The following is a 57671-nucleotide window of genomic DNA, read 5'->3' on the forward strand; positions in this document are numbered from 1 at the left end:
TTATCAAGGTTCTCATCTTCAATATGCATTACTGCTTGATGAAGATTAGGATCAAATCCTTCTGATGTTGCTATTTCTTCAACTCCTAACTTTTCTAGAGCAGATTGGAAGCCTTTAAGAGTCATCTCAACACCTTTTTTCATGTCTTCAACACTTCCATTAGCTTCGACAGCTCTTTCTAAGTTATCAAGATTTGGTACTATTTCTTTTAGTACATCTATACATGCATCTGTATAAATACCTTCTTTTTCTTTAGATGTTCTTTTTCTGTAGTTTTCATATTCAGCTGTAACTCTTAGAAGTCTATCTTTTAAAGTCTCAAGTTCGTTAGTTAATTTTTTGTTTTCATCTTTAGTCTTTCTAAACATTTCTAACTCATCCTCTTCTTTTTTATTATCATTTTCCTGAGACTCTTCTACTACTTCCTCTTCTACATTTACTGGCTCTTCCAAATTTTCTTTTATCTCTTCATCAACTATGATATTTTCATCATCTTTGATTTCATTTTCTAAATTTTCATTCTTATCTATCATTTCCTTATACACACCTCGTCTTCTTTAATTTTTAGACTGTCCTTTTAAAGTCTTATTCAATTCTTTCATGACCTGTGCCATTATTGCGATTACTTTTGAATAGTTAATTCTTCTAGGTCCTATCAATCCAATAGTCCCTTTTGCACTATCGCCTAGCGAGTATTCAGCTGATATAACACTACACTCTCTTGCTTCTGGAATATAATTCTCATCACCTATTTTTATTGTTATATCATTTTCAGGTTCTATAAGTTCAACAACACAATCTTTATTATGAAGAAGTGATAATATCTCTTTTGCCTTTTCTATATCGTTGTACTCAGGGAAATTAAAAATATTTGTTGCACCCTCCATAAATACTCTAGATGTATCATCTTCTTTTAAGCATTGATATAATGCTGGGAGCATTGCATTAAATACTTCCTCATACCCATGTAAATCTACTTTTAAGTTATTTATAACCTCCAAGTTAATTTCATCTATTGAAAGATGTAATAGCCTTTTATTTAAGATAATATTTATTTTATTTAATACTTCTATAGAAGGCACTTTATTAATTCTAATTATTTGATTCTTAATAAGTCCACCATCAGTAACAATTACTGCTAAAAGGCTTTTCTCATCAAGATTCATAACTTGGATAGATTTTAAATAGCTCATGCTCATAGAAGGTGTTTTTACAACACATGTAAGATGTGTTAATTCTGAAAGTAAAGCACTTGCATTTTTAACTATCTTATTAACTTCTAACATTGCTGAGTTTATAACATATTCTTTTATCTTTAAATCTTCTTCTTTACTTAAAAGTGGTTTTTCCATTAAACTATCTACATATAATCTATATCCCTTGCTTGATGGAATTCTTCCTGCAGAGGTATGGGGTTGTTCTAAATAACCCATATCTTCAAGATCTGCCATTTCATTTCTTATTGTTGCAGATCCAACTCCTAAGTCATGATTCTTTGCTATTGTCCTAGAACCTACTGGCTCTCCAGTTTTAATGTAATCATTGATAATAGCTTCTAATATTTTTATTTTTCTATCATCAATAACCATATCATCACCTCTACTTATTAGCACTCACTAACAACGAGTGCTAATGACTATATTTAAATAATATTCTCGTTGATTATTTTTGTCAACGAGAATTTTTACTTTTTAATATTAATTTATTCGATTTAATCCATATTATCTTTATTTTTCTTCTATTTACTTCTATTTTTTACTTTTTACAATATAAATTCACTCATAACGTAATTTGATAGTTCTATACCTTTGTCAGTTAGATAAATATTATTATTTTCTTCTTTTAAAAGGCCCTTTTTTATATTCTCCTTAATTACTGATCTATATACATCATATATATCTTTTTTAAACCTATTTTTGAAGTCATCTTTATTTATACCTTGGATCATTCTAAGTCCTAAAAACATAAACTCTTCCATATCTTCTTTTGCAGTATTTTTTACAACATCTTCATATATATCTTTCCCACTACATATTCTTTCGATATATTCTGTTATACTATCTATATTCTTTACTCTACTACCATTTATATATGAGCTAGATGATACTCCTACTCCTAAATACTCTTCACATTTCCAGTAAACTTTATTATGATAACATTCCATACCTTCTTTTGAATAATTAGATATTTCATATTGATGATATCCATTAGCTTCTAATATATCTTTAGTTAATTTATACATTTGTCTTTCATCATCTTCTTTTGGAAGATTAAGAATACCTCTTTCACTCATATTATAGAAAGGGGTTCCTTCTTCAATAATTAGACTATAACATGATATGTGCTCTGGCTTTAACTTAATAATCCCCCTTAATGTTTCTTCATAATCAGAAATACTTTGATCTGGTAGACCAAACATAATATCAATATTTATATTTTCAAATCCAAACTGCCTAGCTCTATTGTAATTTTCACAAAATTCTTCTATTGTATGTATCCTTCCTATTTTTTTAAGCAGATTATTATTAGTTGTCTGAAGTCCCATACTTATTCTATTCATCCCACAATCTTTTATAATTCTAAGCTTACTCTCTGTTAATGTTCCTGGATTACATTCTATAGTCCTCTCTGCATTCTCTATATAACTTAGGCAATTTAACTTATTTAATAACTTATATAGATTATCTTCATTTAAGTGTGATGGTGTTCCACCTCCAATAAATAAACTTTTAATAACTTTATCGCTACACTTTATATCTATCTCTTTAATTAAAGAATTTATATAATCATCTTCTAGACCTTCCCTTCCAGCATATGATGGAAAATCACAGTAAAAACATTTTTGCTTGCAAAATGGAATATGTACATATAATGCAATTTCTTTCATTTTAAATTCACCTTCTTCTTTTACTTTTAATTATTATAACAAAAAAGAAGACTCTAATCTTAATTTATTAGAATCTTCTTTAATAAATTTATAGTAACGCTTCTGCTTGCTCTTCAAGCAGCTTTAATTCTTTATTCTCAGTTTCTATTACAGAAAAATCGTGTATTTCTTTGAAATTATAGAAAAAGTTTGCAAATGCTATTTTCTGAGCTCTATTTATGTCAAGGTCTATTGCTATTTTATCTAAATAATCTACCTCTAAATCTCCATAATTTCCATCTACTAAAGCTAGTCCAATTAATTCAAAATATATAATTCTTTTTATTCTTTCCTTACTTTTCTTTAAAACCGCTACTATATCATCATAAGATAATATCCCAACTTTATCCTTCTCTAATCCAAGTTCCTTTACATAACCTTCTATTAATCTCTTTTCTTCTCTAGCAACTTCATTATCTACGTTTGCAAATTGATCTAATAAATTTACAAATGCTACTGCCTCTTCATTGTTAAGTTCCTTTAAAAACATCTGACACCCTCCATTTCTTTTGTTTATTATACATTAAAAAGTATCTTTTTTCACTCAACTTAATTAAACTTTAATTTTAATTTATAAAAACTTATTTTATTATAAATTAAACTATTTAAGTTATAAGATCAATTCCAAATATAATTTAAAAGACACCTTATACTTTATTTAACTTCTTATCATTTTCTTTATTTTAAAATTTTGCCACCTCTCTAAAACCAACAATAGCAAATACTCTAAATATTATTAAAGCTAATCCGTCAGTTCCTCCATGAATTATATGTACAGCTGTTCCAGTTAAAGCAGTGAATGACATAATAAAAACACTAGTTACAATTGCTGTTTTCAAATCATATACCAATACATGTAACCACTAATAAAAGATTTTCTCTCCACTATCTGCAAGAACATCGCTTAAAGTGCTATTATATAGATCAATTGAATACTTTATAAATACGAAGTAATAGCTTTGTCAATTTACGTATCTATTACTATCCTACCTAAAAAAATTATTAACTAAAACATATCCTTCTAATTTTAAAAATAACATAAAACATAAAAAGCACTTACTAATAAAGTAAGCACTTTTTCAATAAATTTTTATACTATTATTTAAATTTTTAACTTTAACGCTTAAATTATCACTTTATTTCTTTTCTAATAAATCTATATTGTCTACATTATGCATTATAAGATTCTTCTGAACTCTATATATCCTTGTTTTGATTTCATTATTATCGAATAATATAATAAGTTCATTATTTAAGCCATTATTGTTAACATAGGTGTCTATACTACTTCCTTTTACACTTATAGGAATTATGTCTCCATTACATCTTCTAAGGGTTCCTGTTATGATCCCCTCTCTTCTTAATTTCTTACACTTTATTTTTGGATCTCTTCTACTTACTTCTATCACTTAATATACACCTCCATAATTTCTTATAGTAATGTATATGCAACATAAATAAATTAATTCTTACATCAAAATTTATAAAAAAGAAACTCTAATTTAATTAGAGTTTCTTAAAAACATTTATTAATCTACTTTTAAAATTGACATGAATGCTTCTTGTGGCACTTCAACTGATCCCACTTGTCTCATTCTCTTCTTACCTTCTTTTTGCTTTTCAAGAAGTTTTCTCTTTCTTGATATATCTCCACCATAACATTTAGCAAGTACGTCTTTTCTCATAGCTTTAACAGTTTCTCTTGCTATGATTTTAGCTCCTATTGCTGCTTGTATTGGCACTTCAAAAAGTTGTCTTGGAATAATTTCTTTAAGTTTTTCAGCTATTCCTCTTCCTTTATGATAAGCTCTCTCTTTTGGTACTATCATTGAAAGAGCATCTACTACATCTCCATTTAGAAGAATATCAAGCTTACAAAGATCTGCTCTTTCATATCCTTTGAATTCATAATCTAATGATGCATATCCTCTTGTCTTTGATTTTAATGTATCAAAGAAGTCATAAACTATTTCATTTAAAGGAATATCGTAATTTATTACAGCTCTTGTTTCCTCCATATATTGCATATCAATATATGTTCCTCTTCTATCTTGACAAAGTTCCATAACAGCTCCTACATATTCAGTTGGTGTTATTATAGATGCTTTTACAACAGGTTCTTCCATATAATCAATTTCACTCATTTCTGGAAGATTAGTTGGATTTGTAATATCTAAAACTTCTCCATCAGTCTTTTTTATCTTATATATAACAGATGGTGCTGTTGTAATTATATCTAGATTAAATTCTCTCTCTATTCTTTCTTGAATTATTTCCATATGTAATAATCCTAAGAATCCACATCTAAATCCAAATCCTAATGCAACTGAACTTTCTGGTTCAAAATTTAATGCTGCATCATTTATTTGAAGTTTTTCTAATGCTTCTTTTAATTCTTCATATTTCGCTCCATCAACTGGATATATACCTGAGTAAACCATTGGAATAGCTGGCTTATATCCTGGAAGTGCTTCTTCTGTTTCTCTTCCACTCTCAGTTATTGTATCCCCAACTCTAGCGTCTTTTACATTTTTAATAGATGCTGTTATATATCCAACGTCGCCTGCTCTTAGTTCATTTGTTGGTAAGAATCCTGGAGTAAATACTCCAACTTCTGTAACATCATAAACTTTATTAGTTGCCATAAACTTTATTTTAGTTCCTCTTTTTACTATACCATCTTTAATTCTTACATAACTTACAACACCTTTATAAGTATCATAGTATGAATCGAAAACTAAGGCTTTAAGAGGTGCATCTTCATCTCCTCTTGGTGCTGGAATATCACGAACTACAGCTTCTAATACATCTTCTACATTTAATCCTGTTTTAGCTGATATCATTGGCGCTTCATCAGCTGGAATACCAATTACATCTTCAATTTCTTGCTTTACTTCATCCGCTCTTGAAGATGGAAGGTCTATCTTATTTATAACAGGACTTATCTCTAAATCATTGTCTAATGCTAAATAACAATTTGCTAATGTTTGTGCTTGTATCCCTTGTGTTGCATCAACAACTAATACTGCACCTTCACAAGCTGCTAAACTTCTTGATACTTCATATGTAAAATCTACGTGTCCTGGAGTATCTATAAGATTTAATATATATTCTTCTCCGTTCTCTCTTCTATAAATAAGTCTTGCTGCTTGAGACTTAATTGTTATTCCTCTTTCTCTTTCAATTTCCATATTATCAAGTACTTGTTCTTCCATTTCTCTTTTAGTTAAAGTACCTGTAATTTCTAATAATCTATCTGCTAATGTTGATTTACCGTGGTCTATATGCGCTACTATTGAAAAATTTCTAATAAATTTTTGTCTATCATTTTTCATATATAAAACTGCCCTTCTATGTACAAAAGCAGTTATTTCACCCCCATATATTAAAGTCAAGCTAAATTATATCACACTTTGCATAGTAAGTGTCAATAATTTATAGGTTAATATAACTGCTATTTATTATTTATTTTAAGGCATTATTTTTTCAAATAGGGCCTCTATGTCATTAATTAAATTTACTGATATATTCTTAACTGCTAAAACAGCTTTTTTCATTCCACTTATTAGATATGATTCCTCTTTTATTTTTATTCTTTTATCATTTATAGTTACTAAATATTCCCCTTCATTTTCATTATTATAAATCTTAACATTTGAATTATCTTGAATAAAACTATTAAACTCTTCCCCAAACTCTGTATTAACTATCTTTTTATTATCATCAGTGTTTCCTACTGGTGACAATGATTTAGTATTTATAATATTAATTTTTACTAATCCAATACTAGCAAATATTAAAAGAAAACTTGAAAATATTATTATTAAATACTTCTTCTTTTTCATAAAGTTTCACCTCTTTAAAAATTCCTATTTATAAAGATTTCCACTTTAAGTAAATTTATTCATTTATTCCCCATTTATATGTTCAGCAATTATTCTTGCAACATATTTACCTGATGTCATAGCTTCTTTTGATGTGTTTATATTAGCTCCAACCTCTAAAAGTATTGAATTGCTAAATATATCTTGATTAAATGAATTTATTCCCCTATCGTATGTGTACGTCTTTCTTGCAAGTCCTGGATATAATTCATTAGTTATTGCAGATAATTCTTTTTCTAACTTATCATTAGCTTTAAATTTGGAACTGCTTCTTGAATTTACATACATTATTTTAGCCATACTCTCACCATTTATACTTGTTGTAAATAGATCCTTAGTTTTTTGAGTTGCTTTTTTTAGATCAACACCATCCCTATGAATATCTATTACAAGTTTCAAAGTATCATTATATTTTTTTGCATATCCTTTTACAGTCTCTCTTGATCTATTATAACTATCATTATATGAAGTATCATGTATTGTCCTATCATGTATAACTGATATACCATACTTTTCCTCAAGTTCTTTTTCAATTACATTTCCAACGCCAACTACATTGTAATTTTGATCATTAGTTGACTTTTTTGATTCAGCATAATTTTCTCCTGAATGTGTATGATATATTAAAACTTCTGGCTTTGATTTATTAAGCTCCTTTTTAAGTTTTGGATTATATAAATTATTTTTTTCTTCCGCTGTATACTTTGATACTGCACCATCATTTAATTTAAATGGAGTGTACTCCTCTACTTGGTCGTTTTTTGCTAATTTATCATTTAATTTAAACATCGGGATTTCACTATTTACTAACTTTGCCACACTAATATCTGAAAGCCCTAAGGCTTCTAATGCTATATTTTTTAGTGATAAATTATTTTCATAATAGGCACCCTCATCATAAACTTGAGTTTCTATTAGGGGTATTGAAAAATTTAAGAGTTCTACATACGCAAGGCCACCTCTCTCATTGTTATTTTTCAATATATAGATACATCTTCCAAAAAATACAACTATGAAAATAAGTAAAATCATAATTCCTATATCCATGGAACCTGTTATTTTCTTCACTTTACTTTTTGATATCACATCTTATCCCCTCCCACTTTTAAATATATATGAGGAGATTTACATAATTATTCTTTTAGTAAATTATTTTTTCTTATTTATATATTCAGCTATTACTCTCGCAAGATATTTTGCAGTTGTCATAGATTCTTTTGATGTATTTATATTTGACCCTACTTCTATAAGAATTGAGTTGTTAAATATATCTTGATTAAGTAGATTTATTCCTCCATTCCATGTTTCAACATTTTTTATAAGACCAGGATACAAAGAATTAGTTATACTTACTAATTCTTTTTGCATTTTATCATTAGATTTAAATTTAGAGCTTCCTCTTGTATTTAAATACATTATTCTCGCCATATCTTCTCCATTTATATTAGCTGTAAAAGCTTCTTTTGTTCTACTTGTAGCTTTTTTATGATCTATACCATCTCTATGGATATCAACTACCAATTTGAAGCTGTCACCGTAATTTTTATAATATTTTTTTATAGTTTCTCTAGATCTATCATAACTATCATTATAAGAAACATCATGAGCTGTTTTATCATGTATAACTGATATACCATACTTTTCTTCAAGTTCTTTAGCTATTATACTTCCAACTCCAACTACATTAAGATTTGGATCATCACTAAAATTCTTACTCTCTGAATATCCTTCTCCTGTATGAGTATGATAAATTAGAACTTCTGGCTTCGATTTATTAAGATCCTTTTTAAGTTTTGGATTATATAGATTACTTTTTTCTTCTTCTGTATATTTTATTATTGCCCCTTGATTTAACTGAAAAGAATCATACCTTTCTACTTCATCTCTCTTTAATATCTTTTCGTTCAATTTAAATATAGGCATTTCATTCTTTATTAATTTTTCTCCACTTATATCTGAAAGTCCAACTGCTTCTAGCGCTATATTTTTTAGAGATAGATTATTCTCATAATAAGCTTCCCTATCATAAACCTGAGTCTCCACTAAAGGCAGTGAAAAATTTAAAAGCTCTACATATGCAAGTCCACCTCTCTCATTATTATTTTTCATTATATAAATACATCTTCCAAAGAATATAACTATAATTATAAGTAGTACTATAACTCCTATATCCATAGAGCTATTTATTTTTCTTCCTTTAGTTTTTGATATCACCTATTATCCCCTCCTCATTTATAAATATATATGAGGGAATTTACATAGTTATTATATGTTTTTAATTAATGAATTTATCTATATATAAATAAAAAAGATCAGAATTTAATTCTAACCTTTTTTATTTCCATATTTAATCAATACCTGCTTTTAACTCATAAACTTATTTATATCTTCCATATCTAAGTTCGGCTGTACAGCTATATTTATTCCATTTGCAATTATTCTTGAAAGGGAGTCTATTACTAAATCAACTTCCTTTGGTGTAACCATTAAATCACCTATATATGGATTTAATAATTCTTTTATAAGTACACTCTTTTCATGCTTATCTATACTTTTTATCATATTATAGAACGCTGAATCTTTTTCAGACTTACTTATAAGCTCATCTATTACTAAATCTATACTATCATTTGCAATAGTTGCAGCATCAACTACTGTTGGTACTCCAATTGCTATAACCTTTACGCCTAATGTTTCCTCATTTATTCTCATTCTATGATTTCCAACGCCAGCTCCTGGTGATATTCCTGTATCACTTATTTGAATGGTTCTATTTACCCTTTCTATTCTTCTAGATGCTAATGCATCAATACATATAACTATATCTGGTTTTATTTTATCTACAAGAGCTTTTATAACATCTCCTGTCTCTATTCCTGTAATACCTAGTACTCCAGGTGCAATAGCACAAACTGGTATTATTGAGTCATCAATAGATTCTGGCATTACATCTTTCAAATGTCTTGTTACCATTATTTTTTCTACTACCTTAGGTCCAAGGGCATCTGGAGTAACCTTCCAATTTCCAAGTCCAACTACAAGAGCTGTCTTATCCTGCTTAATATTTACTAAAGCTTTTAGTGTCTTTCCTACCGCTTGAGAGACATCATCCATAATCTCTCCATCATATACTGTATACTCTGGAATATCCACGGTTATATAATTTCCTATCGGTTTTCCTAACTTTTTTGCTCCATCCTCATTTTTTATTGTTACTTTTGTAACTTTACTATCGTTTATTATATCTTCGTCTACAATAACCCCGTCAATGTCGTTTTTATGAGCCTTGGCATAGTCTTCCTTTGCTTCAATTGCAAGGTCTGTTCTAAAGTTTAACATACTCTCACCTCTTATTTTATTATGTATTCTAAATTATTTTTCCTCTTTGTTTAAATTTAATACTTGAATATAATAAACTTCAATGCTATAATATGGTTTGTTGAATGTAAACTCGTACGCAAATTCTCTGTGAATTCTGCTATGAGGCCCTATAAAATTTAGAGGGGGTGAAAAGTAATGGCAAATATAAAATCAGCTAAGAAAAGAATTAAAGTTACTGCAACAAAAACTTTAAACAATAGAATGGTTAAATCAGCTTTAAAAACTGCTATAAAGAAGTTAGAAGCTGCTATCGCTGCTAACAACGCTGAAGAAGCTAAAGCTTTATTCGTTAAAGCTACTAAGTCTTTAGACATGGCTGCTTCAAAAGGAGTTCTACACAAGAACATGGTTGCTAGAAAGAAATCAAGACTAGCTGCAAAGTTAAATGCTATGGCATAGTAACATAAACCGACCTTGACGGTCGGTTATTTACTTTTAGTGAATTTGATTAAGAATATCTTAATTACATAAAAATACCTCACCACTAAGTGGTGAGGTATTTTTACTTTTTAACCATTGCGATATTTAAAAGGAATAATTCAAGCTCTGCTTTTTTATCTCCTGAACTACTCTTTAAATTTTTCTCTGTATTTATACAAAAAGTTAATATTTTTTCAAGCTGTCCTCTCGAAAACTTTTTACTTTGAAGGATTAATTTTTCAACAACAAATTGAGGTATTCTAAATTCTCCAATAAATTCTTGTACATTCTTACCTTTTAATAGCCCAATCTTTATATCATACAGTCTTTTAAATTGATTTTCTATGGTTGTAATTATAAGCATATGTTGATCAGCTTTAAATAAAAGTTCATTTAATATATCAAGTGCTCTTTCAATTTTTCTTTGTGATATTAAATCAACTAAATCAAATACATCGTCTTCGCTTTTATTTGGAATTAATAAATCAATATCTTTTTTACTTATCTCTCTATTCCCTGTGTAATCAACAATTTTAGAAACTTCTTTTTTAGCTATATCTAAATTCATCGGAAGCTTTTCGCAAAGATACCTAAGTTCTATTTTATTTATACTCTTATTATTTTCTTTAAACATAGAGTCAACTCTTTTATAAAAACCATCTCTCTTTAGTTTATCTATCTGAACTACAGTAGTTATTTTATCTAGCGCCATTATATTTTTATTTTTCTTTACAGTGTCTCTCTTATCACCAAATACATGATATAAAACCAATATAGTATGTTCTGGCATATCCTTTAAATATTCCTTAATACTATTATATAAACTCTTGCTTGAAGCATCTAACTTCTCTTTTAAAAATGCACATCTATAGACTATAACTACTTTCTTTTCGGCCATAAATGGAAGAGTCTCACACGCATTCATAATTTCATCAAAAGTACATTGTACTCCATCAAACTTAATAAAATTTAAATCTCTAAGCCCTTCATCAATATATGGCTTTACTAAATTCCCTACTGATTCTTTAATTAATTCTTCATCAGCACCACAAAAAACATATGAATTCTTAATTTTTTGATTTTTTATGTCCTTCTCTAATGTTTCATAATTTATCAAACTAATCACCTTTCAAATTCAATTTACTTTACTAATATATCATCACCTAATATAATAATCTCACTGGCTTCATTATCTTTGAAATTTATTATATCATATTTCACTTCCTTTTTATTCCCACCAGATACATTTAAATAATAATTACTTCCACTTACACTTAGAATATAATCTTTTCCTTCTTTTTCTAAGTAATAACTATCCGCTATATTTATTTTCTTAAAATCTTTATATCCTTTTGAAGATGCAGTTTTACTTTTCAAATCATCCATATTAGCTTTTTTATCAGAAACTACTATCCTGTCCCCCTTATAAGCTATTACTAACCCGCCCTCTTTTCTATAAGTTATCTTAGGATTTAAACTATATAAATTAATAGAAATAACGACTATATAAGCAATAGGTAATACTCTAATTTTCTTAACTCCTCTTTTATATAGATAATATGTAATTAATAAACTTATATAAAAGTAAGCATACTCCACAGTTATATTTAAAGTCTCTGGAATAAAGTTTATGAATATGTCTATTGTATCATCTAAAATATTTATTATTATATTTAATATAAAACTTAAGAAATCAAATATCTCTTGAATTCCTATCATAGCAATACATATAACTCCTATTATAAGAATTAAATTTATAATTGGAATCAAAATAATATTTCCCACTATAAACCCAATAGAAAACTCATTAAAAAATATTATAAGTAATGGTAGAGTAAATATCTGTGCTGCAAGTGATATACTTATTGTATCACCTAAAAATTCTGGTATTTTATATAGCTTTCTTCTTATTTTTTTACTATATAGTAGTATTCCTATAGTTGCACTAAAAGATAATAAAAATCCTATATTAAAAATACAGTATGGCGCCATAATAAATATTATTATAGCACTTATAGCTATACCACCTATTGGGTTATATTTTCTCTTTAATATGAATCCTAAGTTTGAGAATAAAAGCATTATAAATGCTCTAAGACTTGAAAAAGCTATTCCTGTCATAATTACATAAATAAATGTCATTACAAGAGATACCTTCTCATTTATAAGCTTCTTAAATATTAGGAATATAATACCTATATGAAGTCCAGATACGCTAAGTGCATGTATAACACCAAATCTATTCATATATTCTTCATCTTCTTTATCTAATGTACTATCTCGTCCAAATACTATAGATGTAACTAGTGAAGCTTTTCGTATACCAATATTATCAGTTAGTATCTCTTTAAACTTCTCTTTAAGTTTAGCTAATTTAGTAAATATACTTTTATTATCAACCTTAAACTCTTTAATTTTAAATTCTCCAATTATACCTTTTTCTTTGTCTATATCTCTTTTAAAGCTTCCTCTAGCTAATATTAAATCTCCCTCTCTACATCCTTTTAGGCTACCTTTTAGAATAATCTTTCTTCCATCTACTTTACCTACTCCCCCATAAGAATAATTTCTTTCAACTCTTATGGTCTCATATTCATTAATATTAAAATTATAAAAATTGTTATTTATTAAAATTCCAACAATAAATACAAATGATATAAAAACTAAAAATTCCTTTCCTTCTTTTAAAAATACCCATAAAAATAAAAGGCTAACTAAAATAATAGCTAGCCATAAATCTCTATCAAAATATCTATAATATAAACTACTAATAAGTAGTGCTATAGCTATATATAAAATAGGTAATTTCACTTTGCCTATTTCAAATAACCTCATAACCTTATCACCTCATAGATGATTATTGACAGATAATCATTTTTTATACTTTTATTTGCTTTTTGGATTAAATATAATTGCCATTAAATATCCAAAGAAAATAGATGCTGTAATTCCAGCTGCTGCACCCTTTATTCCTCCACTAAATATTCCAATTAATCCAACTTCCCTTACCTCTTTTATTACTGAAACAGCGAGGGAGTTACCAAAACCTGGTAGTGGTATTGTAGCTCCAGCTCCAGCAAATTCAACAAGTTTATCATATATTCCAAATGCTCCAAGTATAGCACCTAAGGTAACAAATAAAACTAATATTCTAGCTGGTGTAAGTTTGGTTTTATCCATAAGTATTTGAGCTATAACGCATATAAGACCACCTACAATAAATGCTTTTACATAATCCATATGACTATATTCTCCTTTCTTTAATCCATTTCAATAGCAACCGCATGAGCTATTCCTGGAATACTTTCACCTTGAAGGGATGATGTAGTGCTCATAAGAGCTCCTGTAGAAATTACTAAGGCACTCTTTATTTCTCTTCTCATCATCTTCTTATATATATATCCAGCAGTTACGACAGCAGAACATCCACATCCACTTCCACCTGAGTCAGTTCCTTGAACTTCATTATCAAATATAATATCACCGCAGTCCACATGATTTTCTCTTATATCATAACCATATTCTAATATTAATTTATCAGAAATAGTTTTACCTACTTTCCCTAAATCTCCAGTTGTTATTACGTCATAACTTTTAGGAGTTCTTCCTGTATCTTTGAAATGCTTATATAAAGTATCTACTGCAGCTGGAGCCATTGCAGCTCCCATATTATTTGCATCCATTATTCCATAGTCTTTAACAACTCCTGTTGTAACATATGTAATCTTTGGAAATTGAGTGCCTTCTTTTCCAAGTATCATTGCTCCTGAACCTGTAACTGTCCATTGAGCTGTTTTACTTCTTTGAGATCCATACTCTAATGGAAATCTAAATTGTCTCTCAGCCGCACAAAAGTGTGATGAAGTCGATGCAACAACATTATTTGCAAATCCACCATCCATAATTAAAGCTGCAAGCCCTAAAGATTCAGCCATAGTAGAACAAGCACCATAAAGTCCAAAGAATGGTATATTAAGATCTCTTGCGGCAAAACCTGAAGATATTATTTGATTTAATAAATCTCCTGCAAACATATAATCTATATCAGTTTCTTTTAAACTAGCTCTTTTTATAGCCTGGGTTATAGCTGTGTACATCATTTCACTCTCTGCCTTTTCATACGTTTCTTTTCCGCAAGTTTCATCGCTTAAAACTTCATCAAAATACTCTTTTAAAGGACCCTCGCCTTCCTTTGGACCTACTATTGAAAAAGCAGATATTATTCTTGGAGGATGTTCTAGTTTTACTGTTTGACCTCCAACTTTCTTAATCTTTTTATCCATTCTAAATCCAACTCCTTACTTTAAAAAAACAAATCTTTTATGTAATAGATTAATCCCACAATTACAGAAGTTCCAATACCATAGACTAAAACTGGACCAGCTATTGTAAATATTTTTGCAGCAACTCCTAAAACAAAGCCTTCCTTTTTAAACTCTATAGCTGGTGCAACTACTGCATTTGCAAACCCTGTTATAGGTACTACTGTACCTGCACCACCATAATTTGCAATCTTATCATATATCCCTACACCTGTTAAAAGTGCCCCTAAAAATACCATTATTATTGCTGAAATACTTGCAACTTCTTCTTTTGGAAATCCAAGTTGCAAAAATATATTTGATATTAATTGTCCTATATCACAAATTATTCCACCAACAAAAAATGCTCTAATGCAATTTCTTGTAAGTTGTGGTTTAGGCTCGCTTTCTTTGGAAAGAGTTTGGAACCTTTGTTTTACAGACTCTTCTTTAGTTTTCATTTTTTTCTTACTCAAAATTACAGCCCCTTTCTAAATTGATATAATTAGTATTTGTAAAAATTTAAATCTAACACTGGAAAATATGCTCAATTTTTGAAAATAAAAAAGAAGGATTTAAAATCCTTCTTTTTTTATTCTTTTAATTTTTCTTTCATTTTTAATAGTACCTTTTTTTCTATTCTAGAAACTTGAACTTGGCTTATTCCAAGCATTTTGGCTACTTGAACTTGTGTCTTATCCTTAAAATACCTAAGCATTATAATTTGTCTAGACTTAACATCTAGTGTTCCTATAGCTTCTTTTAGTGCTATTCTGTCAATCATAGAAGTATCATCTTCTCCCTTTTGACTGAGCTTATCTATTAAGAGCACAGGAGCACCGTCATCTTGATGAATTGTATCATATAAATACTGCATACTAGATGATGCTTCAATAGCTATAACAATTTCTTCCTTATCTATTCCAGAGTATTCGGCTAACTCATCGATTGTAGGATCCCTATTAAGGGTTTTGGTAAGCTCTTCTTTGCAGTAATGAATTTTTCTAGCTAAAGTTTTAACATTACGGCTTACCTTAATCATTCCATCATCTCTTAAAAATCTTTTGATTTCTCCAATTATCATTGGAACTGCATATGTTGAAAACTTAACATTAAATGAATCATCAAAATTCTTTATAGCTTTAACTAGCCCAATTGAGCCTATTTGATATATATCTTCATATTCATATCCCCTATTTAAAAACTTTTTACTAATAGAAGATACTAATGGAAGATTCATTTCTATCAATCTATCTAAGGCTTTTTGATTACCACTTTTAGCTAAAGGTAAAAGCTCAGAATTATCATCATAATTAAATTCCTCTCTTTTATAATTCTCAATATTCATATTATTCCCCTAACCTAATTCAGTATCAAATTTTTTCTTTATAACCACCTTTGTCCCTTTTCCCTTTTCACTATATACTTCTAAACTATCCATAAAACTTTCCATAACAGTAAAGCCCATTCCTGACCTTTCAAGGTCAGGTCTTGATGTATATAATGGTTCTTTTGCTTTTTCTATGTCTTCAATTCCTCTACCAAAGTCAGCTATAACTATCTCAATTTCATCTCCTTTTATAGATGCATCAATTCTAACCTTCCCATCCTCTCTATTCTCATATCCATGAATAATAGAATTTGTTACCCCTTCAGATACTGCAGTTTTTACATCTGTTAATTCTTCTATTGTAGGATCTAACTGTGAAACAAAGGCTGCCACTGCTACTCTTGCAAAAGCCTCATTTTGAGATTTGCTTAAGAATTCAATACTTATTTTATTATCATACATGAAAACCCCTCCATTAAACGCACCTTACTGCCTCATCTACAGTATTAAATTTTTTTATAATTTTAAATAATCCTGATAATTCAAAAACTCTATTTACACTTTTATTAACATCTGCTACACAAATATTCCCACCGTTTGACAATACCTTTTTGTATCTTCCTACAACTACTCCAATTCCTGAACTATCCATAAATGTTACGCCACTAAAGTTTAATATAACTCTTCTTATGTTATCTCTTTCTATTCTATCATCAATCTTAACTCTAACCTCTTCTGCACTATGATGATCTAACTCTCCTATTAGATGAACAATTAAAGTCTCATCACTTTTTTCAAATTTAAGATACATATAAGCTACCCTAAAGTTTGCTTTAGAGTAATTCACCTCCTAATTTATATTTTCCACTCTATTTCTTCCATATTTTAACATATATTTATATTCAAAGTCAATTATATTAGCATTTTTTATGGAAATTTTTGTTGTTAAATTAGTCATAAATAAATAGACTACTACATAATAAAAATTTTAAACCTTAAATGTAGTAGTCCTATACTTATTCTTTATATTTCTTTATTTCTTCATTTATTGATTTATAAAAGTCTTCTAACTTTTCATTATCTTCTAATATTAGAGTTTCAATAGCATCATCTAAAACATCCATCTCATATATATGGAAGTCACCTTCTCTTATAGCAGCTTCCACTTCTGGGCATAATATTAACTCATCCTTATTAGTAGATGGAATCAATACTCCTTTACCCTTATATCCTCCCATTTCTTTGCACACATTAAAGAACCCTTCTATCTTTTCATTTACTCCTCCAATAGCTTGAACTTCTCCAAATTGGTTTAAAGATCCTGTTACAGCAATATTTTGTTTAACACCTCTCTTACTTATAGATGATAACATTGCTATCATTTCAGCAACAGATGCACTATCTCCCTCAATCATTCCATAACTTTGTTCAAAACTTAAATGAAGATTTATAGGAAGTTTTTCATAAGGAGATAATATACTATACAATAATCCAGTTAGTGTTTGTATAGATTTCTCGTGTATCTTACCACTTAACTTTGATTCTTTATGAATATCTATTACACTACCATCACCCTTTAATACCAGGCAAGTTATTCTAAGTGGTTTTCCAAATCTATAAATTCCTGTATCTAGTACTGCAAGTCCATTAATATTCCCAACTACTTTCCCTTCAGTCTTAATAAATATTTTCTTTTCTTTATACATATCCATATAGTCATCCAGAATACTATCTTTCTCATATATTATATTCTCAATATATTTTTTACCTATTATATCCTCATTATCTTCCTTCGCAAGATTATCAGCTTTAACTAATATATTATCAATTTTACTTTCATCTACATTAATTCTTTCTCTACTAGAAGCTTCTCTAACTAAGAATCTTATTATAGAATTAATCCCTGCTTCTTCTATTTTCAATAATTTATTTTTTTCTGCTCTTTCAACAATGAATTTTTTTAATCCATTAATTATATTCTTAGGATTTTTAATTTCACTTTTAATTTCACACTTTAAAGGGAATAAATTTTTAAAGTCATAATCATTGCTACAAAGAATATTGTAACTTTCATAATCTCCAATTATTATCACCTTAACATTTATTGGTACAGGTTCAGGCTTAAGTCCATTTATAGATAAAAGCTCTAGATAATTTCTATTACTATCTAGGTTAAGCTTTTCTGACATAAGTGTCTTCTTTAAATAATAATAACTATTTGGATTTTGTATAAGCCTATTTAATCTAATAATTACACATCCTTCATTTGCTTCTAAAAGAGATCCTGGAGTTATAAATGAAAGATCCGTTACATAATTACCATTTTGACTTTCATATTCGATATTACCTAAGAGATTTACGATATTTGGATCATCCTCATAAATAACTCTTGGATGATCATTATTCGAATTATCCACTAATACTTCTATATTATATTTTCCTAATATCTCTTCAACTTTAGTATCTTCATCCTCTAAGTCTATACTATAATTCTCAATTAATTCTTCTTCTATGCTTTTATATAAATTTTCAAGATAATTATATACGTCATCGTCTCTTATAAATTCTAGTAATAGATCATCTCTTATATTTTCCATTCTTTCATCAATAAAATTCTTAAAAATAACCTTCAGTCTTTCAATAGATCCAACCTCTAATTCTTTAAGATCATCTAGTATAACTTCTGCTCTTTGTTTTAGTTTAGTTGCTTTTTGAAGTATTTCTTCTCTATCTTCTATATCTAGCTCATCATATTCCTTCTCTGTCATTACTTCACCTTCACTTAAAGGAATAAAAGCAAATCCCCCTGAAGTTGCTTTTACATCAAATCCATCTACTTTTGCAACTTCTACAAGTTCACTTATATATTTATTCCTTTTAAGATGAATATTTTCTACTATATCGTCTTTTTCCTCGTCTGAAGATGTATTAAAAAATTCTAAAAAGCTTATTGTATATTCTTCTTTTAATTCTTTGATTTCCTTTTTAAGCTCTTTTCCTCTTCCATTAGAAATAAATATAGGAAAAGGTTTCTTTCTATCTTTCAGAGTTGCATAGCATATATCTGAAGGAGGTTCTAAGGATTTATATTCATTATCTATGAAATTAACTAACCCATCTATTTTGTCGTTTGAAAATGAGTCTATCATATATAAGTTATACCCAGCCCTCTTTATATTAATAGCTCTCTTTATTTCCTTATAAGGAGTGCTTATCTCTGGAATTTCTTTAAAGTTTATTTCCTCGTCTTCACTAATATATTCCACATCATAAATTATTTCACTTTGAGTTAATTCTTTCTTCATATAATGCTTTTCCCAAATTTACTCTTAAAAAGTAAACTCAGCTAATTCCTCCTTACCTTTATAGTTGTATATTATATTAATATTCTATTTATTGGATTTTAGATATAGTTTTTTTCATTTAATGCAAATAAGTTTAATTATTTCTAATAAGTAACTATTTAAATCAAAAAAATACCTAAGGAGATTAATCTCCTTAGGTATTTTAAAGTATTTTCAATTAGTAATTACTATTTGACACTTTACCTTCACATATTTCAATTGAAGCTGAAGCTCCTATTCTTGTAGCTCCATTCTCTATCATACTCTCAGCATCTTCTAATGACCTAACTCCACCTGAAGCTTTAACTCCAAGTTCTGGTCCTACAGTTTCTCTCATAAGCTTAATATCTTCCTTTGTAGCCCCACCTGTTGAGAATCCAGTTGAAGTTTTTACAAAATCTGCTCCTGCTTCTTTTGCAAGTTTACAAGCTATAACCTTTTCTTCATCTGTTAATAAACAAGTTTCAATTATAACCTTTGTTAAAGCCTTTCCTTTTGCAGCTTCTACAACTGCCTTTATATCTTCTTTTACAAAATCGTAATCTTTATCTTTAAGTCTTCCGATATTTATAACCATATCAACTTCAGTTGCACCATTTTCTATAGCATCTTTAGTTTCAAATACTTTTACATTCGTTGTTGTGGCTCCTAAAGGGAATCCTATAACCGTACAAACTTTAACTTCACTATCTTTTAATATTTCATATGCTTCCTTAACTCTTGTAGGATTTACGCATACTGACGCAAATGTATATTCTAATGCTTCTTCACATAATTTTTTAACCCCTTCACTTGTTGCTTCTGGTTTTAAAATAGTGTGATCTATCATTCTTGCTAATTCATTTTTGCTCATCATTTGCACTCCTTTACATAATTATTCTTTAAGGTGATTATAGAACTTTTTCTTCAGTTTTGTCAAATATTATTATCTTAAATTATCTATTTTACGACATACTAAAACAATGAAATTTGCTCTTCTAAACTCTCTTTAAATGAAGATACACTAAGTCCTATAAGTCTTATATCTTCTAAGAACTCTTCTTCATTTAGAATTTCATTAGCTATTCTTAGTATATCTTCTTCCATATTTATATAATCATTTAACGTTCTACTTCTTGTATGATTTTCAAAGGAACTAGTTTTATATTTTATTGTTATAGTTTTTATTGATTTATCTTTCTCTTTTAGAAGATGTGCTATATTTTTTGAGAATTCTTTTAAATATTTTAATAGTTCATCTTTATCTTTTGTATCTCTTTTAAGAGTTCTTTCTTTTCCCATAGATTTTCTATCTCTTACTACTTTAACCTCCCTTTTATCTATACCTCTTATTCTTTCATATACTTCTATTCCTTGTTTTCCTAAGTATTCATATAAAAATTCCTTAGATACTAAATATAAATCTTCTATATTAAAAAATCCCATATTATTTAGTTTAGATACAGACTTAGCTCCAAGTCCATATATCTTTGATATAGGAAGTTTTAACAAAACCTTTGGTATCATTTCTTTGGTTATTTCCATAATTCCATTTGGCTTATTCCAATCCGATGCAAGCTTTGCTAAAAATTTATTATAAGAAATACCTATAGATAAAGTTAATCCTAGTTCTTTAAAAACTCTTTTTTTTATATATAATGCGGCTTCCCTACCATCTTTAATATTTCCTTCTGATAAATCTAAGTAAGCCTCATCAATTGAAAGAGGTTCAACTAGTGGTGTTACTTCTTTAAATATTTCAAATACTCTATTTGATACCTCTTTATATCTCCAATATCTTACATTAACAAAAATCCCATTTGGGCATTTTTGTCTTGCTATAAAGATTGGCATAGCAGAATGCACACCGTATTTTCTTGCTTCATAAGAGCAGGTTGAAACTACTCCTCTTTCACTAACTCCACCAACTATAACTGGCTTACCTCTAAGTTCTTTATTATCCTTTTGCTCAACTGATGCAAAAAAAGCATCCATATCAACGTGTAAAATTACCTTTTCCATTAGATTTATTCCATCTATTACGCTAAAACCTCCTCAAATAGCCCTTGCTTTTTGCTGACAAGAAAGGAATATATGGCGAAGCATAATAATTCCTCTAAATACTCATTTGAGAAGGAGCTACTGTTCCTTTCATAAATTTCAACTATAACTATAGCAATTAATGTTCTAAATGTCTTATCCATATAAAAAGCGTATTCTCCCTCTTCTTCACAAAGACATTCTGTAACTTCTTTAACTTTATTTAAATACTCATAAATCTCTTCATCTCTTGCAACTACACCTATTAAGGGCAAAACCTCATCTCCAATTCTCATATCTTTATCATTGAAAGCCTTAATAAATTCTTTTATTTCATAAGGTGCTGATGCACTACTATTTAAAAGTAAACTACTAGCTATTCCTTGCAAGTCATTTTTTGAATAATAATCTAAGTCTGATAAGTAATTAAACATACTATCGATGTACTTACTAGTGTCTTCTATATCAGATTTATCTTTATTGCCCTTAATTGCAAGAAGTGCAAATACTAGATAATCTTCCTCGTCTATAAATCCCTCATATTGATTTTTTAAAGATTTATATATCATTTTCATATCATTAATTATAGCTTCTTCTTCACCTATCTTTGCATGCTTAGCTAGAGCATATGATGATAGAACTAAAAAATTCCCATCCTTGAAATCGTTATCTTTCAAATATTCATTCATTTCCATAACTCTATTTGAAAATTCAATATAATTATTTTCTTTACTTATTAGAATAGATATCATATATAGAATGTCACCTCTAAAACTTGACATTTTATTTGTATTTGATTTTATATATTTTCTAATCTCTTTTATTCTATCTATATTGATATTTTCATCTTCACCAAATATTAATGATGCAAAATGATTTATATATTCCCCATCAAATCTTAATTTATGTTTTGCTAACTTATAATTTTCTATTACTCTATTTGTAATTGTATATAACAGGTTATTCATAATATCCCTCTCCCTTTAAAATACTGCTTAACTATATTATATATCATTTTATAAACTAATCTCTTAAATATTAGTTACAATATTTTCTTTTTTATTATACTATTTATTTATGACAATAGTATGGCTAAATAATATATTTCCTTTTATTTGTAATTAATTATATTATTTATCTTTTTCACGCAAAAAGACTAATTCAAAAAAATCGAATTAGTCATTTTTATATTATTTTTTCTTTTCTACTCTCTTAGTCATAGTTTTAGTAAAGCTTCCTCTAACCATAAGCTCTTCTTTATTACATACTATAATATTTGATTCTTTAGTTAATGTTATTGCCTTTTTAGAACAAAAATCACTACACATTCCACAGAAAGTGCAGCTAGCTAAATCAAATATTAGAGTTATCTCTTGTGTGTTCTCATCTATTTTCTTCGTAGTTTTTGTTATAGCACATGGAGCACAAACCCTTGTGCATAAGCCACACCCTATACACTTTTCACTATCAAATTTAATTTTCCCTCGATACCCTTCTGGATTACTTTGATCTAATTCTTTATTTGTACTAGATGCTTTAAATAAATTTTTAAATGCTTCTCTAAAAAAAGGAACCTTCATTTTAAGTCACGCTCCTTTTTTTAATTAATATATCTATGGCTTTTTTTAAGCCTTCAATTATAGCCTCAGGCTTAGGTGCACATCCACCAACTGAAACATCTACATCTACCCATTTATCTAAAGGTCCCTCAACAGAATAGCTTCCCTTAAATACATTACAAGACATAGGGCATGACCCTAAAGACATAATAACCTTAGGCTCTGGAACTTGTGATATTACTCTTAGCATTCTCTCTTTTGACTGTGATGTAATTGGTCCCGTTACTACAATTATATCTGCATGTCTTGGAGTTCCGGCCAGCTTTGCACCATATCTTTCAATGTCATACCTTGGTCCTAAAAGAGCAACTAATTCAATATCACATCCATTACATGATCCAGTATTTATATGGTATATCCAAGGTGATTTTTCCATTCCTCTTTTTAGAATTTCCATATCTTCCTCCTAAAAATAGCTAACTAATATTAAACTGATTAATGATAAAATTGTTGGGATTGTCCAATAAAACTTTAATGCTTGATTTATTTTTAGCCTACCAAATACAGTTCTTACAACCGTTATAGAAAAAAACATAACTATACAAGTTAAAATTATAAATATAATAATATTAACAACTTTATAATTGCTAATATTTCCACCTAAAAACAATGATACAAATAAAGATGACATAATAAAGCCTTTTATAGATTGAGTTAACTTTAAAATGGCTAAATATCTTCCTGAATACTCTACTAATGGTCCTTCACATATTTCTGTTTCGCCTTCTGCAATATCAAATGGAATTACACCAGTTTCTCCTGGAATTATCATAAGAAATGCTAAAGCTGCTGGTAGTAATTTTAGTGTAAACATAAAGCTTCCTTGATTTATCTGCGCAAGAGATATACTATTCATTAAAAAATTATTATTTATCCCTAATATCTCACCTGAAAAAATACATACTGAAATAATAGATATAACCATAGGTAATTCTAGGCTTAAAAGAAGTACTGCTTCTCTGGATGCACCTATATTTCCAAAGGTTGATGATGAATTTATTCCACATACAATTAATGCAATTACTGAAATAGTAATTAAATATATTATAAAAATAATGTCTCCATTAAAACTTATATAGATATTATTAAAGATAGGAATAAGTAATGGTATAATACAAACACTAACCAATCCAACTATCGGCATTACTAAAAATATTTTTTTATTTGAATATTTAGGTATTATTACTTCTTTTCCAATAAGCTTTAAAATATCATAAAAGGACTGTAATATAGGTGGTCCAATTCTTCTTTGCATTCTTGCTACTAATTTTCTATCAATTCCAGAAATTAATAAAGATATGCATATTATGAATATTCCCCCTGGAAATATAAATGCATGAAATAGTAATTTAAAAAATTCCACTTTCTCACCTCTTCTACATAAACATAAAAGAATATACAAGCATAAAGCTTAATGTCAAAACTACCCAAAGAGCATAATCATTTACACACCCACTATGAGCATCCCTTATTATATTAAAGTATTCCTTAAATTCGTATTTCATTCCCCAAAATATATCGTGTGACCCTAATTTAGAATTGTAATCTACTTCCCCTCCAACAAAAGGTTCAAATTTACTATTTTCTATATTTTCATGCACTATGCTTACTCTAGTATTTTTAATATTAAGAAGTACTATAAATGCTAGTATCAATATGAAAAATAGAATTAAAAATAAACTAGGATTATATGGAGAAATATAATCTAAAAATACAGCTCTGACTCTTATACTCTCTATAATCTTGTTTATAAAATTTTTAATAATATTATCAGAGAACAAACCTAATAATAAACAGCATGCCGCAAGAAGTCCCATTGGTACTTTCATTGAAAAAGGTACTTCTTTAACTTTAAGTATACTTTTTGAAGGTGTACCCATAAAAACTGTATAGAACACTTTAATAAATGAAGCTAAAGTCATAACTGAAACAATAAGACATGCTATTGTTACTATTGGCATTCCAATATTATAAGTTGAATAATAAATAAGCCATTTAGAACTAAACCCATTAAATGGTGGTATTCCACTAATAGCTAAGGCTCCTACTATAAATACTCCCATAGTAAATGGCATCTTTTTTCCTATACCAGAGACCTTATCTAAATTAGTTGTGCCAGTTCTATAAAGAATTGCACCAGCACATAAAAATAATAAACATTTAAAACTTGCATGATTTATCATATGGAACAATGATGATGCAAGTCCAATGTCTCCTCTCCAATCATTCGCAAATAAAGCCACACCAATTCCAATTATTATATATCCTATTTGCGATACAGAATGGAATGCCAAGAGTCTTTTGAAATCACTTTGAAGTAATGCCATAGTTACTCCAAGTATCATTGTTATAATTCCCCATGCTATTATTAAATAGGCTATCGCATTATTTGTAGTAAAAGAAAATATTAAAAATAAAATTCTAATTACTCCATAAACTCCTGTTTTACTCATAACTCCTGATAATAACATTGAAATTGAAGATGGTGCAGACATATGAGCATCCGGTGGCCAAGTATGACAAGGTACCATAAAAGCTTTAACTGCATATCCCACAATAAGCATAACAAAAGCTAATATACTTACTTTGCTATATACTCCTCCATTTTGTGATAACTTACTAGATATATCTAGTATATTTAGGGTATGCGTCTCCATATATAGAAGAACAGTTCCAAGAAGTATAAAAGATGACCCAAGTCCTCCAATAACCACATATTTAAAACTTGCCTCAAGAGCTTTTCCTTTATGGTTTCTAAATGCAGTTAATGATATAGCAGCTATTGTCATAATCTCTAACATTACATACATATTAAATAAGTCACCAGTAAATACAAAGCCAATCATACTACCTGTTAGTAGCATTGATAACATATAATATTTAGATAATCCATTATCCTCTTCCATATATCGTATAGAATAAATGGATGATATAAGACAAGCTCCAGTAATTATTATTCCAACAAATAAAGAGAGGGCATCTACTCTTAATGCTATTCCAATAGATGCTCCATCTATTGGTTCCCATCCTCCCATCCAATACTCTAATATCTTATTTTCTATAAAAATTGGCTTTATCATAAGTAAAGTAGTTATAAACGATAAAAGAGATGCAAAAATTGAAATTACTCTTTTTATTTGTATATTTTTTTCTTTAATGAGCCCAATTATAAATGCAGCAATAAACGGAATCATTATAGATATAACTGGTAAATTAGAACTGGTACTCATCCTCTAAGCCTCCTAACCTCATCTGCATTAATAGAATTATAGTACTTCTTAATTTTCATAACTATTGCAAGAGAAAGAGTAGTTACACATGCTCCTATAACAATTGATGTAAGAGTTAGTGCCTGAGGTATAGGATCAACAAATACACTATTATCTTTCACTCCATTTAAAAATATTGGTGCTGTTCCATTAATTCTATATCCAACACTTATTAGTATTAAGTTTATTCCATAATCTAATAATCCCATTCCAATAACTATTTTTATTAGGTTCTTTTTTGAAATAATGATTACTAATCCAAGGACTATAAGAAAAAATCCGCCTAGATAATTAATAGTCATCCCTCTCCTCCTCTCCTTTTAATGATGAAATAACAACAAGTATTAAAACAGATATTCCAGCTAAAACTTTATATCCAACTGCAAAGTTCATAAAAAATACAGTTCCTGATGAGAATATATTTCCAACATTCCCCTTGCTTAATATATTTGAAAAGAATGATACTCCATAAATTACTCCAAGAGATGCAATAAAAATAAATGTTAAGGCTCCAAACTCCTCCATTCTACTAAGTCTTTTGCTATTAAACATTTTTAATGTTTTTTCTCTTCCATATGCTACATAATATATAGACACAGCACTTGCAATTATTACTCCTCCTTGAAATCCTCCACCAGGGCTTAAATGCCCATGTAGTATTATATAAATCCCAAGTAGCAATGCTAAAGGTAATATTATACTTCCACATATTTTAACAATTATATCCTTTTCTTTACCTTCCATTAGATTCATCTCCTTTTTTCAAAGCTTTTCTAAGAACTGCTGTTGTTCCGCAAATTGCAGTAAAAAGTACAAAGGATTCACCTAAGGTATCATATCCTCTAAAATCAAATACTGTTGCAGTAACAGTATTTATAGCGCCTGTTTTCTCAATTGTATTTTTAACTATAGTTTCTCCAGTTCCATCATATGTTGATCCCATCCCCTGCATCTCAATAGCTACTGATAAAAAACTAAGAGATATTATAATAATAGAAATCTTAACTATAATTTTTTTCATTTTTTCTCTTCCCCTCTTACTTTTTTAAGAGTTACAATGAAAATTAAAGGAGTTATCACAGCTCCAACTGCACCTTCAGCTATAGCAACATCAGGTGCTCCTAATATTAAAAATTCAAGAGCCATAAACGCTCCAAGAACAGCCATTGCAATAATACATGGAAGTAAATCATCCAGTAAATAAACTACTATTCCAGCTATAATTATTCCAATCATAATTATAAAATTTAGCAAACTAAACCAATTCATAATACTACTTCCTTCCACCATATTCGTCACATATAGTTTCATCACATAACTTAGCTTCCTTTTTATAAGCAGCTCTTGTCATTGCATGAGATGCAACTGGATTAGTAATTAGTAAAAATATTGTTATTATAATACACTTCATGCCAAGAGAAATATCATTATTTGAAAATCCATATATTGAACAAGCAATTAAAATTGACATAGCTCCTAATGTAGATATATTAGTTGAAGCCTGTAATCTACAAAATACATCTTTAAATTTAAATATCCCAATAACTCCTGCTATAATGAAAAACATACCAATTATAATCAATGCACCAATTATAAAATTTATAATCATAATTTTCCCTCCAGATATTTGCATATCAAAACTGTTCCTACAAATCCTAATAGAGTTAATACAAGCCCTAAATCTACAAACAATGCTCTTTCTTCTTTCGCTCCATATACTACCATTAATACTCCAAGTATTATATCTATACAGTCAGCACACATTACCCTATCTATAATTGTTGGCCCTTTAAAAACCTTATATAAAAGAAAAACTGCTAATAAGCCTAACAATATTTGAACTATAATCATTATGGAATCTATCAACTTAAAAACCTCCTAATATTGTTCTCTAGCTTATTTTTAATACCATTTATAACACCTTGTTTATCTTTTACATCAATACAATGTATATAAAGGTTAGTTTTTAAATCTTCCTCATATATATCCATAGTTATTGTTCCTGGTGTCAATGTAATAGAATTTGATAATATATATAGTCCCATATCTGACTCTAAATCTGTCTTATATTTAATTATTCCTGGAGATACATCTATATCTTTAGATAATGCTTTTTTAGCTACATCTATATTTGCATAAATAAGTTCTAACAAATAAATTGGTATAAACCTAATTATTCCAATTAATGCTCCTTTTTTCCTAAATTTAAAAGAAATATTTTCTAGTAAGTACAACGATGTTAAAGCACTGACTAAAAAAGATATTACTAATCCAACTACTATTTCTGTTACATTTATTGATGTCAAAGTGAAATCTTGAAGAGTAAACCCAATCCAAAATATAAATAAAATAATCCAAACCGGTATTATTTTTCTTAATTTCCTCATAAACATCCTCCTAAGATTTATTTCTTTTACTTAAAATCCATTCCTTTACTTCACTTAAGCATCCATCGATTTTAGAGTTAACTGCAAAAGTTCTTATCTTTCCATTTCTTTTTATTGCATCATCAAAAACCTTGCTATAACTAAATTCAAAATAATCTTTTAAATCACTCTTTGTTATTATCAATCCATCTGAGTTTGCAAACATCAATGGATACTTTTCAACTTTATCATCACCTTCTGGAACAGATAATAAAGCTATTTTTAAATGCTCTCCTATATTAAATTCAGCTGGACAAACTAAGTTCCCAATATTTTCTACTATAATTAAATCTAATGATTTTAAATCGAAGCTTGGTAATATATTCTTAATTGATTCTGCTTCAATATGGCATGCACCATCTGTATTTAATTGAACAACTTCAATACCTTCTTTTGCTATTTTTTCCGCATCTATTTTTCCTGCGATATCTCCCTCTATCACGCCAACTTTTAGTCCTTCTCTTTTAAATTCTCTTATAAGATTTAATATAAATGTAGTCTTTCCAGCACCAGGAGACCCCATAACATTTATCATAGTAACTTTATTGTTATCTAACTTATTATTTAATTCACTGTGACACTCTTCATTCCAATCCATTATTTGCTTTACTATTTTTATTTCCATTTAATCCACCTCAATACTTTCTAAATAAAATTCCTTACCATTTAATATCTTAAAATTTCTCCCATTACAATTGGGACATAAATACTCTCTCTTCTCCATTACTCCTTCATATTTACAATCTAGGCAATTTATCTTAAGGTTTATCTTTTTTATATTTATTACAGCATCTTCTGCAATTGTACCTTTACTTATAATATTAAAATAATAATTTATACAATCTGGAACTAGCCCTGTTATTTCTCCAACACATAAATTTATTTTATTTATCTTCTTAAAATTACCTACAGCTGCTTCATTCTCACAGATATTTAATATACTTTTAGTTACCGAAAGCTCATGCATATATATTACCTATCTAAACATGAAAAACATGGATCAATACTTGCAACTATAAGTCCCGCTTCACTGATTGTATTTTCTTTAAGCATAATAGGCACTGTTGCTGCATTTTTAAATGTAGGCACATGTATATTAACTCTTCCGTTTGTTTGTCCACCATTTGATACTACATAATAAGTCACTTCACCTCTTGGAGCCTCAATCCTTGATAGATACTCGCCCTTAGGAATTTTCATCATTTTAATTCCTAAATTTATTTCTGTATCTGGTAAATTTTCTAATGCTTGTTCTATTATTTTTATACTTTCATTTATCTCTAATATTCTTAAGAGAACTCTAGAAAATACATCTCCATCATTTAATGTTATTGATCTAAAATCAAAATCTTCATAGGAGCAATAAGGATCTAAAACTCTTACATCATCTTTCATTCCTGATGCCCTACCATGAGGTCCACAAGCTCCATAAACTATTGCATCATCTTTAGTGAGTATTCCTACACCTTTAGTTCTAAGCTCTACAATTTTATCTTCACTATATATTTGAGTTATTTTTTTATGTTCTTCTTTAACTTCTTCTAACATAATCTTAATCTTTGAAATTTTATCAATATCTATATCTCGTCTACTTCCACCAATAATATTCATAGCATAATTCACCCTATTTCCTGACACTTCCTCTAATATATCCATTATTTTCTCCCTTGTTTTAAAACACATCATAAATAATGAATCAAAGGCAATTATATGCGCTGCAAGCCCAAGCCATAAAAAGTGTGAATGTAGTCTTTCAAGTTCGCAGATAATAACTCTTATATAATCTCCCCGTTTTGGAACTTTAATGTCTAGAATTTTTTCTAGTGCTAAGCAATATGCTAATGTATGCGAGTGTGAACAAATTCCACAAACTCTCTCTACTAACGTTATTGTTTGTATATAATTTTTCTCTTCACATAACTTCTCTATTCCCCTATGGTTGTAGCCAATAAAGACTTCTGAATCTTTTATTACTTCCCCTTCTGTAAAAAGCTTTACGTGTATAGGCTCTTCAAGAGATGGATGATATGGGCCAAGTGGTACAATATAACTCATTTATTACCTCCTATTTTTCCTTTAATTTTTTAAGTTCTTCTAAAGGCATTATTAATATTTGACCTTCCCCTTCTTTAAATTCTTCCGGCAAAAATAATCTTCCACTTCTATTGAGTCCTATAAATCTAACTTCCATCATTTCCTCAATCTCTTCTTCGCACCATCTAGCTGATGCCTCGTATATTGTGGTTATTGATGGTATCTCTTTTTCTCCAACTATAGCGTATGTATCTATTTTTCCATCAATATCAAAGTTATAGCATATAACATTCTCTTTATTTTCATTTATATATCCATTAATAATTACCAATCTTCTTTTTTTACATATCATTTCTTTAGCTATTCTAACTATATCATTTGAGGTAATCTCTATTTTGTTAAAATCGTGCATATATAAATCTCCTAATTAAAATTAATAATCAAATTTTCCCTCTATATTCTCTTTATTATTCTAGATACAAATTTATTCCTTCATTATGGATTAAAATACTCCTCTAAATTCTCTAAAGAACTATATAACAAGGCATTGTTCTAGTAATTTTATATTTTATTAATTTTTTATTTATGTTATAATACTAGATGTTATAATGGATTTTTCCAAAAACGGACTTATTTTTTTAAAAAGGAGAATTTTTTTTATGGGATTAAAAGATAAATTTGATAAATATTTTAGGGATTCTTATTTCGAAAAATATGGTGATAGAATAACAAGTGCTGCAGGGACTATTATCTCAGTTAAAACTGAAGAAAAGAATTATATAATTTTTCATAAATTAGTTGTTGACATAATACTTAAACCTGATGCAGGTAGAGGCGCTATAAAATGCAGATACAAGAAAAAGAGATGGTTTAAGAAACCTGACTTTATCCAATTAAATAAAGGTCATAAAGTTATGATAATGGGACTTAAAGGTGTTAAGGGTAAGGCTGATTCAGAGATAATTCAAATTCAAAACATCCTTAACTTAACTACAAAGAGAGACTTAATTCCAATAGATCATTCACAAATTAAAAAAGCTAGACAAACAGCTTCAAGAATGAGACAAAGATAAAAAATTTAGAATAAAATATACCCCATTAAGTAAACACAGTTAAAAGACTGTTTCTAATTTACTTAATGGGGTTATTTTTTATTATATTTAAATTTTACACTTCAAAATCGCAAACTTTTCTTTCTGTTGCTACTGATTTTACGAAGCTTCCAGCCTTGACATGCTCTGGATGATTTTGATATATATCTAAATCTTCTAAATTATTAAATTCTGAATAAAGAACTACATCCATAGCTGCATCACTTTTATTTATATTTATTCCAACTTCTATATTTTTTATTTCTTTTATAACTCCAGTTAGATTCTCTAATAATTCCTTTATTTTCTTTGCATTCTCTTCTTTGCATTCATCTTTTAACTTCCACATTACTATATGTTTTATCATGTAAATCACCTCTTAAATATTTTATTTTAATTATATCCTAATACTAAGATTTTTTCTAATTAAAAAGGGACTGAAATTACCCAGCCCCCTTTAATACTTTATTTTGTTTTTATAAATAAATATACACTATTTATAAACGCTATTACTCCTGAGAAGAATGCTACTATTGCCCAATGATTTATCATTAAAGGCACTGTATGGAATATACCTCTTAAAAATGGTACATATAATATTGCGAGAAGCATTGATATAGAAATAGTAACTGCTCCAACTAAATACGGGTTAGTAAATAATTTAATTTCAAATATTGAATGTCTTTCTGATCTACATTCAAATACATGGAATAATTGTGACATTATAAGTGTTGAAAGAGCTATTGTTCTACATGTCTCAAGATCCATTCTATAATATCTTCCTACCATAAATGAAAGTAATGTGCATATCCCAATTAAAGTACCTCTTATAAGAATCTTCTCTGTAAGTCCTCTTGCAAATATCCCTTCTTTCTTCTCTCTAGGTTGTTGTCTCATTATGTCATTATCCGCTGGATCTACACCTAAAGCTATTGCTGGAAGTCCATCTGTTGCTAAATTTACAAATAATATTTGTATTGGAGTAAGAGGATTCGGTAGCATAAATAATGTAGCTAAAAACATTGTTAAAACTTCCCCTAGATTACATGATAAAAGATATCTTATAAATTTCCTTATATTATCATATATAACTCTGCCCTCTTCTACAGCAGCTACAATTGTATTAAAATTATCATCCATTAATATCATTGATGAAGCTTCCTTTGTTACATCAGTCCCTGATATACCCATTGATATTCCAATATCAGCTTCTTTAATTGCTGGAGCATCATTAACTCCATCTCCGGTCATTGCAACTATATTGCCTCTTGATTTAAATGCCTTGACAATTCTTAATTTATGATTAGGAGATACCCTTGCAAATACTCGTATATTATTTACCTTATTGTAAAGTTCCTTATCTGTCATAGCTTCAATTTCTTTTCCAGTTAAAACTTGCTCTTCATTCTTACATATGTTTAAAGATTTTGCAATTGCAAGGGCAGTATTTTTATGATCTCCTGTAATCATTACTGGCTTTATTCCAGCAAGCTTACATTTTAATACAGCATCTCTTGCTTCCGCTCTTGGTGGATCTATACTTCCTGCAAGACCTATGAATATTAAATCATTTTCAAGCTTTTCATTTTTTACTAATCCATCAACCTTGTATGCAGCTCCAATACATCTTAATGCCCTTGAAGACATCGCCTCTAATGAATTACTTATTAGCTTTTTCTTTTGATAAGTTAAAGGCTTTACAATTCCATCTTCATATATATAATTACTCTTTTCAATTATTCTCTCTGGAGCACCTTTTATATAACATATTTCTCTATCGTTTTCTTTTACTATTACAGACATCATTTTTCTAGTTGAATCAAATGGTATATCAAATACTCTTTCAACTTTATTAGTAAAGTCTTTAACATCTGAAACCTTATCAAAAAACATTCTAACTAATGCAGTTTCAGTTGGATCTCCAAATAATGCTTTATCTAATTTTTTACTCTTTTTATCTAACTGACAATCATTACAGTGTACTAAAGAACTCTTTAATTTTTCTATTCCTTTTACATTATTAATATTTTCCTTTTGTAATTCTACTATTTTACCATTAATATAAACTTCTCTAACTGTCATCTTATTTTGTGTTAACGTTCCTGTTTTATCAGAACAAATTACAGAAGTACATCCCAAAGTTTCAACTGCTGGAAGCTTCCTAACTAATGCATTCCTCTTTAACATTTTAGAAACCCCAAGTGCTAATGCAACTGTTACTATAGCAGCTAGTCCTTCTGGAATTGCTGCTACTGCTAAAGAAACACCTAGCATAAACATCTCACCAGCTTCATTCCCTCTTAAAATACCTAATACTGTAACTACAACACATATGATTAAACATAGTATTACTAGTATTTTTCCAAGTGAATCTAACTTTTCTTTAAGTGGTGATTTTTCTTCTTCAATATTTTGTAGAAGATTTGCAATCTTACCCATTTCAGTTTTCATACCAATTTCTATAACTTTAAAGAGTCCTTTACCCTTTAAAAGATTTGTACCCATGAAACCAGAATTATGTCCTTTGTTAGCATCTTTGTTTACTCCAACAGACTCTCCTGTTAAAAGAGATTCATCCACAACAACTCCAGAAGCTTCTAAAAACTCTCCATCTGCTGGTATCCTATCTCCAGCCTCTAATATAACAATGTCCCCTATTGTAAGGTGTTTTGAGTTTATTACGCTTATCCTTCCATCTCTATATACCTTACAGGTTGGTGCTGCCATATCCTTTAAAGCTTCTAAGGATTTTTCAGTTTTAAACTCTTGAAAGAACCCTAAAAATGCATTCACTATAACTATAATAAGTATAGTTATTGCATCTGCAGTATCTCCCATAAATCCTGATATTATAGTAGCGCCTATTAATACCCATACCATAAAATCATTAAACTGTGATAAAAAAATCTTAACTGGAGATGCTTTGCTCTTATGTTCAAGCTCATTTAAACCAAAACTTTTCATCCTTTTTTCTGCCTCTTTCGTTGTAAGTCCTGGAATCATATTTTGTTCCTGTATCACCTTAATAATTCCTCCTTTTTAAGCATTCTTATATATATATATTTAAAAGTTGTTAACTTATGAAAAGTTTTGCTATAACTTACTTTACATTTTTTTATTTAGGTCGTACAATTATACTGTAATTTCATAAGATAAAGGAGGTAATGTCTTTGAAAAACGTAATATATGTTACTGGACACAGAAATCCAGATTCAGATTCAATCTGTGCTGCTATTTCATATGCTGCATTTAAAAATAAAGTAGGTGAAATACCAGCTGTTCCAGTTAGATTAGGAAACGTTAGTAGAGAAACTCAATTCATTTTAGATTACTTCAATGTTGAAGCACCTGAGTTTTTAGAGACAGTAAAATTAAAAGTTGAAGATTTAAAGATAGATAACATCAGCCCTATATCATCTGATATATCTTTAAAAATGGCTTGGAATATAATGAGAGATAAGAACGTTAAAACTATACCTGTTGGTGATGCAAATGATCATCTTATAGGAATTTTATCAGTTTCTAACTTAACATCATCATATATGGATATATGGGATAATAAAATTCTAAGTAAAAGTGAAACAACTATCGATAATATAATCGATACATTATCAGCGAAAGCTTTTTATGTAAATGAAAATACTAAAACTTTCCCTGGTAAAATATGTGTTGCTGCTATGCAACCTGATTCAATGAAAGAGCATGTTGAAGAAGGTGATATAGTAATTCTTGGTGACAGACCTGAAATACAAGAAGAAGTTATAAATGAAAAAGTTTCTTTAATGATTTTAACTGGTTCAACTGTATTAAATGATGAACTATTAGATAAGGCTAAAGAAGCTGGTATCACTGTAATATCAACTCCACATGATTCATTTACAACATCAAGACTTATCATACAGAGTATTCCTGTAAGATTTGTTATGATTAAGGATGATTTAGTATCATTCTCTACTGATGATCTAGTTGAAGATGTTAAAGGAACAATGCTTGAAACTAGATACAGAAGCTATCCTGTTATTGATATAGATGGAAAGGTTATTGGAACAATTTCAAGATACCACTTAATTTCAAACTTCAAGAAAAAAGTTATTCAAGTTGACCATAATGAAAGAGCTCAATCAGTTCCTGGGCTTGAAGAAGCAGAAGTTCTTGAAATAATAGATCACCACAGAGTTGCTGATATTCAAACAAACAATCCAATCTTCTTTAGAAATGAGCCAATAGGAAGTACATCTTCAATCGTTGCAAAATGCTACTTCGAAAATGGAATTAGACCTTCAAAGGAGATTGCTGGTTTATTATGTGGTGCAATAATTTCTGATACACTATTATTCAGAAGCCCAACTTGCACAGAACAAGACAAATATATCTGTAATAAACTTGCTGAAATAGCTGGTATTAATATAGAAAAATTTGCTAAAGAAATGTTTAAAGCTGGTACATCTTTACAAGGTAAAACAGTTGAACAAATATTCAATCAAGATTTCAAACCATTTACTATGGGTGATATTAAAATAGGTGTTGCTCAAGTTAATACAATGGATATTGAAGGATTTATGCCTTTAAAAGATGAAATGTTACAATATATGAATAAAAAAGCTGAAGAAGCTAACTTTGATATGGTTATGTTATTATTAACTGACATATTAAACGAAGGTTCACAAATACTTGTAGCTGGAAAGAAACCTGAAATAGTTGAAAAAGCATTTGGAATTCAACTTGAAGATTCAATGGCATTTTTACCAGGAGTTCTTTCAAGAAAGAAACAAGTTATACCACCACTTACACATTCAGTTATGAGTAAGTAAAATATTAAGCCGTGCTAATTAGCACGGCTTATTTTTAGATTCATTATTTATATACCAACTTATTAATATCTACTTGCTGACTTCATTGTTATCTTAAAGCTAATAAAATACCTAAGTAGTTATTTAAATTAGCTTTATAATTATTTCCACTTAAGTATTTCTATATCATTTTGCTTTTTAAAATTTATTAAATATGGATGTCCTACTAAATCAAGTAATGGTTTGTCTGATAAAGAATCTGAAAACATATATGAATCTTTAAAATCCACCTCTATATTGTCTTTTTTTAATTCTTCCATTAGTCTTTTAACTTTTTCTTCACCCTTACAATTACATCCATCCATCTCTCTAATGAATTTCTTATCCTTAAACTTAAACTTAGTTCCTATTATCTTATCTACTTCCTTATATTGATAGAATTCATTTAAGTAAAATTCAGGTGATGCTGATATTAAATATATTTTATAGCCTTGTTTTTTTAAATCTCTCATCATCTTTATAGCATCATCATATAAAATATTACTCAAAACATCTTTATAAAAATCTTTTACTAATATAGCTAAGTCTTTTTCATCAATACCATCTATAAACTTTAAGAATGCTTCCTTAACTCTTTTTTCATCATAAACTCCAACACCATACATAACTCCTGAAAAAATAGCTCTTGGTAAAAACCTTAAATTCTTTTTATCTTTATGTATCATATATTTAAAAAATTGCATAAGTGTTTCTTTTTTTGTTATAGTAAAATCTACGTCAAACATTGCTAATCTTATCATAATTTCCTCCAAATATAACGTCATCATATATATTATATAATATTTTTACTATAAATTTCTATCATTATTAAATTTAATCTACTATTATTTCTATCATATTTGTAATTTTAATAACTTTTTTCATAAAAAAGAAAGATGATTAACCCTTGAGGCTAATCATCTCTTTATTAACTTAATTTTTGAAGAAATTTTTCTATTCTATTTATTCCCTCTTCTATATTTCCTTTTGAAGTTGCATAAGATAATCTTATATAATTATCAACTCCAAATCCAATGCCTGGAACCACTGCAACCTTTTCTTCCTCTAATAATTCTTTTGAAAAACTTAGAGAGTCTTGAATTAATGTGCCATTTATCTTCTTTCCATAAAAATTACTTACGTCTATCATTACATAAAATGCACCCTTTGGAACAATATATTTAATATCTTTAATATGATTTAGTCGCTCTATCATATATAGTCTTCTCTTATTAAACTCTTTTACCATAGCCTTTAGACTTTCTTCTGAATTTCTTAATGCTTCAACTGCTGCATATTGTGACATAGAGTTTATATTAGAAGTCATATGACTTTGTATACTAGTCATTAACTTTACGATTTCTTTTCTTGCAGCTGCATAACCAATTCTCCAGCCAGTCATTGCTGATGATTTTGATAACCCATTTATTACAATAGTATTTTCATAAGAATATTTAGTTAATGATGCTATACTTATATGTTCTTCCCCATCATATATTAACTTTTCATATATTTCATCTGAAATTATTATTATATCATGATCTTCACAAAATTTCGCAAGTTCTAAAAGTTCTTCTTTTCTATAAATTGTACCAGTTGGATTATTAGGACTATTTATTATTATAGCCTTTGTTTTATCTGTTACTTTTGCCTCTAAAGCTTTAATTGTATACTTGAAATTCTCTTCTTCCCTAGAGTCTGCATATACAGGAACTCCACCTGCTAGCTTAATTAGTTCTGGATAGCTTACCCAGTAAGGTCTAGGAACTACTACCTCATCACCTTCATTTAATATTGCCATAAAAGCATTAGCTAAACACTGCTTTGCTCCATTTGAAACAATTATTTGATCTATAGAATAATCTAAGTTATTATCTTTTTTAAGCTTTCTACAAATCTCTTCTCTAAGATCTTTAACTCCAGCTACTTCTGTATATTTTGTTTTTCCTTCCACCATAGCTTTATGTGCTTCTTCTATTATATTTGAAGGAGTATTAAAATCTGGTTCACCAACCCCAAAACTAATTACATCTACACCGCTATTTTTTAGTTCTTTAGCTTTAGCAGTAATTGCTAGTGTTATTGATGGTGATATATTCATTGCTCTATTAGATAATTTCATTGTCTTTTCGCCCCTTTTACTTATTGCATCTATTATTAATTAATTTATTTAATAACGCTTCATTTATACCTTCAGAACCTATACTCATCTCTCTATTTGATTCATCATGAAAATCGCTTCCTCCAGCTATTAAAAGCTTATACTTTTTACTTAAATTATAAAGTAAATTAATCTGTTCCTTGGTGTGACTTGGATGATATACCTCAATTCCTTTTAATCCATAACACTTTAATTCTTTTATTATTTTTTCAATGGCCATACTCTTATATATCTTACCTGGATGTGCAAGTACAGCAATACCCTTTGAATCATTAATGGCTTTTAAAGCTTCCTTATAAGTAAGCTTTTTTCCTCTTACATAGGCTGGTTTTCCTTTAAGTAAATACTTTGAAAATGCACTCTTAAAATTCTCCTCATATCCACATCTTACAATTTCATTTGCAATATGAGCTCTACCAATTGAAGAGTTACCCTTTATAATATCTTCAAGATTTAGGTTTATCCCCTCATTTTTAAGTTTTTCAACTATCAATTTTACTCTGCTAACCCTTGCTTTTTTTAAAGAATTTACTATTTCATTAAGTTTAATATCATCTACATCAATAAAATACCCTAATATATGAATCTCAAAATCATCTATTTCACTACTTAGTTCAATACCAGGTATTGCAATTACCCCATTATTAGATTTTTTAGTTATATATTGAGAATCTATTGTGTCATGATCTGTTATAGAAATATATTTTATTCCTCTTTTTAAAGCATCCTCTAATATTTGTTCTGGTGTTAGCTTGCCATCAGAAAAGGTAGAATGTATATGTAAATCTGCATATTTCATATTCTTACACCTTCTTTACCTAATAATGACTATACCATGTTTTTTATAAATTGATACACTTTAATATATTCACAAAAGAGAGTGGTAACACCACTCTCTTTATTTATTTCCTATTCTTCTACTAATGTTTCGTTGTAGTATGTTGAAACTCTTTCGAATTCATCTTCTTCAGGAACTACTAATTCTTCATTTTCTTCTGAAGTTCTGAATAGATATACTGATTCATCTTCCATGTTTTTAGCTAAAACATATTCATTTCCTTCAAATTCAAAAGCATCTATAATTGGGCATGATATAGTATTTCCTTCATCATCTACTAAATCTACAACAAAATGTTCGTGATGGTCTTCTCCACATCCACATTCATGATCGTGTCCATGATCATGTCCGTGTCCTCCGCAACATTCATGTCCTTCATTATGTTCGTGATTTCCACATCCACATTTATTTAATTCTTTATCCATTTCAATTCCTCCTTATACTTAAGCGTCTTACTTAACATTATAGTTTAATTGTACCCTTATTTACCACAAATTAAAAGCTAAATTTAAAACTTTTCTATATTTTATATAATTAAAATTATATAACAAAAAAAGTGGCTTTAGCCACTTTTAAATTTAATATATACTTATAAAACTTTATTAAAATATAACACCATATGCAATAGCACCTGCTATGGCACCTAATATTGGAGCAACAACTGGTATCCAAGCGTACCTCCAATCTGATCCACCCTTGCCTGGTACAGGTAATATAAAGTGAGCAAGCCTTGGTCCAAAATCTCTAATTGGATTAATTGCATATCCTGTAGGACCTCCTAAACATAGTCCAATAGCCCATATAAGAATAGCTATAGCAAGGGGTTGAAGTCCATCTGCAAATGGATGTGCAGTAATTCCGATAATACCAAACATTAATACAAACGTTCCTATAAATTCTGTAACAAAGTTCCATTTAGTATTTCTTATTTCTGGAGCTGTACAAAATACTCCAAGCTTAGTAGCTTTATCTTCTGTAGCTTCAAAATGATTGTAATATGATAGAAGTACAAGTGCTGCCCCTATAAAAGCTCCAAGTAATTGAGCTATAAGATACATTGGTACTTGACTCCATGGGAATTTTCCTGTAACTGCAAAGGCTATAGTTACAGCTGGATTAAAGTGTGCTCCACTTATACTTCCAAACATGTATGCAGGTACTCCTACTGCAAAGGCCCATCCTGATGCAATAACCATCCAGCCAGAACTAAATCCTTTTGATTTTTTAAGTACAACGTTTGCAACGACACCATCACCTAGTAAAACTAAAAGTGCCGTTCCTATTAATTCAGCCATAAAGGTTGATATATCCATATGTAAATTCCTCCTAGGTTTAAAACTTTTCATAATATAGGCCCCTTTAATTATTAAAGGGGCCATATTGTTTATATAATAGTTTCCATTATAAATGTTACATTATATATTACAAATTAGAATGCAGCTTTAAATATGTTAACTATATCTTTTTCATTACCTTTTCTTGGGTTTGAGAAAGCATTACCATCTTTTAATGCCATTTCAGCCATATATTCGAAATCTTCTTCTTTAACGCCCATATCTCTAAGTCTTGCAGGAATTCCTACATCACTTGATAATCTGAACATTGCATCGATTGCTTTTTGAGCAGCATCCATAACTGATAATCCTTCAATATTTTCTCCCATGAATTCTGCTATATCAGCAAATTTTTGTGGGTTAGCTATTAGGTTGTACTTTTCAACATGTGGAAGAAGCATAGCGTTTGCTACTCCATGAGGCATATCGTATAATCCACCTAATTGGTGAGCCATAGCATGCACATATCCTAAGTTAGCATTGTTAAATGCCATACCAGCTAATAATGAACCGTATGCCATGTTTTCTCTAGCTTCTAAGTTAGTTCCTAAAGCAACTGCTTGTCTTAAATTGTTTGATATTAATTTAATTGCTTGAATTGCAGCAGCATCTGTTACAGGGTTAGCATCCTTTGATACGTATGCTTCTACAGCATGAGTTAAAGCATCCATTCCTGTTGCAGCTGTAAGTCCTGCTGGCTTTCCAACCATTAATAATGGGTCATTGATTGAAACTAATGGTAGGTTTCTCCAGCTAACTATAACGAACTTAACCTTAGTTTTTGTATTTGTTATAACACAGTGTCTTGTAACTTCACTTGCAGTTCCTGCTGTAGTATTAACTGCAACGATTGGTGGTAATGCATTAGTTAAAGTTTCTATTCCAGCATAATCATAAAGATCTCCTTCATGTGTAGCTGCAATACCTATTCCTTTACCACAGTCGTGTGAGCTTCCTCCACCAACAGTGATTATCATGTCACACTTTTCATCTTGGTATACTTTTAATCCATCTTTAACATTTGTATCCTTTGGATTCGGTTCAACACCATCATAGTAAGCAACTTCTATTCCTGCTTCTTTTAAGTATTTTTCAGTTAATTCAACTGCTCCACCTTTTAAGCTTCTTAAAAATTTATCTGTAACTATTAAAGCTTTCTTTCCGCCTAATATTTTACATCTTTCTCCAACTACTGATATTGAATTTGCACCCATAAAGTTAACACTTGGTACTAAATAATCGTACATTCTCATTTCGCTCATTTCATTTTCCTCCTAGATTTGTTATTATATTTGATTAACATTTAAAATTATAAATAATATTTTAAATTTGGATTAGCTTTTACTAAATTTATACGGTACTTTATTATTTGTTAAATGCGTCTACTGCAGCTTGTGCTATAGCCATATCTTCTTCTACAGTTCCACCACTTACACCAACAGCTCCAACAACTTGACCGTCAACTATGATTGGGAATCCTCCGCCAAATGGTACTATTCTTTGATTGTTAGTAAGTTGTAGTCCATAAAGGCTTTGTCCTGGTTGCACGCATTCAGCAATTTCATGACTTCCTTGCTTTAAGCATGCAGCTGTATATGCTTTATTTATTGCTATATCTATACTTGTTATAAATGCATCTTCCATTCTGTGCATTAACATTAAGTTAGCACCTTTATCAACTGCTGCAAATATAACTGGAACATTCATTTCAGTTGCTTTTTTCTCTGCAGCTTTAGCCATTTCTTTTACTATTTCTAAACTTAATTCTTTAACTTCATTTAATTTTTTCATAGTATTAAATCCTCCCTTATTTTTCTTCTTCAAATCTTGCCATTGCAAAAAGAGTATCTGATAGACGATTTACATATATTCTAACTTCTTCTCTTATCTCTTCTTCTCTAGCAAGAGTTGCTATTCTTCTCTCAGCTCTTCTAACTACAGTTCTTGCTACATGAAGAACTGATGAAGCTTCATTTTTACCTGGAATAACAAATTCTCTTATAGGACCTGTAATTTCCATATATTTATCTGTTAAGGATTCTAAATTTTTTATATCATCTTCATTTACTAATTCTTTTAAGTATCCAAGCCCCTTGCTATCACTTGCAAGTTCTCCACCTAAAGTGAATAATTTCTTTTGTATAGCATTAATCTCTTCTTTTAATTCATTAGAGTTTGACTTAGCATAAGCAAGGCCTAAAAGTGATATAACTTCATCTATAGTTCCGTAAGCTTCTACTCTTAAACTATCTTTATCTACCCTACTTCCGCCAAGTAGTGCAGTAGTTCCTTTATCACCAGTTTTAGTATAAATTTTATACATAACTTATTACTCCTTAAAATTTATTTAAAGGCTATACCCTTAACTAATCTACCTGCATTAGCACCTAAATCTCTTAAAATATTAGGATCATTATCTAAATGTGCTGTAAATAATGGTTGATCTTTAGATAATTTATTAAAGGCAAGTGTTACCTTTCCTTCAGAATCAACTCCAATTCCTACTGCTAATTTAGATTTTACAGCTCCTAGATGACTAAGTTCTTCTGAATTATTGCATTCTAAACTTTTTACATCATAAGGAATTCCTTCTTCTTCTATACCCCATAATATTTCATCAAATCTTGATGTATCTTCTAATGCAGATGAATGATATAAGTATATACAAGGTATTTCATATTCGTATGCTTTCATTACCATTGCCATAACAATTACTCCATTCCATTACAAGCTAGTATAAGTCCAGTTGCAACAGCGTTTCTAGGACCTTCTGTTCCTCTAATATTTCCACGTCCAGCTACAACTCCGTATTGTGATAAAGAATCAGTAACTAATTGAGGTACTTCAAAGTCTAAAGATGATCCTCCTACTAGTACAACAAATTCTATATCTCTTATATTTCCAGTAGGTGAAACTATTGTTAACGCTCTTAAACAGTTAGTTACAAAGACTTTCTCCTTTGCTCCTCTTCTTATACTTCTTATCTTTTCTATAGAAGTTTGCCCATCTATTGGCACAAGCATTCCATCTTTTATTATTACAACCTTAGCAAAAACTGATGGATCTAAAGGTTCTTTAAAGAATTCAACTGTTCCATCTTCGTGTCTTATATGGAATAAGCTTTCTACTTTAGCTAGAGGATATTTCTTAATATCTTCTGCTAAATTAAATGATTCAAGTCCAAGTTCAGACTTTATAAGCATAGTTACCATATTTCCAGCACCAGCTAAGTGAATTGATGATATTTCCCCTTGCTTATTTATTATTGAAGCATCTGTTGAACCTGCTCCCATATCAAGTATTGCAAGTGGTGTACTACTTCCTGGAGTTGTAAGTGCTCCACGTATTGCCATATCAGCCTCTACTCCACCAACTTCTACTGGAACCTTTAGTTCATTTTCAAGTTTATCTGCAATCATCTGCATTTGAAGCTTATCAGCTTTAACCATTGCTGCAATTCCTACAGCATTTTCAAGTGAAAATTCTTCTGCAAGACCACCTTTAACCTTTTGAGGAATAAAAGTATCTACTGCTAATAAATCTTGTATCTTTATGTCACTTATCTTTTGTTTTGTAAGATTTGCCATTACCTGTCTTACTCTTTCAAGCATTCCACCAGCATTAGTTCCAGCTTCACCCTTAACATCTTGTATTGGCACGCATAATCTTACAGCATCCATTATCTTTTCTGCTCCGTGTTCTACATCAACGCTTTCTTTACGTTTTAAACCATCTATATTTATACATCCAGCAGGGATTTTCTTTTCTTGAACATCTCCCTTTGGAGTTTTAATAACTACAGCTGATCTATTTCCAATAAGTGCCCTAGATATAGGTACTATCATCTTAGTTTCCTCTGATGACAAATTAAATACTGTTGCTATTCCATATGGATTTGCTAAGTTTTCAACTACATCTCCTTGTGCTGCAACTTCTACTGCCGCCTTCATTCCTACAGGAACTTTTTCTAAAAGCATTACTTCATCAACTATAGGTATTTTCTTGTCTAATCTATTGTTTATAAGTACTCCATCATCTCTTTGAACTATTGCTGCAGTAATATTAATTCCTCTTCTTGTGGCATGATTTATTCTAGCCGCTGCTTCCAAGAAATTAACTCTACTTAATATAAGAGGTATAAATTTATCATCATCATCTAGATCCTTTGAATCTATATTCTCTAAATCTTCTATACATATTGTTTTTCCTATACCAATCCCAATTCCACCTGGAGTTTGAGGATTATGTCCTATCATAGTTGATTCAGTTATTATAGTTTCTGTTATAGTTTCCATTGCAACATCACCAATAACTGGTGCAGCTTCATTTATCCTAACTAAATCTAAATCTTTAAGCTCTAAAGATACTTTTTTAAGTGCTTGTTTAAGTGAATCAAAAACACCTTCTATATTCTCTTCAGTACCTTTTATTCCTGTTGTAGGAACTATTCCACTTGAAAGAAATTCAACCTTTTTATCTTTAACTCTTGATAATGCTACTTCCGTAGTAGCATTACCAATGTCAACTCCTGCAATTATTTTCATTGTTTCCTCCCTGCATAAGAGTAAATTAATCTTGTTTTAATTTGCTTCTCTTTTCATATACTTCAACAGCTTCTCTTACGAAATCTGCATTTACTTTTGCTCCATATACATTTTCAAGTTCATCTGCAATCTTTAAAAGATCTTCTTTAGTTGAACGATATGGTCTTAATGCATTATATATTTCAAGAATTCTATCATCTGGTACACTTATAAGTTCAGCTGCTCTTCTAAGATTTCTAGCTATAGCTTGTCTATTCATACCTTCAGCTATTTGAGCTTGCATCTCTAAAGTTTCAGGTGATATTCTAACGTCTTCCGGTTTAACATTTCCATTTAAAACATTTTCTAAAGTTATCTCTTGTAAATTCATTCCTGTTGGTGTTTTTATATCCTCAGGTCTTTTACTTGCTAAAGGATAATCTTTAGGTGTCATTCTTTGCTTCATAACATCTTCTCCTTACAAATTAGAATTTAACTTCTATCTCTATTGGTTTTGCACCAACTTCTACGTGTTTAGTTTCTTTTATGTGGAATAATGCTGCTATTGCCATGAATTTTGGTCTAGCCATTTGGTCGTTCTTTGTAGGAACTGGTGTTGGTGACTCTCCCTTTGCATATTTAGCTGCATTTTTACCTATTAATCTATATGTTTCTAAAGTTAATAGTGGCGCTTGTGGGAATAACTCTAAGTTATTTAAAGGAAGTAAGTCTTTTTGATGTATAACTGTTGTTCCTTTTGATTGTATTCCGATTCCAATTCCTGATCCACTAAGCTTAGCTGCATCATTTGCTATAAATGAAACGTCTGAAGTTCTTACTATTCTAACAACTCTTGCGTGTAATCCTTCTTCTTCTATACCTGCAATAATTTCTCTTAGTATATCTGTGTGTTCTACATTAACTAATGTTCTATGTTGGAATTTTCCAAATGCTGGTGCAAGTCCAATTACAACCTCATCTGCTCTTGTTCCAACCTTAGCTTCACCTACTTCTGTAAGAGTAAGCTCTGGCATAACAAATTTGTTTGTTGTATTTTCCATTATCTTCACCTCTCCGAACCTTATTCTATATCTTCTGGCTTTATTACATTAGGAATATTCTTAATTTCTTCCCATCTTTCTTTGCTAAGTCTGTATCCAGTTCCAGGTCCTTTATAGTCATTTACATCATTAACAGCACTTATAACTTCAAAATCATTATCAAGTATTGCTGAAGTTTGAAGATAATCTCCTGTAACTCTTTGCTTAAGCATATTTAATATGTTATTTGCAACATCATCAAATCCATTAACACTTAAAGCTTTAACTATATCTAATCCAGTTACTCTCTTCTTAAGCATTTCTTCTGCAGCTTTTAAATCTTCAACTACATTTCTTTCTGGCATATCTTTACTTCCGTGAGCATAAGTTGCAGCTTCAACTTCTTCATCAGTTATTTTAGGGAATCCTAATTCTCTAAATACTGCTTGTATAGCTTTTGCAGCCTTATTTCTTATTGCTATTGTTTCTTCTTCTGATACTGGTCTAAGTCCGCCATCTACCATTAAATCTCTTTGAAGTACATTGTAATCATCAAAGTCTTCTGCATCGAAGTTTGAACCAGCGAACATGTTGTCATAGTTTGGAACTGCACTATATCCTGAGAATATAAAGTCTGTTCCTGGAAGCATTTGCATTAATGTTCTTGCTGTTCTTCTTATATCTGAATGTGAGAATGTTTGGTCATTAGCTGAAGCAACTTCTATATCAAGCATTGCAGCTATTAAGTTTTCTCCAAGAACTGCTCTAATACCTGATGGAACTGCACCAGTCATCCCTATACAACTAACTGCTCCATTTTGAAGTCCTTGAACTCCAGCTCCCTTAGTTATGTAAATACATCTTGATTCTAAGTAAAGCATTGATTTTCCTTCTGCATAACCCATTAATGCTTCTGAACCTGTTCCTGATGTATATCTCATCTTAAGTCCTCTTGAAGCATAAGCTGATGCTAAGAATGCTTTTGACCATGGAGTATCATCTCCATCTGTAAATACTGATTCAGTTCCGTATACTGAAACTGTTTCTGCATAACTTGTAAGTCCTCTCATACCAAGGTCAAGCTCTGTAGCTTCTTCAACTGAACATTGAGTTAAAACTCCTGGTCTACCTACTTGTGAACCTATAAGTATTGCTAATGCATTAAATGGTGCATATCTAACTATACCTACTGTTGTTTCTTGTTCTGAGAAACCTCTTATACCAGCTTCTGCTGCATCTGCTGCAATTTGTACTGGATTATCTTTAAGATTTGTTACGTGACATTGATTTGATGGAGTTTTTCTAGCTCTCATCTTTTGAAGTGCCATCATCATTTCGACAACATTCATATGTGACATAACTTCTACTGCTTTTGCAGGAGTTATTGCTGTTGTTATCTTAACAATTTCATCTCTACCTACATTTATATCTACTAATTTCTTTGCTATCTCTACTGAATCTAATTTCATAGCTTCTTCTGCATAATCTAGATTAATTGCATAATCTGCTATGAACTTGTCTATCATATCAAAGTCTTCTCTTTTTTTACTGTCTAATTCTATAACTACACCGTTTTCTATTTTTATAGAAGATTTAGGATCATTTGGACTCTCCATTGCGATTAAACCTTCTTCTGGCCATTCACCAATAAGACCATCTTGGTTTACAGGACGTTTTGCTAAAGTCTCGAATCTTTTTGATTTCACTTTAAGTTTCCTCCCTTAAAATAAATTTATATTTGATATTTTTATTAATTGTTATTTTTTTATCGATGTATTCATTTTAATCTAAAAAACATTAAAATCCATTAAAATATCTTGTCTTCTTCTCGAACTATATTGTTTAATTTTTATCAATTAAAATTGTACTTTTTCTCTACAACGAACAGAAAATGTGAATATTTAGTCAAGCACCCGCTAGGTTAACGTATACATATGTCAAAAAAATTAAATTTTCTTATATTATTAAAAATCAAAATCAAAATTTTTACCTTTTTAAATAAAATATAAATATTTTATCATAAAAAATATCCCCTAAGTAAAAAATTATCATAATCTTTTACTTAGGGGATACTATTATATTATGCATTCATTTCCCTATACTTTTTGGGAGTAACTCCTTCGACCTTTTTAAATACTCTTATAAAATAACCACAATCTTCAAATCCTAGGTCTATTGATAAGTTTAAAATCGGCATATCAGTAGTTTCTAGCATTCTTTTTGCATAATCTATCTTTTTATTATTTATATATGTTGTATAATTAACTCCAACTTCTTTTTTAAATAATTTACTAAAATAGCATGGACTTAAATTGCATATTGACGCTATCATATCTAAACTAATATTTTCTTTAAAGTTTTTATCAATGTAATCTATTGCATTTTCAATAGGTCTATTAATATCACTCACGTCTTCAGTAATTATACATTTATTATCAGCATATTTTTCCACTTCTTTTTCATCTTCGTTAATTTTAAAATTAACAATTATATTGCTAAGAGTATTTATTAATTCTTTTGGCCTAACTGGTTTTAAAATATAATCATTAACTCCTAATACTAAAGCTTTTCTAACTAAATCAAAATCATCATGGGCAGTTATCATAATTATAATTTTATCTGGACTATTACCTTTAATTATTTCTGCCGCTTTGCATCCATCAAATCCTGGCATTTTTACATCCATTATCACTAAGTCAGGATTATATTTTTTATCAAATTCTATAGCTTCTCTTCCATTACACGCTTCAGCTACTATTTCAGCACCTTTTAAATCACTAAGTATAACTTTTAAAGCCTTTCTCTCTAAAACCTCATCGTCTACAATCATTATCTTAAACATATCTACACTCCTAAGCTACTTTTTATTTTGCAAAGGTAATTTTAACTAAAGTTCCTTCTCTCATTTTACTTTCTATTTCTATTTTATAATCTTCTCCATAATAATGAGCCATTCTCTTATTAACATTATTTATTCCTATTTTATCTAAATCATTACCATATTTATATTTTAACTCTTCTCTTATCTCATTTAACTTATCCCTTGTTATTCCAGTACCATTATCTTTTATAAATAAACTTAAGCTATCATTTGTTTCCTCAGAGAATATTTCTATTTTCCCACCTTCTTCTTTTGTCTCCAACCCATGAACTATAGCATTTTCAACAAAAGTTTGTATACTCATAAAAGGTATTTTTTGCTCTTTAACTTCATCACTAATATTAATACTATAATCTAATCTATCACCGAATCTTACTTTTTGTAAATTTAAATATGATTCTATATATTCTAATTCTTCTTCCAAACGAAGTATTTTATCTACTTTTTTCAAGGTATATCTAAGCATGTTAGATAAATCATATATGACTTCTTGAGTTTTAGGTGCTTCCTCAATTATAGCAAGAGAAGATATACTGTTTAATACATTAAATAAAAAATGAGGATTTATCTGAGATTGTAACGCTTTTAGTCTACAAGCTTCATACTCTTTCTCAAGCTCTGCCTTCTCTTTTTTAGCTTCAATAAATTTAATATTTTTTTCATTTAATTCTTTTTGAGCTATTTTAAGCACTGCTTCTTCTACTATGTAATTACTTATATGGAACATCATATTGGCTATAGATTTTATTCTATCAAATTCAACTACCGGAAGCTTATTATATGATTCTAATAATTTTTCTCTTTCTTCTTCAGCCACATCAGAAAATATATGTTTTCTAGTTACTATATCTTCAAGATCAATATTTTCATTCTCACTTGTTAATACTTGACCAGCCATTACTGATCCTAAATATTGACCATTTACAATTATAGGTGTTGCAAAATCAATCAATCCTTTATGACACCTATAAATATATGGTTTTTCTAATCTAGCTGCCTCAAGTCCACCTCTTGAATCACATTTTTCACATAGCTCTGAATACTTACTATTTGCTCTCATAAGATTACAAAAATCACTGCATCTACTATGTTTAGTTGCTGGTTTGCCTTTATAATCAACAGTTATAATAGAAATTCCAGTTGCTTCAGCAATATCATCTTGTATCTTTTGAAATACTTCTATATCTATTACATCATTTAAATATAAAATTCTCCTAGGCATATTAGCCTCCTTATTTTATAGATTTCGATAAAAAAATCATCTTAAACTAAATATATTTTTTATTACTCTTATTTAGTTATCTAACTTTAATTATACTTTGTAATGTATATAAAATTCAACTAAATTCGACATAAAACGAATGCAGCTACTAATAATCTTACAATTATACATCCATTTTTTATAAAATTAATTAAATTTGTAAAATAAATCTATTAATATATTAAAATAAAAAGCCCAGATGAGAATATTCTCATCTGAGCTTCATAAGAGATAACTATTATTTTCCAGCTAGTTTTTTGTAGCCTTCTAATCTTTCCATAGCATCTGTATAAGTCTTTTCAAATAAAGCTTCTGCAGCTTCTGGGAATGCCTTAGCAAGTGAAGCATATCTAACTTCTCCCATTAAGAATTCCTTGAAGTCAGCTGTTGGTTCTTTTGAATCTAAAGTGAATGGATTCTTACCAGTTCCTTTTAGTTCTGGATTGAATCTGTACATTCCCCAGTATCCACAATCAACTGCTCTCTTAGCTTCTAAAGTACTGTTACCCATACCTAATCTTATTCCGTGGTTAATACATGGAGCATAACCAATGATTAATGATGGACCTGGGTAAGCTTCAGCTTCAGCTATAGCTTTAAGAGTTTGGTTCTTATCTGCACCCATTGAAATTTGAGCAACATATACGTATCCGTAGCTCATTGCTATCATTCCAAGGTCTTTCTTCTTAGTCTTCTTACCTGATGCAGCAAACTTAGCGATTGCAGCAGTTGGTGTAGCCTTTGATGATTGACCACCAGTATTTGAGTAAACTTCTGTATCAAATACAAATATGTTTACATCTTCTCCTGATGCTAATACGTGATCTACTCCACCGAATCCGATATCGTATGACCATCCGTCTCCACCAAAGATCCATTGTGATGGTTTGATTAAGAAGTCTTTTTCTTCTAAGATTGCTTTTGCAAATTCGTTGTCTAAACCTTCTAAAGCAGCTATTACTCTGTCTGCTCTATCTCTAGTTCCAGCACCAACTTCTACATTTGCAACCCAATCCTTAAGTGCTTCTTTAGCTTCTCCTTCTTCTAATGAAGCGATAGCTTCGTTAGCTTTATCAACTAATCTTTCTCTTATAGCTTTCGCTCCTAAGAACATACCTAATCCGAATTCAGCATTGTCTTCGAATAATGAGTTAGCCCAAGCAGGACCATATCCCTTGTGGTTAGTTGTATATGGAGTTGAAGGAGCTGATCCACCCCAGATTGATGAACATCCAGTAGCGTTAGCTATCATCATTCTATCTCCGAATAATTGTGTTACAAGTTTAGCGTATGCAGTTTCTCCACATCCAGCACAAGCTCCTGAGAACTCGAATAATGGTTGCTCGAATTGGCTACCCTTAACTGTGTTCTTGTTCATTGGGTTTTTCTTTGGTGAAACTTCATGAATTACATAATCCCAGTTATCTATTTCAACTTCTTGAGTATGAGCTGGCTTCATAACTAGTGCTTTTCCTGGAGCTGGACAAACTTGTGCACAGTTTCCGCAACCTGTACAATCAAGTGGGTCTACTGCCATTGTGTAGCTCATTGGAGTTTCAGTCTTTAATGCTCTAGCAGCAACTAACTTTAATCCTTCTGGAGCATTATTAGCTTCTTCTTCTGTTAATAAGAATGGTCTAATTGTAGCATGTGGACATACATATGAACATTGGTTACATTGTATACATTTTTCTTTATCCCATTCTGGTACGTTTATAGCGATACCTCTCTTTTCAAATGCAGCAGTACCTTGCTCGAAAGTACCATCTTCCATTCCATCAAATGCTGATACAGGAAGTTCGAATCCTTCTTGTCTGTTCATTGGATCAACAATCTTCTTAACAAACTCTGGTCTTGGTCTTCCTTCTTCTTTAACTTCATCTTTAGCAGTCTTCCATTCAGCTGGTACTGTAATTTCTACTATTGATTCGATTCCCTTATCTATAGCAGCATTATTCATATCAACAACTTTTTGACCCTTCTTACCGTATGAAGTTACAACAGCATCTTTTAAGTATTTAACAGCGTCTTCTACAGGGATAATGTTAGCTAACTTGAAGAAAGCTGATTGCATTATCATGTTGATTCTTCCGCCTAATCCGATTTCTTGTGCTATCTTAACAGCATTTAAAGTATAGAACTTAATGTTGTTTTCAGCAATGTATCTCTTGTATGAAGCTGGTAAATGAGCGTCTACTTCTTCTGGGCTCCAGATAGTATTTAATAAGAATGTTCCATTCTTCTTTAATCCTTCTAAAACATTATATTTATATACATATGATTGGTTGTGACAAGCTACAAAATCAGCCTTGTTTATTAAGTAAGGTGATTTAATTGCTTTTTTACCAAATCTTAAGTGTGATACAGTTATACCACCAGATTTTTTTGAGTCATATGAGAAATATCCTTGAGCATACATATCTGTATGGTCTCCGATGATTTTGATAGCACTCTTGTTAGCACCAACAGTACCATCTGATCCTAGTCCCCAGAACTTACATGCTGTAGTTCCTTCTGGAGTAGCATCTATATCTTCATGTACTTCTAATGAAGTATTAGTTACATCATCAACTATAGCTATAGTGAATCCGTTCTTTGGCTCGTCTTTTGCTAAGTTTTCGTATACTGCAGCAATGTGACCTGGATTTGGATCCTTTGAACCTAATCCGTATCTACCACCTACGATAACTGGAGCATTTTCTTCTCCGTAGAATGCACTCATAACATCTAAGTATAATGGTTCTCCGTTACATCCTGGTTCCTTAGTCTTATCTAAAACAGCTATCTTCTTAACTGTAGCTGGTATAGCTTTCTTTAATCTTGCAACGTCAAATGGTCTGTAAAGTCTTACTTTAACAACCCCAACTTTTTGTCCGTTTGCATTTAAGTAGTCAACTGTTTCTTCACATACATCTGTACATGATCCCATAGCAACGATGATTCTATCTGCATCTTTTGCACCATAGTAATCGAAGCAGTGATATTCTCTTCCAGTTAACTTAGTCATTTCAGCCATATATCCTTCAACGATGTCTGGTACAGCATTGTAGAACTTATTAACAGCTTCTCTTTCTTGGAAGTAGATATCTGGGTTTTGAGCAGTACCTCTAGTTACAGGATGATTTGGGTGTAATGCTCTATCTCTGTAAGCTTGTAAAGCTTCCATATCTACTAATGGTTTTAATTCTTCATGTTCAATAACTTCAATTTTTTGTATTTCATGTGAAGTTCTGAATCCATCGAAGAAGTTACAGAATGGAATTCTTGATTTAATAGCTGCTAAATGAGCTACAGCTGATAAATCCATTACTTCTTGTACTGATCCTTCAGCAAGCATTGCAAAACCAGTTTGTCTTGCAGCCATAACGTCTTGGTGATCTCCGAAGATGTTTAATGCTGATGTAGCTAGTGCTCTAGCTGATACATGGAATACTCCTGGAAGTAATTCCCCTGAAATTTTATACATGTTAGGAATCATTAATAATAATCCTTGTGATGCAGTGTAAGTAGTTGTTAATGCACCTGCTTGTAATGATCCATGAACTGCTCCAGCAGCTCCAGCTTCTGATTGCATTTCCATTACCTTAACAGGTTGACCGAATATATTTTTCTTTCCTTGTGCTACCCACTCATCAACATGTTCTGCCATTGGTGATGATGGTGTTATAGGATAGATAGCTGCAACTTCTGTAAATGCGTAAGATATGTGAGCAGCAGCAGTATTACCATCCATAGTTTTCATTTTTCTCATCGCGTGACCCCTCTTTCTAATTATAAAAATTAAAAATTTTAGTTTTTAATATTTATTATTGAGTAAAAGCCAATACTGGACCTTTACGACTGTATATAAAATAAAATTATATATTAGTAAATAACGTAAAATATAATTTTATTCAATATCATGACTATTGTATAATTATTAAAATAGTGTTTATAATAATTAAACTTTCTTAAAACAAATTTATTTGTCATTAAGAAAAAACCGTCTCTTTTATTATATAACACTATTTTAATTTTGCAAGCTTCTGAATATATTTGTAAATTAAATTTTCAACAATTCCAAGCATTCCATAGAACTTACTACTTTTTCCTTCTAATGCTACTTTTTATCACATTTATGATCTCTTTTACACCATCATTCATTTTACTTTCATTCATATTCTTAATAAGTTCTTGTTTACTTTCTTTTAACATTTTTATCCCTTTTAAAATTCCTTCTCTTTGAAGCTCCTCTTCTTCCATTACAAGTGAAAATCCTTCTTTTTTAAATGAGTTTGCATTTAAGATTTGATCTCCTCTACTTGCATTTTTTGAAAGTGGAATCAATAAAGTTGGCTTTTTTAATGCAAGGAATTCAAAAATTGAGTTTGCTCCAGCTCTTGAAATTATATAATCAGCTGTATGCATAAAATGTGTAAGCTCTTCACTTACATACTCAAATTGCTTGTATCCATCTACATTTTGTAAATTGCTATCAAGATTGCCCTTGCCGCATATATGAATAATATTGTTATCTTTCAGAATATTATATATATTCTCTCTTATGGCATCATTTATAACTTTCGACCCCAAACTTCCTCCCATAATAAGAATTGTATCTTTATTATCTTTAAAACCACAAATCTCTTTACCTTTAAGTTTTGATCCTGTTAGAATTTCCTTTCTAATTGGACTTCCAGTTAATACTCCCTTATTGTTTTTAACAAATTGTAAACTTTCCCTAAATGTAACACATAATTTATCACAGAAAGGTGATGCTAACTTGTTTGCAAGACCTGGTGTAATGTCTGATTCATGTGCAATTACCGGTATCTTCTTCATTGAGGCCGCTATAACAACAGGAACTGTTACAAATCCCCCTTTTGAGAATATAACATCTGGTTTTTCTTTAGCTAAAATTTTCCTTGCTTCATGTACTCCCTTTAACACCTTAAAAGGATCAGTAAAATTCTTTATATCAAAATATCTTCTAAGTTTTCCTGATGAGATTCCATAGTATGGTATATTATTGCTTGTTATTATTTCTTTTTCTATCCCATCTCTACTTCCTATATATTTTATTTCAAAACCTTCTTCTATTAATGATGGTACTAATGCTAAATTTGGAGTAACATGCCCAGCTGTTCCCCCTCCAGTCATTATTATCTTATATTTACTCAAAAAATATCCTCTCCTTAATACATGATATTTACTTTTTCATTGCCTATATTTTATAATATATACTTTATTTAAAAGTACAATATATTTTTTACTTATAACCTAAAACTTTTTAGTGATAATTGTATATTTTGTTTTCCATTGAATTCATTTATTTCTGGATAATATAATATATCCATTTTAAAATTACAATAACCTGTATCTTGTAATCTTAAAAATTCATCTTCCCCATACTTTTCTTCAAACAATTCTTTAAAATAATCATATTTATTGAAGTTAACTCCATCAATTATCTTACCGTTATTCATTTTAATTTTAAATCTCAAAAAATTCTTTTCTTTTCCCATGAAAATAATTCTATTTACTAAAACATCTTTAACTGCAAGCATTGGGCTTCCATTTCCTTTCCCAAAAGGACGCATTCCATTTAATTTATTCACTAAATCAAAATCAATATACTCAAGTGGCAATGGAGCATCTATAATAACTTTTCTTATTATATCTTCTTCAGTTAGTGTACACTTTTCATTTAACGCTTTTCTTAACATAGGTATTTTCTCTTCTTCTACTGATAATCCTGCAGCCATTGGATGTCCACCAAACTTATATATAAATTCCTTGCATTTAGATAGTTCCTCGAACATATTATACTCTTCTATAGATCTTCCTGATCCCTTTGGCATCTCGCTCCCTTTAGTCATAACAATTGCAGGTAAATTATACTTTTCTCTTATTCTTCCTGCAACTATCCCTGCTATACTTTCATGAATACTCTCCTCATAAACAAGAATAACTTTCTCATCATCTCTTAGGGTATTTTCTACCTTCTCTATTACCTTTTCAGTACTTTCCATAGTTAACTCTTGTCTTTTTTCATTAAGATCATTTAACTTAATTGCAAGTTCTTTAGCTTTCTCATCATCTTCTGTAATTAAAAGTTCTACAGATATATCTGCAATTTCTAGTCTTCCAGTAGCATTAATACAAGGTCCTATAACAAAACCAAAATGATATTCTGATATTTCCTTACCATTTAATTTTTTTACCTTTATTAACTCTTTAAGACCTTTTTTACTTGTATTATTTATAAGTTCTAAACCTTTTTTTACTATTATTCTATTTTCATCTAAAAGATCTACAACATCACAAACTGTTGCAATAGCTGCATACTCTAATAACTGAAAACTTTCTTCAATATCAACATTTAATTCTCTATATAACCCTTGAATAAACTTAAATGCTACTCCTGCACCACAAAGATTTTTAAAAGGATATTTGCAATCTTCCCTTTTAGGATTAATAACTGCATCTCCCTTAGGCATCATTTTTATTTTTTTGCCACCTTCTTCAACGAAAGGTATATCATGATGATCAGTTATAACTACAGAAAGTCCTATCTTCTTAGCGTACTCAACTTCATTAAAAGCTGATATACCATTATCGCAAGTTAATAAAACTTCAGCACCTTCATCTTTTAATATCTTTATTCTTTCAGAATTCATACCATATCCTTCACTCTCTCTATTTGGAATATGGTATTCAAAATTTGCATTTAGTCTTTTAAGTCCTTTATATAAAATTGCAGTACTACAAACTCCATCAC

The 57671-nt window shown here is 29.7% G+C and carries 61 protein-coding genes (2 of these 61 cut by a window edge); 3 read left to right on the plus strand and 58 right to left on the minus strand.

Features of this window, described 5'->3' with window-relative positions; all coding sequences use genetic code 11:
- The 11 genes from grpE to gpr form a co-directional block, all read right to left on the minus strand.
- A protein-coding gene (gene grpE, locus K5V21_RS11780; protein ID WP_407927724.1) for a nucleotide exchange factor GrpE crosses the window boundary here: on the minus strand, positions 1 to 530 show its 5' portion. 85 nt of this gene lie to the left of the window's left edge; 530 of the gene's 615 nt are visible here — the first part of the coding sequence; it begins with the start codon at positions 528 to 530; its stop codon lies beyond the left edge, outside the window.
- 27 nt (positions 531 to 557) lie between these two features.
- Positions 558 to 1589 (minus strand): heat-inducible transcriptional repressor HrcA, encoded by a 1032-nt coding sequence (hrcA, locus tag K5V21_RS11785; RefSeq protein WP_221861415.1) that lies wholly within the window; start codon positions 1587 to 1589, stop codon positions 558 to 560.
- 173 nt (positions 1590 to 1762) lie between these two features.
- Positions 1763 to 2887, minus strand: coding sequence for a radical SAM family heme chaperone HemW (gene hemW / locus K5V21_RS11790; RefSeq protein WP_221861416.1), 1125 nt, complete (start codon positions 2885 to 2887; stop codon positions 1763 to 1765).
- A gap of 88 nt (positions 2888 to 2975) precedes the next feature.
- Positions 2976 to 3416 (minus strand): hypothetical protein, encoded by a 441-nt coding sequence (locus K5V21_RS11795; protein ID WP_221861417.1) that lies wholly within the window; start codon positions 3414 to 3416, stop codon positions 2976 to 2978.
- A 193-nt stretch (positions 3417 to 3609) separates the two neighbouring features.
- Positions 3610 to 3777, minus strand: a complete 168-nt coding sequence (locus tag K5V21_RS11800; protein ID WP_221861418.1) for a hypothetical protein — start codon at positions 3775 to 3777, stop codon at positions 3610 to 3612.
- Between the two features lie 285 nt (positions 3778 to 4062).
- Positions 4063 to 4335 carry a hypothetical protein gene (locus tag K5V21_RS11805; protein WP_204593755.1) on the minus strand — a complete coding sequence of 91 codons (273 nt, stop codon included), beginning with the start codon at positions 4333 to 4335 and terminating at the stop codon, positions 4063 to 4065.
- Positions 4336 to 4455: 120 nt separating this feature from the next.
- Complete coding sequence (lepA, locus tag K5V21_RS11810; protein WP_221861419.1) at positions 4456 to 6261, minus strand: translation elongation factor 4; 1806 nt, start codon at positions 6259 to 6261, stop codon at positions 4456 to 4458.
- Positions 6262 to 6396: 135 nt separating this feature from the next.
- Entirely contained in the window at positions 6397 to 6771 is a 375-nt protein-coding gene (locus K5V21_RS11815) for a hypothetical protein (RefSeq protein WP_221861420.1), read from the minus strand.
- A gap of 63 nt (positions 6772 to 6834) precedes the next feature.
- Complete coding sequence (locus tag K5V21_RS11820; protein ID WP_221861421.1) at positions 6835 to 7896, minus strand: stage II sporulation protein P; 1062 nt, start codon at positions 7894 to 7896, stop codon at positions 6835 to 6837.
- Positions 7897 to 7959: 63 nt separating this feature from the next.
- Positions 7960 to 9024, minus strand: coding sequence for a stage II sporulation protein P (locus K5V21_RS11825; protein ID WP_221861422.1), 1065 nt, complete (start codon positions 9022 to 9024; stop codon positions 7960 to 7962).
- A 150-nt stretch (positions 9025 to 9174) separates the two neighbouring features.
- Positions 9175 to 10149, minus strand: a complete 975-nt coding sequence (gene gpr / locus K5V21_RS11830) for a GPR endopeptidase (RefSeq protein WP_221861423.1) — start codon at positions 10147 to 10149, stop codon at positions 9175 to 9177.
- 177 nt (positions 10150 to 10326) lie between these two features.
- Here gpr and rpsT point away from each other — a divergent pair, with 177 nt between their 5' ends.
- Positions 10327 to 10590, plus strand: coding sequence for a 30S ribosomal protein S20 (gene rpsT, locus K5V21_RS11835; protein WP_204593749.1), 264 nt, complete (start codon positions 10327 to 10329; stop codon positions 10588 to 10590).
- Positions 10591 to 10693: 103 nt separating this feature from the next.
- Here the strand turns inward: rpsT and holA are convergent, their stop codons facing one another.
- From holA to K5V21_RS11970, 27 genes are all read right to left on the minus strand, one after another.
- On the minus strand, positions 10694 to 11728 hold the full coding sequence (holA, locus tag K5V21_RS11840; protein WP_221861424.1) for a DNA polymerase III subunit delta: 1035 nt from the start codon (positions 11726 to 11728) through the stop codon (positions 10694 to 10696).
- A gap of 23 nt (positions 11729 to 11751) precedes the next feature.
- The gene (locus tag K5V21_RS11845) at positions 11752 to 13446 is read right to left on the minus strand and encodes a ComEC/Rec2 family competence protein (RefSeq protein WP_221861425.1); all 1695 of its coding nucleotides are present in this window, start codon (positions 13444 to 13446) and stop codon (positions 11752 to 11754) included.
- Between the two features lie 51 nt (positions 13447 to 13497).
- A complete protein-coding gene (spoVAE, locus tag K5V21_RS11850) occupies positions 13498 to 13851 on the minus strand; it encodes a stage V sporulation protein AE (RefSeq protein WP_204593746.1) in 354 nt (117 codons plus the stop codon).
- Positions 13852 to 13871: 20 nt separating this feature from the next.
- Entirely contained in the window at positions 13872 to 14894 is a 1023-nt protein-coding gene (spoVAD, locus tag K5V21_RS11855) for a stage V sporulation protein AD (protein ID WP_204593745.1), read from the minus strand.
- Between the two features lie 20 nt (positions 14895 to 14914).
- Complete coding sequence (spoVAC, locus tag K5V21_RS11860; RefSeq protein WP_204593831.1) at positions 14915 to 15373, minus strand: stage V sporulation protein AC; 459 nt, start codon at positions 15371 to 15373, stop codon at positions 14915 to 14917.
- Between the two features lie 131 nt (positions 15374 to 15504).
- Positions 15505 to 16260 carry an RNA polymerase sporulation sigma factor SigF gene (gene sigF, locus K5V21_RS11865; protein ID WP_204593744.1) on the minus strand — a complete coding sequence of 252 codons (756 nt, stop codon included), beginning with the start codon at positions 16258 to 16260 and terminating at the stop codon, positions 15505 to 15507.
- Positions 16261 to 16269: 9 nt separating this feature from the next.
- Positions 16270 to 16704, minus strand: a complete 435-nt coding sequence (gene spoIIAB, locus K5V21_RS11870; RefSeq protein ID WP_204593743.1) for an anti-sigma F factor — start codon at positions 16702 to 16704, stop codon at positions 16270 to 16272.
- A 13-nt stretch (positions 16705 to 16717) separates the two neighbouring features.
- Complete coding sequence (spoIIAA, locus tag K5V21_RS11875; protein ID WP_221861426.1) at positions 16718 to 17053, minus strand: anti-sigma F factor antagonist; 336 nt, start codon at positions 17051 to 17053, stop codon at positions 16718 to 16720.
- A gap of 205 nt (positions 17054 to 17258) precedes the next feature.
- Complete coding sequence (locus K5V21_RS11880) at positions 17259 to 19547, minus strand: AAA family ATPase (RefSeq protein ID WP_221861427.1); 2289 nt, start codon at positions 19545 to 19547, stop codon at positions 17259 to 17261.
- A 217-nt stretch (positions 19548 to 19764) separates the two neighbouring features.
- Positions 19765 to 20439 carry a deoxyribose-phosphate aldolase gene (gene deoC, locus K5V21_RS11885; protein ID WP_204593740.1) on the minus strand — a complete coding sequence of 225 codons (675 nt, stop codon included), beginning with the start codon at positions 20437 to 20439 and terminating at the stop codon, positions 19765 to 19767.
- A 101-nt stretch (positions 20440 to 20540) separates the two neighbouring features.
- Positions 20541 to 21587 (minus strand): DNA polymerase IV, encoded by a 1047-nt coding sequence (locus tag K5V21_RS11890; RefSeq protein WP_221861428.1) that lies wholly within the window; start codon positions 21585 to 21587, stop codon positions 20541 to 20543.
- Positions 21588 to 21604: 17 nt separating this feature from the next.
- Entirely contained in the window at positions 21605 to 22573 is a 969-nt protein-coding gene (locus K5V21_RS11895) for a DUF4003 family protein (protein WP_204593738.1), read from the minus strand.
- Between the two features lie 222 nt (positions 22574 to 22795).
- Positions 22796 to 23185, minus strand: a complete 390-nt coding sequence (locus K5V21_RS11900) for a 4Fe-4S dicluster domain-containing protein (RefSeq protein ID WP_221861429.1) — start codon at positions 23183 to 23185, stop codon at positions 22796 to 22798.
- A 1-nt stretch (position 23186) separates the two neighbouring features.
- Positions 23187 to 23621 carry an NADH-quinone oxidoreductase subunit B family protein gene (locus K5V21_RS11905; protein ID WP_221861430.1) on the minus strand — a complete coding sequence of 145 codons (435 nt, stop codon included), beginning with the start codon at positions 23619 to 23621 and terminating at the stop codon, positions 23187 to 23189.
- 9 nt (positions 23622 to 23630) lie between these two features.
- On the minus strand, positions 23631 to 24587 hold the full coding sequence (locus K5V21_RS11910; RefSeq protein WP_221861431.1) for a respiratory chain complex I subunit 1 family protein: 957 nt from the start codon (positions 24585 to 24587) through the stop codon (positions 23631 to 23633).
- A 13-nt stretch (positions 24588 to 24600) separates the two neighbouring features.
- A complete protein-coding gene (locus K5V21_RS11915; RefSeq protein WP_221861432.1) occupies positions 24601 to 26454 on the minus strand; it encodes a complex I subunit 5 family protein in 1854 nt (617 codons plus the stop codon).
- Positions 26451 to 26795 carry a sodium:proton antiporter gene (locus tag K5V21_RS11920; RefSeq protein ID WP_221861433.1) on the minus strand — a complete coding sequence of 115 codons (345 nt, stop codon included), beginning with the start codon at positions 26793 to 26795 and terminating at the stop codon, positions 26451 to 26453. The genes K5V21_RS11915 and K5V21_RS11920 overlap by 4 nt, the downstream gene beginning before the upstream one ends.
- Positions 26785 to 27237, minus strand: a complete 453-nt coding sequence (locus K5V21_RS11925; protein ID WP_204593732.1) for an MnhB domain-containing protein — start codon at positions 27235 to 27237, stop codon at positions 26785 to 26787. Before K5V21_RS11925 ends, K5V21_RS11920 begins: the two co-directional genes overlap by 11 nt.
- Positions 27227 to 27514, minus strand: a complete 288-nt coding sequence (mbhE, locus tag K5V21_RS11930; RefSeq protein WP_204593731.1) for a hydrogen gas-evolving membrane-bound hydrogenase subunit E — start codon at positions 27512 to 27514, stop codon at positions 27227 to 27229. Before mbhE ends, K5V21_RS11925 begins: the two co-directional genes overlap by 11 nt.
- On the minus strand, positions 27511 to 27762 hold the full coding sequence (locus K5V21_RS11935) for a Na(+)/H(+) antiporter subunit B (RefSeq protein ID WP_221861434.1): 252 nt from the start codon (positions 27760 to 27762) through the stop codon (positions 27511 to 27513). Before K5V21_RS11935 ends, mbhE begins: the two co-directional genes overlap by 4 nt.
- Positions 27763 to 27766: 4 nt before the next feature.
- Positions 27767 to 28102 (minus strand): monovalent cation/H(+) antiporter subunit G, encoded by a 336-nt coding sequence (gene mnhG / locus K5V21_RS11940; RefSeq protein WP_221861435.1) that lies wholly within the window; start codon positions 28100 to 28102, stop codon positions 27767 to 27769.
- Positions 28099 to 28359 (minus strand): monovalent cation/H+ antiporter complex subunit F, encoded by a 261-nt coding sequence (locus K5V21_RS11945; RefSeq protein WP_245000708.1) that lies wholly within the window; start codon positions 28357 to 28359, stop codon positions 28099 to 28101. The genes mnhG and K5V21_RS11945 overlap by 4 nt, the downstream gene beginning before the upstream one ends.
- Positions 28356 to 28880 (minus strand): Na+/H+ antiporter subunit E, encoded by a 525-nt coding sequence (locus K5V21_RS11950; RefSeq protein WP_204593728.1) that lies wholly within the window; start codon positions 28878 to 28880, stop codon positions 28356 to 28358. The genes K5V21_RS11945 and K5V21_RS11950 overlap by 4 nt, the downstream gene beginning before the upstream one ends.
- Before the next feature lie 10 nt (positions 28881 to 28890).
- A complete protein-coding gene (gene hypB / locus K5V21_RS11955; RefSeq protein WP_221861436.1) occupies positions 28891 to 29544 on the minus strand; it encodes a hydrogenase nickel incorporation protein HypB in 654 nt (217 codons plus the stop codon).
- Entirely contained in the window at positions 29545 to 29886 is a 342-nt protein-coding gene (gene hypA / locus K5V21_RS11960) for a hydrogenase maturation nickel metallochaperone HypA (protein WP_221861437.1), read from the minus strand.
- Positions 29887 to 29891: 5 nt separating this feature from the next.
- Positions 29892 to 30974, minus strand: a complete 1083-nt coding sequence (locus K5V21_RS11965) for a hydrogenase large subunit (protein WP_221861438.1) — start codon at positions 30972 to 30974, stop codon at positions 29892 to 29894.
- Between the two features lie 10 nt (positions 30975 to 30984).
- A complete protein-coding gene (locus K5V21_RS11970) occupies positions 30985 to 31365 on the minus strand; it encodes an NADH-quinone oxidoreductase subunit C (protein WP_221861439.1) in 381 nt (126 codons plus the stop codon).
- A 247-nt stretch (positions 31366 to 31612) separates the two neighbouring features.
- Here K5V21_RS11970 and K5V21_RS11975 point away from each other — a divergent pair, with 247 nt between their 5' ends.
- Positions 31613 to 32026 carry a hypothetical protein gene (locus tag K5V21_RS11975; protein ID WP_221861440.1) on the plus strand — a complete coding sequence of 138 codons (414 nt, stop codon included), beginning with the start codon at positions 31613 to 31615 and terminating at the stop codon, positions 32024 to 32026.
- A gap of 94 nt (positions 32027 to 32120) precedes the next feature.
- Here the strand turns inward: K5V21_RS11975 and K5V21_RS11980 are convergent, their stop codons facing one another.
- Both K5V21_RS11980 and K5V21_RS11985 read right to left on the minus strand, forming a co-directional pair.
- A complete protein-coding gene (locus K5V21_RS11980) occupies positions 32121 to 32411 on the minus strand; it encodes a Dabb family protein (RefSeq protein WP_221861441.1) in 291 nt (96 codons plus the stop codon).
- Between the two features lie 98 nt (positions 32412 to 32509).
- Positions 32510 to 35047: a calcium-translocating P-type ATPase, PMCA-type gene (locus K5V21_RS11985; protein WP_245000715.1), complete on the minus strand. Its 2538-nt coding sequence runs from the start codon at positions 35045 to 35047 to the stop codon at positions 32510 to 32512.
- A gap of 167 nt (positions 35048 to 35214) precedes the next feature.
- Between K5V21_RS11985 and K5V21_RS11990 the strand changes: the two genes are divergently transcribed.
- Complete coding sequence (locus K5V21_RS11990; RefSeq protein WP_221861443.1) at positions 35215 to 36855, plus strand: putative manganese-dependent inorganic diphosphatase; 1641 nt, start codon at positions 35215 to 35217, stop codon at positions 36853 to 36855.
- 140 nt (positions 36856 to 36995) lie between these two features.
- Here K5V21_RS11990 and K5V21_RS11995 read toward each other — a convergent pair whose 3' ends face one another.
- From K5V21_RS11995 to recJ, 18 genes are all read right to left on the minus strand, one after another.
- Positions 36996 to 37634, minus strand: a complete 639-nt coding sequence (locus tag K5V21_RS11995) for an HAD family hydrolase (protein WP_221861444.1) — start codon at positions 37632 to 37634, stop codon at positions 36996 to 36998.
- 167 nt (positions 37635 to 37801) lie between these two features.
- Positions 37802 to 38995 (minus strand): pyridoxal phosphate-dependent aminotransferase, encoded by a 1194-nt coding sequence (locus tag K5V21_RS12000; protein WP_221861445.1) that lies wholly within the window; start codon positions 38993 to 38995, stop codon positions 37802 to 37804.
- A 16-nt stretch (positions 38996 to 39011) separates the two neighbouring features.
- Positions 39012 to 39833, minus strand: a complete 822-nt coding sequence (locus tag K5V21_RS12005) for a PHP domain-containing protein (RefSeq protein ID WP_221861446.1) — start codon at positions 39831 to 39833, stop codon at positions 39012 to 39014.
- A gap of 110 nt (positions 39834 to 39943) precedes the next feature.
- A complete protein-coding gene (locus K5V21_RS12010) occupies positions 39944 to 40297 on the minus strand; it encodes a DUF1292 domain-containing protein (protein ID WP_221861447.1) in 354 nt (117 codons plus the stop codon).
- Positions 40298 to 40474: 177 nt separating this feature from the next.
- A complete protein-coding gene (locus K5V21_RS12015) occupies positions 40475 to 41185 on the minus strand; it encodes an MIP/aquaporin family protein (RefSeq protein ID WP_245000709.1) in 711 nt (236 codons plus the stop codon).
- 116 nt (positions 41186 to 41301) lie between these two features.
- Complete coding sequence (dhaT, locus tag K5V21_RS12020; RefSeq protein ID WP_221861542.1) at positions 41302 to 42459, minus strand: 1,3-propanediol dehydrogenase; 1158 nt, start codon at positions 42457 to 42459, stop codon at positions 41302 to 41304.
- A gap of 112 nt (positions 42460 to 42571) precedes the next feature.
- Entirely contained in the window at positions 42572 to 42997 is a 426-nt protein-coding gene (locus K5V21_RS12025; RefSeq protein ID WP_221861448.1) for a GlcG/HbpS family heme-binding protein, read from the minus strand.
- A gap of 16 nt (positions 42998 to 43013) precedes the next feature.
- A complete protein-coding gene (locus K5V21_RS12030) occupies positions 43014 to 43529 on the minus strand; it encodes a cob(I)yrinic acid a,c-diamide adenosyltransferase (protein WP_221861449.1) in 516 nt (171 codons plus the stop codon).
- A 20-nt stretch (positions 43530 to 43549) separates the two neighbouring features.
- The gene (locus K5V21_RS12035; protein WP_245000710.1) at positions 43550 to 43912 is read right to left on the minus strand and encodes a glycerol dehydratase reactivase beta/small subunit family protein; all 363 of its coding nucleotides are present in this window, start codon (positions 43910 to 43912) and stop codon (positions 43550 to 43552) included.
- Between the two features lie 5 nt (positions 43913 to 43917).
- Positions 43918 to 45750 carry a diol dehydratase reactivase subunit alpha gene (locus K5V21_RS12040; protein WP_221861450.1) on the minus strand — a complete coding sequence of 611 codons (1833 nt, stop codon included), beginning with the start codon at positions 45748 to 45750 and terminating at the stop codon, positions 43918 to 43920.
- A gap of 25 nt (positions 45751 to 45775) precedes the next feature.
- Entirely contained in the window at positions 45776 to 46195 is a 420-nt protein-coding gene (locus K5V21_RS12045) for a diol dehydratase small subunit (RefSeq protein WP_204593712.1), read from the minus strand.
- Between the two features lie 19 nt (positions 46196 to 46214).
- Complete coding sequence (locus K5V21_RS12050) at positions 46215 to 46790, minus strand: propanediol/glycerol family dehydratase medium subunit (RefSeq protein WP_204593711.1); 576 nt, start codon at positions 46788 to 46790, stop codon at positions 46215 to 46217.
- Between the two features lie 20 nt (positions 46791 to 46810).
- Positions 46811 to 48475 (minus strand): propanediol/glycerol family dehydratase large subunit, encoded by a 1665-nt coding sequence (locus tag K5V21_RS12055; RefSeq protein WP_221861451.1) that lies wholly within the window; start codon positions 48473 to 48475, stop codon positions 46811 to 46813.
- A 374-nt stretch (positions 48476 to 48849) separates the two neighbouring features.
- Positions 48850 to 49611 carry a response regulator transcription factor gene (locus K5V21_RS12060; protein ID WP_221861452.1) on the minus strand — a complete coding sequence of 254 codons (762 nt, stop codon included), beginning with the start codon at positions 49609 to 49611 and terminating at the stop codon, positions 48850 to 48852.
- Between the two features lie 22 nt (positions 49612 to 49633).
- The gene (locus K5V21_RS12065) at positions 49634 to 50872 is read right to left on the minus strand and encodes a sensor histidine kinase (RefSeq protein WP_204593708.1); all 1239 of its coding nucleotides are present in this window, start codon (positions 50870 to 50872) and stop codon (positions 49634 to 49636) included.
- A 277-nt stretch (positions 50873 to 51149) separates the two neighbouring features.
- Positions 51150 to 54662 carry a pyruvate:ferredoxin (flavodoxin) oxidoreductase gene (gene nifJ / locus K5V21_RS12070; RefSeq protein WP_221861453.1) on the minus strand — a complete coding sequence of 1171 codons (3513 nt, stop codon included), beginning with the start codon at positions 54660 to 54662 and terminating at the stop codon, positions 51150 to 51152.
- Between the two features lie 329 nt (positions 54663 to 54991).
- Complete coding sequence (locus tag K5V21_RS12075; RefSeq protein WP_221861454.1) at positions 54992 to 56071, minus strand: undecaprenyldiphospho-muramoylpentapeptide beta-N-acetylglucosaminyltransferase; 1080 nt, start codon at positions 56069 to 56071, stop codon at positions 54992 to 54994.
- Between the two features lie 92 nt (positions 56072 to 56163).
- Positions 56164 to 57671, minus strand: the 3' portion of a protein-coding gene (gene recJ / locus K5V21_RS12080) for a single-stranded-DNA-specific exonuclease RecJ (RefSeq protein WP_221861455.1). The gene runs 259 nt beyond the window's last position; 1508 of the gene's 1767 nt are visible here — the last part of the coding sequence; the start codon falls outside the window, past its right edge; its stop codon occupies positions 56164 to 56166.

Source organism: Clostridium sardiniense (assembly GCF_019753795.1).
In the GTDB taxonomy this organism is placed as follows: Bacteria; Bacillota; Clostridia; order Clostridiales; family Clostridiaceae; genus Clostridium; species Clostridium sardiniense.

What these genes read in the sequence shown, in the direction of transcription:
- K5V21_RS11985 (WP_245000715.1), bottom strand. Translation starts at nt 35,047, where the DNA reads ATGATTCCAGGACTTACAACGAAAGAGGCAGAAAAAAGGATGAAAAGT.
- rpsT (WP_204593749.1), top strand. Translation starts at nt 10,327, where the DNA reads ATGGCAAATATAAAATCAGCTAAGAAAAGAATTAAAGTTACTGCAACA.
- K5V21_RS11900 (WP_221861429.1), bottom strand. Translation starts at nt 23,185, where the DNA reads ATGAAGGTTCCTTTTTTTAGAGAAGCATTTAAAAATTTATTTAAAGCA.
- K5V21_RS11815 (WP_221861420.1), bottom strand. Translation starts at nt 6,771, where the DNA reads ATGAAAAAGAAGAAGTATTTAATAATAATATTTTCAAGTTTTCTTTTA.
- sigF (WP_204593744.1), bottom strand. Translation starts at nt 16,260, where the DNA reads ATGAATATTGAGAATTATAAAAGAGAGGAATTTAATTATGATGATAAT.
- hrcA (WP_221861415.1), bottom strand. Translation starts at nt 1,589, where the DNA reads ATGGTTATTGATGATAGAAAAATAAAAATATTAGAAGCTATTATCAAT.
- K5V21_RS12050 (WP_204593711.1), bottom strand. Translation starts at nt 46,790, where the DNA reads ATGGAAAATACAACAAACAAATTTGTTATGCCAGAGCTTACTCTTACA.
- spoIIAA (WP_221861426.1), bottom strand. Translation starts at nt 17,053, where the DNA reads ATGTATCTTAAATTTGAAAAAAGTGATGAGACTTTAATTGTTCATCTA.
- hemW (WP_221861416.1), bottom strand. Translation starts at nt 2,887, where the DNA reads ATGAAAGAAATTGCATTATATGTACATATTCCATTTTGCAAGCAAAAA.
- K5V21_RS12010 (WP_221861447.1), bottom strand. Translation starts at nt 40,297, where the DNA reads ATGGATAAAGAATTAAATAAATGTGGATGTGGAAATCACGAACATAAT.
- K5V21_RS11880 (WP_221861427.1), bottom strand. Translation starts at nt 19,547, where the DNA reads ATGAAGAAAGAATTAACTCAAAGTGAAATAATTTATGATGTGGAATAT.
- hypB (WP_221861436.1), bottom strand. Translation starts at nt 29,544, where the DNA reads ATGGAAATAAAAATAGTAAAGCAAATAATGGATTGGAATGAAGAGTGT.
- K5V21_RS11905 (WP_221861430.1), bottom strand. Translation starts at nt 23,621, where the DNA reads ATGGAAATTCTAAAAAGAGGAATGGAAAAATCACCTTGGATATACCAT.
- K5V21_RS12005 (WP_221861446.1), bottom strand. Translation starts at nt 39,833, where the DNA reads ATGAAATATGCAGATTTACATATACATTCTACCTTTTCTGATGGCAAG.
- K5V21_RS12015 (WP_245000709.1), bottom strand. Translation starts at nt 41,185, where the DNA reads ATGGATATATCAACCTTTATGGCTGAATTAATAGGAACGGCACTTTTA.
- spoIIAB (WP_204593743.1), bottom strand. Translation starts at nt 16,704, where the DNA reads ATGTATGATAATAAAATAAGTATTGAATTCTTAAGCAAATCTCAAAAT.
- K5V21_RS11920 (WP_221861433.1), bottom strand. Translation starts at nt 26,795, where the DNA reads ATGACTATTAATTATCTAGGCGGATTTTTTCTTATAGTCCTTGGATTA.
- deoC (WP_204593740.1), bottom strand. Translation starts at nt 20,439, where the DNA reads ATGAGCAAAAATGAATTAGCAAGAATGATAGATCACACTATTTTAAAA.
- spoVAC (WP_204593831.1), bottom strand. Translation starts at nt 15,373, where the DNA reads ATGAAAACTAAAGAAGAGTCTGTAAAACAAAGGTTCCAAACTCTTTCC.
- K5V21_RS11935 (WP_221861434.1), bottom strand. Translation starts at nt 27,762, where the DNA reads ATGAATTGGTTTAGTTTGCTAAATTTTATAATTATGATTGGAATAATT.
- lepA (WP_221861419.1), bottom strand. Translation starts at nt 6,261, where the DNA reads ATGAAAAATGATAGACAAAAATTTATTAGAAATTTTTCAATAGTAGCG.
- K5V21_RS11895 (WP_204593738.1), bottom strand. Translation starts at nt 22,573, where the DNA reads ATGAATAACCTGTTATATACAATTACAAATAGAGTAATAGAAAATTAT.
- K5V21_RS11795 (WP_221861417.1), bottom strand. Translation starts at nt 3,416, where the DNA reads ATGTTTTTAAAGGAACTTAACAATGAAGAGGCAGTAGCATTTGTAAAT.
- K5V21_RS12030 (WP_221861449.1), bottom strand. Translation starts at nt 43,529, where the DNA reads ATGTATAAAATTTATACTAAAACTGGTGATAAAGGAACTACTGCACTA.
- K5V21_RS11995 (WP_221861444.1), bottom strand. Translation starts at nt 37,634, where the DNA reads ATGATAAGATTAGCAATGTTTGACGTAGATTTTACTATAACAAAAAAA.
- spoVAD (WP_204593745.1), bottom strand. Translation starts at nt 14,894, where the DNA reads ATGGATAAAAAGATTAAGAAAGTTGGAGGTCAAACAGTAAAACTAGAA.
- K5V21_RS12045 (WP_204593712.1), bottom strand. Translation starts at nt 46,195, where the DNA reads ATGAAGCAAAGAATGACACCTAAAGATTATCCTTTAGCAAGTAAAAGA.
- K5V21_RS11925 (WP_204593732.1), bottom strand. Translation starts at nt 27,237, where the DNA reads ATGGAAGGTAAAGAAAAGGATATAATTGTTAAAATATGTGGAAGTATA.
- K5V21_RS12065 (WP_204593708.1), bottom strand. Translation starts at nt 50,872, where the DNA reads ATGCCTAGGAGAATTTTATATTTAAATGATGTAATAGATATAGAAGTA.
- K5V21_RS11950 (WP_204593728.1), bottom strand. Translation starts at nt 28,880, where the DNA reads ATGAGGAAATTAAGAAAAATAATACCGGTTTGGATTATTTTATTTATA.
- K5V21_RS12025 (WP_221861448.1), bottom strand. Translation starts at nt 42,997, where the DNA reads ATGAAAAAATTAAATGAAGTTAAAGAATTAAGTTTAGAAATAGTAAAA.
- K5V21_RS11970 (WP_221861439.1), bottom strand. Translation starts at nt 31,365, where the DNA reads ATGCACGATTTTAACAAAATAGAGATTACCTCAAATGATATAGTTAGA.
- K5V21_RS11980 (WP_221861441.1), bottom strand. Translation starts at nt 32,411, where the DNA reads ATGATAAAACATATAGTAATGTGGAAGTTAAAAGATGAATGCAAAGAA.
- K5V21_RS11965 (WP_221861438.1), bottom strand. Translation starts at nt 30,974, where the DNA reads ATGAGTTATATTGTACCACTTGGCCCATATCATCCATCTCTTGAAGAG.
- K5V21_RS11845 (WP_221861425.1), bottom strand. Translation starts at nt 13,446, where the DNA reads ATGAGGTTATTTGAAATAGGCAAAGTGAAATTACCTATTTTATATATA.
- K5V21_RS12060 (WP_221861452.1), bottom strand. Translation starts at nt 49,611, where the DNA reads ATGTTTAAGATAATGATTGTAGACGATGAGGTTTTAGAGAGAAAGGCT.
- hypA (WP_221861437.1), bottom strand. Translation starts at nt 29,886, where the DNA reads ATGCATGAGCTTTCGGTAACTAAAAGTATATTAAATATCTGTGAGAAT.
- K5V21_RS12040 (WP_221861450.1), bottom strand. Translation starts at nt 45,750, where the DNA reads ATGAAAATAATTGCAGGAGTTGACATTGGTAATGCTACTACGGAAGTA.
- K5V21_RS11890 (WP_221861428.1), bottom strand. Translation starts at nt 21,587, where the DNA reads ATGGAAAAGGTAATTTTACACGTTGATATGGATGCTTTTTTTGCATCA.
- gpr (WP_221861423.1), bottom strand. Translation starts at nt 10,149, where the DNA reads ATGTTAAACTTTAGAACAGACCTTGCAATTGAAGCAAAGGAAGACTAT.
- K5V21_RS12000 (WP_221861445.1), bottom strand. Translation starts at nt 38,995, where the DNA reads ATGAAATTATCTAATAGAGCAATGAATATATCACCATCAATAACACTA.
- spoVAE (WP_204593746.1), bottom strand. Translation starts at nt 13,851, where the DNA reads ATGGATTATGTAAAAGCATTTATTGTAGGTGGTCTTATATGCGTTATA.
- K5V21_RS12035 (WP_245000710.1), bottom strand. Translation starts at nt 43,912, where the DNA reads ATGGCAATGGTAATGAAAGCATACGAATATGAAATACCTTGTATATAC.
- K5V21_RS11975 (WP_221861440.1), top strand. Translation starts at nt 31,613, where the DNA reads ATGGGATTAAAAGATAAATTTGATAAATATTTTAGGGATTCTTATTTC.
- nifJ (WP_221861453.1), bottom strand. Translation starts at nt 54,662, where the DNA reads ATGAGAAAAATGAAAACTATGGATGGTAATACTGCTGCTGCTCACATA.
- K5V21_RS11915 (WP_221861432.1), bottom strand. Translation starts at nt 26,454, where the DNA reads ATGAGTACCAGTTCTAATTTACCAGTTATATCTATAATGATTCCGTTT.
- mnhG (WP_221861435.1), bottom strand. Translation starts at nt 28,102, where the DNA reads ATGATTATAAATTTTATAATTGGTGCATTGATTATAATTGGTATGTTT.
- mbhE (WP_204593731.1), bottom strand. Translation starts at nt 27,514, where the DNA reads ATGAAAAAAATTATAGTTAAGATTTCTATTATTATAATATCTCTTAGT.
- dhaT (WP_221861542.1), bottom strand. Translation starts at nt 42,459, where the DNA reads ATGAGAATGTACGATTATTTAGTACCAAGTGTTAACTTTATGGGTGCA.